The following is a 51,952-nucleotide window of genomic DNA, read 5'->3' on the forward strand; positions in this document are numbered from 1 at the left end:
CGGCCGCCCACGGCGGGCACCGCGAGACGGACCTGGCCATGCTGCACCTGTTCGGCTGCCCGCACCTCGAGCGCGTCGTCGCGGCTTACGAAGAGGCAACGCCACTGGCGGACGGCTGGCGCGACCGGATCGGGCTGCACCAGCTGTTCCCGCTGCTGGTGCACACCGTCCTGTTCGGACAGTCATACGCCGGCCGGGCGGTGACGGCGGCCCGCTCGTTCTAGCAGTGGTCGAGCATGGTTTCCAGTGCCTTCTTCTCCGGCACGGTGATCGTCAGGCCGTAGTTGCGCTTCACGACGATCCAGTCGGTGGCGTAGACGCACCAGAACGACACCAGCGGCGGCTTCCACGCGTCCGGGGCCTTGTCGCTCTTCTGTTCGTTGAGGTTGTCCGTGACCGCCCTCAGCTGCGGGCGGACGAGGTCGTTCGCGAACTCCTCGCGCCGTTCCCGCGTCCAGCTCTTGGCGCCGCTGATCCAGGCCTGCCCGAGCGGCACCATGTGGTCGATGTCCACATCGGACGCCTTGTGCCAGGTCTCGCCGTCGTACGGGCTGACCCAGGTACCCGACTTCGCGGCGCACTGCGCATCGGTCTGGACGTCCTGGCCGTCGCGCTTGAGCACCTGCTCGCGGACGTCGCAGTTCGCGTCGACCTTGTCCCAGTGCGGGAACTCGTCGCGGCTGTAGCCGTCCATGGTGCCGCGCACGGCGATCTGCAGCGCCCCGAGCTCGTTGCGCGCCTCGGCGGGCGCGATCGGCGGGGCGGCGACCGTCCCGGGCGCTTGGGTCATGGGTCCGCCGGAGGCGAGTTCGTCGGCGAGCTTGCAGCCGGTGACCGACGAACCCACGAGGACGGCGAGAAGGACAAGCGCTCGGGTGCGCGGCATCGTGAACCCCTTTCACGTCTACCGGGAGGTGCCCAGCCGACGCGCCGGGGAAACGGTGCAGATGGCGTAGCTGACGCGAAATAACCGTGGCAGATCTAGGAGCCGTGAAAGACCTGGTTGACGAACACGGCGGCCACCACCCCGGCGGTGACGAGCACGACCAGCACGAAGAGCAGGCCCCACGGGACTTGCCGGATCGGCCGCTGGCGCGGGAAGACGAGCCCCCGCCCGGTCGGGGTCCACGGGATGGGGTCGTCCTCGGCCGCCGGCGGCGGTGATGGTGGCGGCGGCGGTTCCGGCAGCACCGGGATCACGGCCGGCAGTTCCGGCAGCCGGTCGAGCACCGGAAGCCGCGCCGGGAACCCGTCGGCGATCAGGGCCGCCCGGGGCGGGGCGAGGTGGGCGAGGGAAAGGGCATAGCAGGCGTCGAGGACGTCATCGGCCGACCAGACGGTCCGCCACCGGTTGTGCTGCGCGATGATCCGCCGCAGGCCACGGCGATCGGCGAGGACCACGGCGACACCGGGCACCGGCGGCGGGTCGGGCCAGTGCACTGCCGGCGCGCCGGTCCGGAGACCTTGCTGCGCACGGGTTGCTTCGGCCGACGGCTGCCGGTCGCCCGCCCCGTTCTGCCGTGGGCCCGGGTCGGGTTCGCGTGCATGCCGGGTCACGTCGTGCTCGCTCGGCTCCGGAACCGCCACCGGCCCGCTCAACCGCAGGCCTGCCACCGGCCGACTCCCCGGCGAGCCATCCGCCGGCTCGAGTCCGCGCGGATGCCGGGCCGGCTGCGGGTCGCTTGCGGGTGAGACCGGAACCGACCCAGCCTCCGGGGAGCCATCCCCCGGCCCGCCCGCCTCCGGGCCACTCGCCTGCGGACGCCCCACCGGCACGTCCCCCACCGGACTACTCGGCGCCCGCCCGGTTCGCGCTTCCACCGGCGGGACCACCGCGACCAGACCAGTCACGTGCCGCCCGCCTTCGTGGCCGGCGAGGGCGCCCCTCGCCGCCGCCACTGCCGCTCCCGTTCGGTCGCCCGGGCCCGGCCAGGACACCGGGCCCGGCTCGTGGGCCGCTATCACCACCACTCCGCACCTCGTGAACACCAGCGCGTCCACGGAGCGGAGACCGAGGCGGGTCGGCAGCGTGATGCCCGCCAGTGCCAGCCCCGTCAGGTGCTCCGGGCCCGGCCCCCACGATCGCAGCAACGCCACCACGTGCTCCGCCGCCGGTAGGAGCGGCCGGTCTTCACCGGTTCGCTGGAGGGCCACGAGCACGCCGGTCACACCTCCCACGAAGGAACCGCGAGCAGTCCCTCGACGGTAGGAGGAAGACCCGCCGCCACCCAGCAGCCGAACGAGTGGTCGATCACCACCGTGCGTAACGGCGTGCCACCGGAAGCGTTGATCCCTCCGGGAAGTGGGGCGTTCCGGCTACGGTCGCGGGGTGTTGCGGAGGTTGGCCCGCGCCAGGTCGACCATCTTGCCGACGCCGCCGTTGAGCACCGTCTTCGTCGCACCCAGCGCGAACCCGCGCACCATGTCGCCGGTGATCCGCGGCGGGATCGACAGCGCGTTCGGGTCGGTCACCACCTCGACCACCGCCGGGCCGGGGTGGCCGAACGCCTTCTCCAGCGCGCCGCGCACGTCGGCCGGGTCCTCTACGCGCTCGGAGAACACGCCGCAGGCCGCCGCGATCGCCGCGAAGTTCACCGGGGCGTGGTCGGTGCCGAAGTCCGGGAGGCCGTCGACCAGCATCTCCAGCTTCACCATGCCCAGCGTGGCGTTGTTGAACACCACGACCTTCACCGGCACGTCGTACGCCGGCAGCGTCAGCAGGTCGCCCATCAGCATCGCGAGCCCACCGTCGCCCGACAGCGACACGACCTGCCGCCCCGGCTGGGAGAGCTGGGCGCCGATCGCGTGCGGCAGCGCGTTCGCCATGCTGCCGTGCCGGAACGAACCCAGCACGCGGCGGCGGCCGTTCGGCGTCAGGTACCGCGCGGCCCAGACGTTGCCCATGCCCGTGTCGACGGTGAACACCGCGTCATCGGCGGCGACCTCGTCGAGCACCGAGGCGACGTACTCCGGGTGGATCGGGCGGCGGTGCTCGATCTTCGTCGTGTACGCGCCGACGACCTTCTCCAGCTTCCGCACGTGCTCGCGCAGCATCCGGTCGAGGAATCCGCGTTCGGTGCGGGGCCGCAGCAGCGGGAGCAGCGCGCGCAACGTCTCGCGCACGTCGCCGTGCACGGCGAGGTCCAGCGGCGTGCGCCGGCCGAGGCGCGAGGCGTCGTGGTCGAGCTGGATCGTCCGGGCCTGCGGGAGGAAGTTGTCGTACGGGAAGTCCGTGCCCAGCAGCACGATCCGGTCGGCCTCGTGCATCGCGTCGTAGCAGGCGCCGTAGCCCAGCAGGCCGCTCATGCCTACGTCGAACGGGTTGTCGTACTGGATCCACTCCTTGCCGCCGAGCGAGTGCCCGACCGGCGCGGCGAGCTTTTCCGCCAGCGCCATCACTTCGTCGTGCGCGCCGCGCACGCCCGCGCCGGCGAACAGCATCACCTTCTCGCCGGAGTTCAGCAGGTCCGCCAGCTCCCGCACGGTCTCCGGAGAAGGCACGGCGGGTGACGGCGTCACCAGCGGGAGGCGCTCGGTGAGCGGGCCGGTGGCCTTGCGGTCGGCGAGGTCGCCCGGGATGGTCAGCACCGCGACGCCGCCCTTGCCGACGGCGGCCTGGGTGGCGATCCGGAGCAGCCGCGGCAGCTGGGCCGGGTCCGCCACGACCTCGCTGAAGTGGCTGCACTCGGCGAAGAGCCGGTCCGGGTGGGTCTCCTGGAAGAACCCGGTGCCGATCTGGTTCGACGGGATGTGCGACGCGATCGCCAGCACCGGCGCGCCCGAACGGTGGGCGTCGAACAGGCCGTTGATCAGGTGCAGGTTGCCCGGGCCGCAGCTGCCCGCGCAGACGGCGAGCTTGCCGGTGACCTGCGCCTCGGCCGCGGCGGCGAACGCGGCGGTCTCCTCGTGGCGGACGTGCACCCACTCGATGCCGTCGGTGCGGCGGACCGCGTCGACGATCGGGTTCAGGCTGTCCCCGACGATGCCGTAGATGCGCTCGACCCCCGCGTCGCGCAGGGTCCTGACCAGTTGTTCTGCCACGGTAGCCATACCTCCAGCCTGGCCCCGGATGATCGATGCGTCCAATGCCTGATTGGCTGAAAATCCATACACTGGGGACATGGACGTCCAGACGCTGCGGCTCTTCCAGGCGGTCGCGGCCGGCGCCACCGTCACGGAGACCGCCGCGCGGGCGCACCTCACCCAGCCCGCGCTGTCGCGGGCCCTCCGGCGGCTCGAGCACGACGCCGGCGCCGAGCTCTTCCGGCGGTCCGGGCGGGTGCTGCGGCTGACGCCGGCCGGGCACGCCTTCAAGCGGCACGTCGACCTCGCGCTCGACCAGCTCGACCAGGGCCTGCGGGAGGTCGGCGAGATCGTCGCGCCGGACACCGGCGTCGTCCCGCTGGCGTTCCTGCACACCTTCGGCACCTGGCTCGTCCCCGCAGTGCTGAGCGGCTTCCTGCGCGAGCACCCCGGCACCCGGTTCGAACTGCGGCAGCACGGCGAAGCCGGGCTCGAGGCGGAGCTGCTCGACGGCACCGCCGACCTCGTCATCACCAGCGGCGACCCCGGGCACCTCCAGCTGCACTGGTCCCGGCTGCTCGTCGAGCCGCTGCGGCTGGCCGTGCCACCGCACCACCGGCTCGCCGGGCATCCCCGGGTCCGCCTCGCCGACGTCGCGGACGAGACGTTCATCCTCCTGCGGCCCGGTTACGCCCTGCGGGAGACGACCGAGCAGCTGTGCGCCGAGGCCGGGTTCGCCCCGCGCATCGGGTTCGAAGGCGACGAAGTCGAGACACTGCGCGGGCTCGTCACCGCCGGGCTCGGCGTGTCCGTGCTTCCGTTGCCGCACACGGCGGCGTTCCCGGCACCGCACCTGGAACTGACCGATGTGGACGCTGCGCGCGACATCGGGCTCGCCTGGGCGGCCGGGCGGAACCTCCCGCCGCCCAGCGAAACCTTCCGCCGGCACGTCCTCGCCACCGTGCCCGCCGCGTTCGAACGTCCACAAGGGACGGTGTGAGAAGTACCGTACGCGCCCGCGAAATCGCGGCCGGTGTGCGAGGGTGGAGGCATGGTCGCCGCGCTGAGATCCTTCCTGCTGCCCTGGACCTCCGTCACCCCGGTGCTCGGCATCCTCGTGCTGGCGCTCGCCTGGGGCCGCGACCTCGGCCCGGTCTTCGTGGCCGTCGTCGCCGTCGCGCTGGGGGCGACCGTGCTGGCCGCGGTGCACCACGCGGAGGTCGTCGCCCACCGCGTCGGGGAACCGTTCGGCTCGCTGGTACTCGCGGTGGCGGTCACCGTCATCGAGGTCGCGCTGATCGTCACGATGATGGTTTCCGGCGGTCCGGAGGCCGGTTCACTCGCGCGGGACACGGTGTTCGCCGCCGTCATGATCACGACCAACGGCATCGTCGGCATCTCGCTGCTGGTCGGCGCCCGCCGCTACGGCTCGACGCTGTTCAACTCCGAAGGCAGCGGCGCGGCGCTGGCGACGGTCGCGACGCTGGCCACGCTGAGCCTGGTGCTCCCGGCGTTCACCACCAGCACGCCCGGACCGGCGTTCTCCCCCACGCAGCTGACTTTCGCGGCACTGGCGTCACTGGTGCTGTACGGGACGTTCGTGCTGACGCAGACGGTGCGCCACCGCGACTTCTTCCTCCCGGTGGCGGCCGACGGCGCGGTCAAGGAGGACGACCACGCCGACCCGCCGTCGAACCGGGCGGCGCTGGGCAGCCTGGCGCTGCTGCTGGTGGCGCTGGTCGCGGTGGTCGGGCTGGCGAAGGTGGAGTCGCCGGCGATCGAAGCCGGGGTGCGCGCCGCCGGGTTCCCGCAGTCGTTCGTCGGCGTGGTGATCGCGCTGCTCGTCCTGCTGCCGGAGACGCTCGCGGCCACGCGCGCGGCCCAGCGCGACCGGATGCAGATCAGCCTCAACCTCGCGTACGGCTCCGCGATCGCGAGCATCGGCCTGACGATCCCGGCGATCGCGCTGGCGTCGCTGTGGCTGCCGGGCCGGCTGCTGCTCGGCCTGGGCTCGACGCAGATCGTGCTGCTCGCGCTCACGGTGGTGGTGAGCGTCCTGACGGTGGTCCCCGGTCGCGCGACCCGCCTCCAGGGCGGCGTGCACCTGGTGCTGCTGGCGGGCTTCCTGGTCCTGGCCATCAACCCCTGACCTCGCCGCGCGCAGTGAATGACTCATTCCTGTCGTCGGATGTCAGGAATGAGTCATTCACTGCGTTCGGGCGGGCTCAGTCGCGATGACCTCGATGCCGACCACGCAGGTGTCGTCGTCCGTGTCCGCCGTGCTGTAGGTCAGCAGCCGGTCCAGCTGGTGTTCGAGGCCGCCGTCGTGGCCGTCGACCAGGGTCACCAGGCGGGACACCGAGTCCTGGACCGGGCGGTCGCGGCGCTCGATCAGGCCGTCGGTGTAGATCAGCAGGATGTCGCCCTCGGCGAGCTGAACCTCTTCCTCCTGGTAGACGACGTCGCGGACCGCGCCGAGGAGGGAGCCGCGGATCAGGGGCAACGTCGTCGCCGTGCCGTCGCGGTGGCGGACGATCGGGGGCAGGTGCCCGGCCCGCGCCCAGCGCAGCTTCCGGTGCGCCGGGTCGTAGACCGCCGCGACCGCCGTGGCCGTGACGTGGTCCGTGAGGTGGTAGGCCACCAGGTTCAGCCACGTCAGCAGCTGGGCCGGCCCGGCGCCGGTCGCCGCGAGGCCACGCAGGGCGTTGCGCAGGCTCACCATCCCGGTCGCCGCGTCGATGCCGTGGCCGGCGACGTCGCCGACGCACAGCAGGACCTCGCCGGTCGGCAAGGCGACCGCGTCGTACCAGTCGCCGCCGACCAGGTGCTCCTTCTCCGCCGGCCGATAACGGACCGCCGCGCGCAGGCCCGGCATGTCGATCGGGCCCTTGGCCGGCGGCATGATCGCGTGCTGCAGCTGCAGCGCGAGCCGGTTGCGCTCGATCGCCTCCTGCTCGGTCTCGGCCAGCCTGTCCCGCGTCGCGGCCAGCGCCACCTCGGTCCAGTGCTGCGACGAGACGTCCTGGTAGGCGCCGCGGACCGCGACCAGCTCACCGCGGGCGTCGACGACCGGCTCGGCGACCACCCGGATGTGCCGGGCGACGCCGTCGGAGCGCTGCAGCCGGAACGCCGTCGACGACGGCCGCTTGTGGTGCAGCACCGCCCGCAGGAACCGGCCGATCGCCTGCGCGTCGTCGGGGTGCGCGTGCGCGGCCAGTTCGTGCAGCGACAGCGGTGTCGCGTTCGGCGGGAGGCCGTACAGCGAGAACAGCTCGGTGTTCCAGGTGATCACCCCGGTGACGACGTTCTCCTCGAAGCCCCCGATGCGGCCGAGCCGCTGCGCGTGCTGCAGCAGCACGGCGAGCTTCGCCGCGTCGTCCTGGATGCGCAGGATCAGCAGCACGTTCCCGGCGAAGCGCGTCACGCTGACGTCGGTGAGCACGGTCAGCGGCACCTGGTCGACCAGGGTGGTGATCGCCATGCTGTCGGCCCGGAACGGCTCGCCGGTCGCGTAGACGCGCTGGATCTTGTCGAGCAGGCCGCTCTCCTCGGCCGCCATCGGGTACGCCTCCAGCAGCCGCGTGCCGACGATCCGGCTGCGCGGCCGGCCACCCGGGTCCGCGAACCGGACGTTCGCGTGGTGGATGCGGAAGTCGCTAAGCCGGTTGCCGCCGTCGACGCACGGCGACAGCAGCACCGCCGGGTCGTGCAGGCCGTCGATGAAGTCGACCAGCTCGCCGAGGAAGTCGCCGGAGCCGCCCGCGGCCACCGGCGCGACCACGCCGTCCCAGGTGTCGAGCGTGTGCGCGCACAGCTCGGCCAAGGCCTCCAGCTGACGGAGCTGGCGTCCCGGCTCCGCGGGCAGCGGCTCCGGCCAGCACATCTCGACGACGCCGATGATCCGGCCGCCGGTGCCGGTCGGCACCGTCACCCGGCCGCCGCCGGAGAGCGTGTGCTGCCCGATCGAGGGCAGCCCGCCGCCCGAAAGCGTGGGGAACCAGACGGTGTCGCGCTCGAGCAGCGCGCTGCGCGCGGGCGTCGCCACGCCGGGCGGGACGTAGCACCAGCGCGCCGCTTCCTCGGCGGAGAAGCCGGCCGAACCGGCCAGCGTCAGCGAGCCGTCCGGCCCGGCGAGCCACACCGCGACGGCGGTCGCGCCGAGCGGCCGCAGCGCGTGCTCCAGAATGGACTCCGCGACGCGCTGGGTGTCCCCGGCCGCGAGCACGCCGCTCTCGGCGGTCCGCAGCCGCACCGCGACGGACTCTTCGCCTTCGGCCCGGGCCAGGAACTCCTGCGTCACCTCGGTGATGCGGTCCTCGGCCGCCTCGCCGACGACCTCCGCGGCGAACTCCAGCGGCGTCAGCCCGGAACGCTCGGCCAGCGACTCGAGCTGCTTCGCCGCGTCCGGCGGCGTGCAGTGCAGGCGTTCCATCAGGACGCCCTTGGCCAGCTCGATCAACCCGCGGCCGTCCGCGACGGCGTGCGCGTGGTCGACCTCGCCGCGCAGGCGGGCGACGGTGTCGGCGAGCCGGGCGAGGTTGGCCGACACCTCGGCCGGCGAGGGCAGCACGGGTACGGCCTGGTCTTCGGCGGGCAACCGCTCTTCGCCGATCACGCCGTCACGTGCCGCTTGATGCGGGCGATCAGGTCGTCCGCATCGACCGGTTTCGTGACGTAGTCGGTCGCGCCCGAGGCGAGGCTCTTCTCCCGGTCGCCCGGCATCGCCTTGGCCGTCACGGCGACGATCGGGATGCCGGCGTGCTCGGGCATCGCCCGGATCTTCGCCGTCGCGGTGTAGCCGTCCATCTCCGGCATCATCACGTCCATCAGGATCAGGTCGATACCGGCGTGCGACGCGACCGTCTCGACGCCCTTGCGACCGTCCTCCGCGTGCAGCACGTGCATGCCGTGCAGTTCCAGGATCCCGGTCAGCGCGTAGACGTTGCGCGGGTCGTCGTCGACGATCAGCACCGTCCGCCCGGCCAGGGTGGTGTCGACGTCGGCCGCCCGCACCGGCGCGGCCGGCTCGTCCGGGCGGACCAGCGGCAGCACCGCGCCGGGCTCCTCGGCCGAGAGGTGCAGCGCGATCCGCTCGCGCAGCTCGTCGAGCCCGGACAGCACCTCCAGCGACTGCACGTCCGCGCGGGACTGCACCAGCTGTTCGAGCTCGCTGTCGAGCCGGCGGCTGTTGTGCGCGAGCACCGGCACCAGCCGGAGCGCGCTGTCGCCCTGCATCGCGTCGAGGAACGTGAACGCGGTCCGGTCGGGCAGGTCCAGGTCGAGCACCACGCAGTGGTAGGCGTCGGTGGCCAGCGCGGCCGCGGCCTCCTGGGTGCCGACCGCCGTGACCACTTCGACGTCGGCGGGCGAGAGGCCGATGTCCCGGCTGTCGGCCAGGTCCGCCGCCGCGCTTTCGGCGACGAGCGTCAGCAGCCCGTGCTGGCGCTCCTCGACGACCAGCAGCCGCCGGTACGCCCGCGGGCCCGAGGACGCGACGGCCGTCCCGGAATCGGTCGTGACGAGGGCGGTACCGGGGTGCTCACCCGCCGGCAGCGGCGCGAAGTCCGGCCGCGCGACCGGCAGCGAGAAGGTGAACGTGCTGCCCTCGCCCAGCGTGCTTTCGGCGGTGATGACGCCGCCGAGCAGCTGCGCGATCTCGCGGCTGATCGACAGGCCGAGCCCGGTGCCGCCGTACTTGCGGCTGGTCGTGCCGTCGGCCTGCTGGAACGCGCCGAAGATCGATTCGAGCTGGTGCTCGGCGATCCCGATGCCGGTGTCGGTGACCCGAAACGCGACGGCGGGCCCGTGCACGCGCAGCGGCCGGGGCAGCCGGTCGGGGTCCACCGGCTCGATGTGCAGCTCGATCCCGCCGACCTCGGTGAACTTGACCGCGTTGGACAGCAGGTTGCGCAGCACCTGCCGCAGCCGGGAGTCGTCGGTGAGCAGCTCGACGGGCGAGCCGGGCGCCACGGTGATCCGGAAGTCCAGGTTGCGCTGCGAGGTCATCGGCCGGAACGTCGCCTCGACGTAGTCGATGAGCTGGCGCAGCGACACCTGCTCCGGGGTGACGTCCATCTTCCCGGCCTCGACCTTCGACAGGTCGAGGATGTCGTTGATCAGCTGCAGCAGGTCCGAACCCGCGGAGTGGATGATGCCCGCGTACTCGACCTGCTTGGCGGTGAGGTTGCGGGTCGGGTTCTGCGCGAGCAGCTGGGCGAGGATCAGCAGGCTGTTGAGCGGGGTGCGCAGCTCGTGGCTCATGTTGGCCAGGAACTCCGACTTGTACTTCGACGCGATCGTCAGCTGCTGGGCACGCGCCTCCAGCTCTTGGCGCGCCTGCTCGATCTCGAGGTTCTTCGTCTCGATGTCGCGGTTCTGCGTGACGAGCAGCGCCGCCTTCTCCTCCAGCTCGGCGTTCGACGACTGGAGCTCTTCCTGCCGCGCCTGCAGCTCCTCGGAACGGGTCTGCAGCTCGGCGGTCAGCCGCTGCGACTCGCCGAGCAGCTCGTCGGTGCGGGCGTTGGCGACGATGCTGTTGACGTTGACGCCGATCTGCTCCATCAGCAGCTCGAGGAACGCCCGGTGCACCGTCGTGAAGCCGTGCACCGACGCCAGCTCGAGCACGCCGAGGACCTGGTCCTCGACCACGATCGGCAGCACGATGAGGCTGGCCGGGGTGGTGCTCCCGAGGCCGGAGGAGATGGTGGCGTAGCCGGGCGGAACGTCGTCGACGGCGATCGCGCGGCGGCTGCGGGCCGCCTGCCCGACCAGCGACTGGCCGACCCGGAAGCGGGCCACCGGGCCGTCCCCGTCGTCCGGGTGGCCGTACGCGCCCACCAGCCGCAGTTCCGGGACCTCGGCGGTGTCGTCGGCCAGGTAGAAGGCCCCGTACTGGGCGTTGACCAGCGGGACGAGCTCGTCCATCACCGCGGCCGCGACGACGGCGAGGTCGCGGCGGCCCTGCATCAGGCCGGTGATCGTGGCCAGGTTGGACTTCAGCCAGTCCTGCTCCTGGTTCGCCCGCGTCGTCTCGCGCAGCGACTCCACCATCGAGTTGATGTTGTCCTTCAGCTCGGCGACCTCGCCGGAGGCGTCGACGGTGATCGAGCGGGTCAGGTCGCCCTCGGCGACCGCGCTGGTGACCTCGGCGATCGCGCGGACCTGGCGGGTGAGGTTCCCGGCCAGCTCGTTGACGTTCTCCGTCAGCCGCTTCCACGTGCCCGAGACGCCTTCGACCTCGGCCTGGCCGCCGAGGCGGCCTTCGCTGCCGACCTCGCGCGCCACGCGCGTGACCTCCGCGGCGAACGCCGAGAGCTGGTCGACCATCGTGTTGATCGTGGTCTTGAGCTCGAGGATCTCGCCGCGGGCGTCGACGTCGATCTTGCGGGTCAGGTCGCCCTGCGCGACGGCGGTGGTCACCTGGGCGATGTTGCGGACCTGCCCGGTGAGGTTGTTCGCCATCGAGTTGACGTTGTCGGTGAGGTCCTTCCACGTGCCGGCCACGTTCGGCACGCGCGCCTGGCCGCCGAGCATGCCCTCGGTGCCCACCTCGCGCGCCACCCGGGTGACCTCGTCCGCGAACGCCGAAAGCGTGTCGACCATCGTGTTGATGACGTCGGCCAGGGCCGCGACCTCGCCCTTGGCCTCGACGGTGATCTTGCCCGACAGGTCGCCGCGGGCGACGGCCGTGGCGACCTGCGCGATCGAGCGGACCTGGCCGGTCAGGTTGGACGCCATGACGTTGACGTTGTCGGTGAGGTTCTTCCACGTCCCGGACACGCCGCGGACGGTGGCCTGGCCGCCGAGGTTGCCCTCGGTGCCCACCTCGCGCGCCACCCGGGTGACCTCGTCCGCGAACGCGGACAGCTGATCCACCATCGTGTTGATGGTGTCCTTCAGCTCGAGGATCTCGCCGCGGGCGTCGACGCGGATCTTCTGGGACAGGTCGCCGCGGGCGACCGCGGTGGTGACCTGCGCGATCGAGCGGACCTGCGCGGTGAGGTTGTCGGCCATGACGTTGACCGACTCGGTGAGGTCCTTCCAGGTGCCCGAGACACCCTTGACGTCGGCCTGGCCGCCCAGCCGGCCCTCGGTGCCCACCTCGCGCGCCACCCGGGTGACCTCGTCCGCGAACGCGGACAGCTGATCCACCATCGTGTTCAGCGTGTCCTTGAGCTCCAGGACCTCGCCGCGGGCGGTGACGTTGATCTTCTGCGAGAGATCGCCGCTCGCCACCGCGGTGGCGACCTGGGCGATGTTGCGGACCTGGTCGGTCAGGTTGCCCGCCATGAAGTTCACCGAGTCGGTGAGGTCCCGCCAGGTGCCCGAGACGCCCTTGACGTCGGCCTGGCCGCCCAGCCGGCCTTCGGTGCCGACTTCCCGGGCCACGCGGGTGACCTCGTCGGCGAAGGACGACAGCTGGTCGACCATCGTGTTGATGGTGTTCTTGAGTTCGAGGATTTCACCGCGGGCGTCGACGGTGATCTTCTGCGAGAGATCGCCCTTCGCGACCGCCGTCGTGACCTGGGCGATGTTGCGGACCTGGTCGGTCAGGTTGCCCGCCATGAAGTTCACCGAGTCGGTGAGGTCCCGCCAGACGCCGCCGACGCCGGGCACCTGCGCCTGGCCGCCGAGGCGGCCTTCGCTGCCCACCTCGCGCGCCACCCGGGTGACTTCGTCCGCGAACGACGACAGCTGGTCCACCATCGTGTTGACGGTGTCCTTCAGTTCGAGGATCTCGCCGCGGGCGTCGACGTCGATCTTCTGCGACAGGTCACCCTTCGCGACCGCGGTCGCCACCTGGGCGATGTCGCGGACCTGGGTGGTCAGGTTGCCGGCCATGGCGTTCACCGAGTCGGTGAGGTCCTTCCACGTGCCGGACACGCCGGGGACCTTCGCCTGCCCGCCCAGCTGCCCCTCGCTGCCGACCTCGCGGGCGACGCGGGTGACCTCGGAGGTGAACAGCGAAAGCTGGTCGGCCATGCCGTTGAACACCGTGGCGATCTCGCCGAGCAGGCCGTCGGCCCCGCCCGGCAGCCGGATGCCGAAGTCGCCGTCGCGGACGGCGGTCAAGCCGGCCAGCAGGCGGCGCAGCTCCTGCTCCCCCGCCTCACCCACGCCCGAAGCGTCCGCCCCCGCCCCCGGGCGCACACCGTCGACCATTGCCCCGCTCATCCGTCACCCGTTTCGTCGTTCGCAGCGCCACGGCGCCGTCCGCTGTGCACACCGGATGGCTCAGCATAGTGCAGCTGCACTAAGCTGAGGGGCAACGGTTGAGCAACCAGCCGCGCCCGTGTCCACGCGCGCTCCCCCGGCGGTGCTCGAGAGCCTTTCCTTCTCTCCCAGGCCATCCGGCCACATTGACCCGTTCGGCTGAATGGCGGTACGGGCCGCGTCGACGCACACTCCAGGGCGTCGCGAGGCTTCGTCGCGCCCCGCTCCTGTGTCCTGAGTGGACACTCCACAGTGACACTCCACTGTGGAGCTTCGACGTCAGAGCCAATCCTTTTTCTTGAACAACGCGTACAACCCCACCGAGAGCACCACCAAGGCGGCCGTCGAGGTCCAGAACCCGCTCGGCGCGCCATTGCCCGGGTACGGCACGTTCTGGCCGTAGAACCCGGTCACCGCGGTGGGCACCGCGATCACCGCGGCCCAGCCGGTGACCTTCTTCATGATCAGGTTCAGCCGGTTGCCTTGCAGGTTCAGTTGGGTCTCCCGGAGCGTCGCGATCAGCTCCCGCATGGCCTCGGTCTGCTCGGCCGCCTGGCGGGCGTGGTCGTGGACGTCCTCGAAGTACGGGCGGGTCAGCTCGTCGGCCAGCCGCAGGTCCGGCCGCATCAGGGCGCTGATCACCTCCCGCATCGGCAGCACCACGCGGCGCAGCGTGGTGAGGCTCTTGCGCAGCCGGAACGAGCGGTGCTGCAGTTCCGAAGCGTCCGGGCGGTCGGCGAAGACCAGGTCCTCCAGGGCTTCGACTTCGTCGTCCAGCGCCTGCACGGCCTCGTACTGCCCGTCGACGACGTGGTCGAGCAGGCCGTGCAGCAGGAAGGACACGCCGGACTCCGCCAGCCGGAGGTTCTCATCCCACCGGCGCACGACGGGCTCGATGTCGAAGCCGTCGTCCTTGCGCACGGTCACCAGCGCCCGCGGCGTGACGAACGCGCCGAGCTCGGCGGTGGTGACCCGGCCGCTGCCCGCGTCGAACCGCACCGCGTAGGCGGACAGGAAGGTGTGGCCGTCGTAGCGGTCGAGCTTCGGCCGCTGGTGTTCGGACACCGCGTCCTCGACGGCGAGCCGGTGCAGGCCGAGTTCGTCGGCGAGCCGGATCAGATCCGCTTCGGTCGGCTCGCAGAGGTCGACCCACACCGTGGTGCCCGGCTCGGCCAGGAACTCCGACACGTCCTCGACGGGGAAGTCTTCCTTCTGCAGCGCGCCGTCGCGGTACACCCGGGTTCTGGTCATCCTCCCGGATACCCGGCGCCGCGGCGGCTCACACGAGGGCAGGAGCGTCCAAGCCTTCCCCTGCGGCGCAAATCATATATTATTTACGATATGGTTCTCCAGCGGCCCGGCAAGATCATCGCGCTCCACCTCAACTACCGCTCCCGCGCCGCCCAGCGCGGCCGGGTGCCGGAGCAGCCGTCGTACTTCCTCAAGCCGCCGACTTCGGTCGCGGCGAGCGGCGCCGTGCTCGAGCGGCCGGCGGGCACCGAGCTGCTGGGCTTCGAAGGCGAGATCGCGCTGGTCATCGGCCGCACCGCCCGCCGCGTCGCCCCCGAAGACGGCTGGTCGTACGTCGGCGGCGTCACCGCGGCCAACGACTTCGGCGTCCACGACCTCCGCTACGCCGACCGGGGCAGCAACCTGCGCTCCAAGGGCGGCGACGGCTTCACCCCGCTCGGCCCGGTGGTCCTGCCGGCCGCCGGCCTCGATCCGGCCGCCCTGCGCCTGCGCACCTGGGTCAACGGCGAACTGGTCCAGGAGGACTCCAGTGGTGAACTGCTCTTCGGCTTCGGACGGCTGGTCGCCGACCTCTCGCAGCTGATCACCCTCGAACCCGGCGACGTCGTCCTGACCGGCACGCCCGCGGGCGCGTCGGTCGTCGTCCCCGGCGACGTCGTCGAAGTCGAAGTCGACGCGGGTGGGCAGACCACCGGCCGGCTGGTGACCACGATCGCCGGCGGGACCGTCCCGTTCGGACCGTACGGCGCGCTCCCCCGGGTCGACGAGCAGCAGCGCGCGGACGCCTACGGGACGACCGGACCGGCGTTCGAACTGACCGCGTCCCTGAAGGACCGGATCGAGTCCGTCGGTACCGCGACGTTGTCCGCCCAGCTGCGCAAACGCGGGTACGACGCGGTGTCGATCGACGGGCTGACCCCGACCCGGCCGGGCACCCGGCTGACCGGCCGCGCGCGGACGTTGCGGTTCCTGCCGTACCGCGAAGACCTGTTCGAGGCCCGCGGCGGCGGCTACAACGCGCAGAAGCGCGCGATCGACGCCCTCGGCCCCGGCGACGTCCTCGTCGTGGAAGCCCGCGGCGAACGCGGCGCCGGCACGGTCGGCGACATCCTCGCGCTGCGGGCGCAGGTGTGCGGCGCGGCCGGGATCGTCACCGACGGCGGCGTCCGCGACCTGGCCGCGGTGTCCGCTTTGGACATTCCCACCTACCACGCCGGGCCGCACCCGGCGGTGCTCGGCCGGCGGCACGTGCCGTGGGACACCGGCGTCGCGATCGCCTGCGGCGGCGCGGCGGTCTGCCCCGGTGACGTCATCGCCGGTGACGGCGACGGCGTGCTCGTCATCCCGCCGGACCTGGTCGAGGAGGTCGTCGACGCGGCGGTCGAGCAGGAGCGGGAGGAGACGTTCATCGCCGGGCAGGTCGCCGCGGGCGAGCGCGTCGAGGGGCTTTACCCGATGGACGAGCACTGGCGCGGGCGGTACGCCGCCTGGCTCGCGAACCGCCGCCGCTGACGCAGGAAGGAAGCCCCATGCGATTCCGCTCCGACCCCCAGGCCATCCGCGGGTCGATCGCGCCGCTGGTGACGCCGTTCACCGCCGAGGGCGCCGTCGACCACGGCGGCCTGGCGAACCTCGTGCGCTGGCAGCTCGCTTCGGGCACGCACGGCATCTCCGTCGGCGGGTCCACCGGCGAACCCGGCTCGCAGACGATCGCCGAGCGCGCGGAGGCCATCCGCACGGTGGCCGCGGAAGTCGGCGACCGCGTCCCCTTCGTCCCGGGCACGGGTTCGGCGAAGCTCGACGAGACCCTGGAACTGACGGCGCTGGCGCGGGACGCCGGGATCGACGCCGCGCTCGTCATCACGCCGTACTACGCGCGGCCGACGCAGGACGCGCTGTTCGTCTGGTACCGGACGGTCTGCCGGGAGGTCCCCGACCTGCCGATCGTCGCCTACAACGTGCCGAGCCGGACCGCGGTCGACCTCGCGCCGGAGACCGTCGCGCGACTGTTCCGCTCGTGCGGCAACTTCGTCGGGATCAAGGAGACGACGAAGGACTTCGAGCACTTCTCCCGCGTCCTGCACCTGTGCGGCCGGGAGCTGCTGGTGTGGTCCGGGATCGAGCTGCTCGGCCTGCCGCTGCTGGCCCTCGGCGGCGCCGGGTTCGTCAACGCGACGGCGAACATCGCGCCCGCCGCGTGCGCCGAGCTGTACACGGCCTGGCAGTCCGGCGACCACGAACGGGCACGGGAGCTCCACTACGGCCTGCACCCGCTGGTCGACCTGCTGTTCGTCGAGACCAACCCGGCGCCCGGGAAGTGGGTCCTCGAACAGCGCGGGCTCATCGCGTCCGGGCACGTGCGGCCGCCGCTGATTCCGCCGGCCGCGCGCGGCGTCGCCCGGATCACCGAGTTGATGACCGAAGGCGCGAAGTACCTGTCGCCCGCCGATGGCTTCGTCGTGGGAGGAAAGCGATGACCCACCACGTCCCGGACGGGCTGCCGGGCGAGCTGAAGCACTACATCGGCGGCGAGCCGGCCGGCAGCGTCTCGGGCAAGACGTTCGACGTGCTCGACCCGGTCTCGAACACCCCGTACGCCACCGCGGCCGCGGGCCAGGCCGAAGACGTCGATCGTGCGGTCGCGGCGGCGCGCACGGCGTTCACCGGCGGGCCGTGGCCGCGGCTGCCGCCGCGGGCGCGGGCGCGGGTCCTGAACAAGATCGCCGACGCCGTCGAGGCCCAGGACGCGCGGCTGGCCGAGCTGGAGACCTTCGACACCGGGCTGCCGATCACCCAGGCGCTCGGGCAGGCGCGACGCGCGGCCGAGAACTTCCGGTTCTTCGCCGACCTCGTCGTCGCGCAGGCGGACGACACCTACCAGGTACCGGGGCGGCAGGTGAACTACGTGCACCGCAAGCCGGTCGGCGTCGCCGGGCTGATCACGCCCTGGAACACGCCGTTCATGCTGGAGAGCTGGAAGCTCGCGCCGGCGCTGGCCTCGGGCTGCACGGTGGTGCTCAAGCCGGCCGAGTTCACCCCGCTGTCGGCGAGCCTGTGGGCCGGGATCTTCGACGGCGCCGGGCTGCCTCCGGGGGTGTTCAACCTGGTCAACGGCTACGGCGAGGAAGCGGGCGACGCGCTGGTCAAGCACCCGGACGTGCCGCTGATCTCGTTCACCGGCGAGACCACGACCGGCCGGACGATCTACCGCCACTGCGCGGCGCACCTCAAGGGCATGTCGATGGAGCTGGGCGGCAAGTCCCCGGCGATCGTCTTCGCCGACGCCGACCTCGACGCCGCCCTCGACTCGACGCTCTTCGGCGCGTTCTCGCTCAACGGCGAGCGGTGCACCGCGGGCAGCCGGATCCTGGTCGAGCGGCCGATCTACGAAGAGTTCTGCGCGCGGTACGCGGCCCGCGCGGCGAACATCGTCGTCGGCGACCCGCACGACCCGGCCACCGAGGTCGGGGCGCTGGTCCACCCCGAGCACCACGCCAAGGTGCTGCGGTACATCGAGCTGGGCAAGGCCGAAGGCCGCCTGCTCACCGGCGGCGGCCGTCCGCCCGGATCGGACCGCGGGAACTACGTGGCGCCCACCGTGTTCGCCGATGTTCCCCCCACCGCCCGGATCTTCCAGGAGGAGATCTTCGGGCCGGTCGTCGCGCTCACCCCGTTCGACACCGACGAGGAAGCACTGGCACTGGCCAACGACGTCCAGTACGGGCTGGCCGCCTACCTGTGGACGGCCGATTTGCAGCGGGCGCACACCTTTTCGCAGTCGGTCGAAGCCGGGATGGTCTGGCTGAACTCGCACAACGTCCGCGACCTGCGCACGCCGTTCGGCGGGATCAAGGCGTCCGGCCTCGGCCAGGAAGGCGGCTACCGCTCCCTCGACTTCTACACGCACCAGCAGGCCATCCACGTCTCGCTCGGGCCGGTGCACACGCCCCGCTTCGGTGCCGTCCGGAAAGGACAGTCGTGACCGCCACCCCGCCGGACGTCCTCCGCTGCGCGTACGCCGAGCTCGTGGTCACCGATCTGGCGGCGTCGCGGGCGTTCTACGTCGACGTGCTCGGGCTGGTCGTCACCCACGAAGACGCCGGCGCGCTGTACCTCCGGGCCTTCGAGGAGTACCTGCACCACTCGCTGGTGCTGCGGACGGGATCGACGCCGGCGCTGGGCGTGCTGGCCTACCGGGTGCGGAGTTCCGCCGACCTCGACCTGGCGGAGGCGTACTACCGCGCGCTCGGTTGCCGGGTCGAGCGGAGGGCGGCGGGCGCAACGCGGGGCGTCGGCGAAGCGGTGCGGGTGCTCGACCCGCTCGGCTTCCCGGTGGAGTTCTTCCACGAAGCCGAGCACGTCGAGCGGTTCACGCAGCGCTACGACCTCCACGGCGCCGGCGCACTGTCGCGATTGGACCACTTCAACCTCGGCACCCCGGACGTCCCGGCGGCCCGGAAGTACTACGAGGGCTTGGGTTTCCGCGTCTCGGAGGACATCCGGGACGCCGCGGGCACGGTGTACGCGGCCTGGATGTTCCGCAAGCCGACGGTCCACGACGTCGCCTTGACCGGCGGCGACGGCCCGCGGCTGCACCACATCGCGTTCGCCTCGCACGAGCGGCACCAGATCCTGCACATCTGCGACCACCTCGGCGCGCTGCGGACGCCCGGCGTGATCGAACGCGGACCCGGCCGGCACGGGGTGTCGAACGCGTTCTACCTGTACCTCCGCGACCCCGACGGGCACCGCGTCGAGATCTACACCCACGACTACTACACCGGCGACCCGGACAACCCGGTGATCACCTGGGACGTCCACGACAACCAGCGCCGCGACTGGTGGGGCAACCCGGTGGTACCGAGCTGGTACACCGAGGCGTCGCTCGTGCTGGACCTCGACGGCGCGGTCCAGCCGGTCGTCGAACGGGCCGAGCCGCGCGAAGCCGGCGTCACCGTCGGGGCGGACGGCTTCTCGTTCGCCGGCGGGGCCGAGTACAAGCTAGGCGAGCAGGTGTGAGAACCACTCGCGGGTGCGGTGCAGGAGGTCGAGCTGGTGACCGCGCTCGCGGAACGAGTGGCCCTCCCGCGGGTACACGACGAATTCGTGCTCGCGGTCGCCCAGGGCGTGGTGCAGGAGTTCGCCCTGCGAGAGCGGGACGTTCGTGTCGCATTCGCCGTGCACGATGAGGACGGGGGTCGCGATCCGGTCCGCGTAGGTGATCGGGCTGTTTTCCCGGCCACCGAGGGCGCGATCGAACCGGCCCCACTCCCCGGTCGCGGCGAGCAGGGGCCAGTCGATCACGCCCGCGGAGACGACGGCCGCCTTGAAGCGGTCGGTCCGGGTGACGGCCCAGGCGGCCATGAACCCGCCGTGGCTCCCGCCGCCGATCCCGAGCCGGTTCCCGTCGGCGACGCCCGCCTCGACGAGCAGGTCGATCCCGGTGAGCAGGTCGGTGAACTCCGCGCCGCCGACGGCCCCGGCGACGCTCGCCGCGAAAGCGTGACCGTGGCCGAGGCCGCCGCGCGGGTTCGGGAGGAACACCGCGAACCCGGCCGCGGCCAGGAACTGGCCCCACCGGAACCAGCCGACCTGGGCCTGGTCGGCGTAGCGGTCTTTCGGGCCGCCGTGGACGACGGTGACCAGCGGGAAGGGCCCGTCGGCGCGGGTCCGCCCGGGCGGGAGGACCAGCAGGCCGTCGAGCTCCAGGCCGTCTTCGGCGCGGTAGGACAGCCGTTCCTGGGTGCCCCACCGGATTCCGCTCAGCTGCGGCTCACTCAGCCGGGTGAACGGGCCGCCGGGCGGTCCGCAGTAGACGGCCTCGGGCTCGGTGGCGGTGCTCGCGACGACGGCGATCCGGCCGCCGCTCGCGTTCAGGTGCTGCAGGGCGCCGGTCGCGCCGTGGAGTTCGGTGAAGGTGCCGGTGGCGGGTTCGAGGCGCCGGATCGCCGTGTCGAGCCCTTCGGCGAACAAGGCCAGCAGTGCGCCGTCACCGGACTCGGCCAGGCCGATCGGGCAGACGCTCATCCCGGCGGTGAGGTTGCGGTGATCACCGGCTTCGAAGATGGCGTCGCCGCCGACCAGACCGGGCGGCGTGATGCCGAGGTAGGCCAAGCGCCAGCCGGTTTCGTCGTGCCACCAGGTGAGCGACTCGGCCTCCAGCGCCGGGACACCGAGATCCTGCCGGGCACCGGTGGCGGGATCGACCAGGTGCAGGCCGGGTTCGAAGATGCCGGGCTCCCGGTCGGCGACGGACCAGGTGACCACGGCGACGGTGGCGCCATCCGGCCGCACGGCGGCTTCGACGACGTGCCGCGGGCCGAAGTCGCCGAGGGGGCGGACCGCGCGGGTCCGGAGGTCGAGGAACCAGAGCCGGCCGGACGGGTCGGCGGTGTCCCAAGCGGGCGGTCCGGCATCGGTTCGCCGCACCGCCCGGACGCGGGGATCGGCCGCCGCTGCCTTCTCTTCCGGCGCGACGAACACCACCGCATCGCCGTCCGGCATCAGCACGTAGGTCCCGAGCCCCGCGCCCCAGTCCGTCAGCTGCTCCGGCTCGCCGCCCTCCCGGCCGGCCCGGTACAGCTGCGCCGTCCCGCGTTCTGCCCGGTCGGAAAGGAAGTACACCGACCCGGAATCCGCCGACCACCGCGGCTCCTGGTCCTCCGTGTCACCGGCCGAGAGCTGCCGAGGTGGCTCACTCCCGTCCGCGGCGGCGACCCACAGGCCGCTCACCGGATGCGTCCCCGCCCGGCCGACCGGCGAACTCGCGAACACCACCCACCGGCCGTCCGGCGAGATCCGGGGCGTCTGCGGCACCATCCGGTCGACCACGGCTTCCGCCGTCAGTTCCCCCATACCGCCAGTCTGCCGTAAGAAAGTCACCCACGGCCAGTCACTGCCGGCACCATCGCCAGTAACCGCTCGTGGTCGCCCGCCTCGCGCAGGACCGGGGCCTCCAGCGTGCCGGCGTCCGGGTCGCCCGCGCGGACCGCCGCCAGGAACCGGACCACCGCGCGGGGGTCCGGGAGGACTTCGCGCCCCAGGTAGGCCAGCACCGTCGCCGCCTCGCCGGTGGCGTCTTCGATCGCCGCCGCCCAGCCGTGCACCTCGTCCCAGACCAGGGCCAGGTCGTGGCCGGGGAAGCGGGACAAGCGCCAGTCGAGGGCGATGTAGGCCGCCGCGGGCGTTCCCGCGTCGAGCGTGCAGGATTCCCAGCCCACGCCCACGGCCCGGGCCACTGCACCCACGTATCCCTGCAACCCCCGCTCGAACGAGAACTCCGTGTCGCGCCCGAAGTCGATCAGAATGCTCAACGCCGCCTCGCTTTCCCGTCCCCGCCGCGGGATCATCCGCGGTCGCCCGATCGGGTACCCCGGTCACGCGCTGCTCAATCCCGGCGTACCGGACAGCCTGCGTCGTCTATCCGGCGACAATTCACTTGTCATCGTTCCGATGACATGTTAGAACCGGGGTACCCGAAGAGAAAGGCGATCCACCCCGTGACCGCATCGATCGAACTGCCGACCGGTTACCAGCACCCCGCCGTCCCCACCCTGCTCGGTTACCTCCGCGAAGTCACCGCCGAGCTAGGGATCGGCCTCGAGTCCTGCACCCTCGACCACGACAGCCCGGTTTCGGCCTACGTCGCCCTGGACACCCGGCTGCCGCACTACCCCGACCGTGACGTCGCCCTGCTGTGGGACGAGGAACGCGGCTGGGCGGCGGCGATCGAGACGCACTCCGGCGAGGACCTGATCGTCCTGCGCTACCTGGGCGGACCCACCGTGGCCCCGTCGCCGCGGCGGGTCGCGCGGTTCGTCACCGCCCTGCACGAAGACGACCACACCGTGGGACGGCCCGACCCGGTGCGCCTCCGGACCGCGGGCGACGCCGCCGCGCTCGCCGCGCTGCTGCGCCGGCCGGCCGTGGCCCGATGACGGCGCCGCTGCCCCTGCCGGAGAGCTTCGCGCTGACGTTCCGCGGCTACGACCGCGCGCAGGTCGACGAGCGGATCGACGAGCTACTCGCCGAACTCCGCCTGCTCACCGTCGATCGCGACGCGGCCGTCGCCGAGGCCGGCCACCTCGCGCGGCAGCTCGAACGGGCCCGGGCCGACCACGCCGAGCTGAGCGCCCGCGCCGACCGGCTGTGCCGCACGCCCGCCGACCCGGCCGCGGTCGGCGACCGCGTCCGGCACCTGCTCGACCTGGCGCACGCCGAAGCCGACGGGATCGTCACGACGGCCCGGGAGCGCGCCGCCGCGATCGTCCGGGCCGCGGAAGAGGCCGCGGAACGACGCACCGCCGACGCCCGCGCGCACGCCTACCGGATCGTCGACGACGCCCGGCGCCGGGCCGACCGGCTGGCCGCGATCGAGCGGCGCACCGACGACCGGCTGCGGCGGATCGACGCCTTCCTCGCCGACGCGGAATCGCTCCTCGACGAGCAAACCCCGCTGCGCGCCGTCGCCTGACCGGTGGCCGCGACGCCGTGAATGACTCATTCACCTCTTCCGGAGACAGGAATGAGTCATTCACGACGTTCGGTGCGCCACCGGGGCCTTCCGTGAGGCAGGATCAGAGGTGTGACCATCGATCAGGCCGGGGTGCCCGAGGCCCGTCCGGGCCCGGCATTCCCGGAGCACGAAGCCCGCGTCGACGCCCTGAGACAGCAGCTCAGCGCGATCAGCGGCGAAACCACCATCCGCCTGGCGAAACGGACCTCGAACCTCTTCCGCTCCCGCACGGCGGCGAACCACCCCGGGCTCGACGTCTCCGGGTTCGGCCACGTCCTGCGCGTCGACCCGGGCACCCGCACCGCCGACGTCGAGGGCATGGTCACCTACGAGCAGCTCGTCGACGCCACGCTGCCGCACGGCCTGATGCCGCTGGTCGTGCCGCAGCTGAAGACGATCACCCTCGGCGGCGCGGTGACCGGGCTCGGCATCGAGTCCTCGTCGTTCCGCAACGGCATGCCGCACGAGTCGGTGCTGGAGCTCGAGGTGCTCACCGGCGACGGCAAGATCGTCGTCGCCACGCCGGACAACGAACACCGCGCCCTCTTCCACGGCTTCCCCAACTCCTACGGCACCCTCGGCTACGCGCTGCGGCTGCGGATCCTCCTGGAGCCGGTGAAGCCGTTCGTGCGGCTGCGGCACGTCCGCCACCACGACCGCGGGAAGTTCTTCGAGGCGCTCGGCGAGATCTGCGCGAAGAGCGAACACGACGGCGAGCACGTCGATTTCGTCGACGGCACGGTCTTCGGCCCGGACGAGCTGTACCTGACGCTCGGGACGTTCACCGACACCGCGCCCGCGACGAGCGACTACACCTGGCTCGACATCTACTACCGCTCGATCCAGCGCCGCGAGACCGACCATCTCACCATCCGGGACTACCTCTGGCGCTGGGACACCGACTGGTTCTGGTGCTCGCGGGCGTTCGGCGTCCAGCACCGGCTGCCCCGGCTGCTGCTCGGCCGCCGGCTCCTGCGGTCTTCGGTGTACTGGAAGGCCGTCGCGCTCGACCGCCGGTTCCGGATCGCCGAGCGGCTGCTGAAACTCCGGCGGCTGCCGCCGGAAGAGACGATCGTCCAGGACATCGAGGTCCCGCTCGGCCGGGCCGCGGAGTTCCTCGAGTTCTTCGAGCGGGAGATCCCGATCAGCCCGGTCTGGATCTGCCCGCTGCGCCAGCGGCCCGGCGGGGTCCGCTGGCCGCTGTACGAACTGGACCCCGAAGAGCTGTACGTCAACTTCGGGTTCTGGTCGTCGGTGCCCCTCGACCCCGGCGAGCGCGACGGCGTGCACAACCGGATGGTCGAAGCCGAGGTCACCCGGCTCGGCGGCCACAAGTCGCTGTACTCGGACAGTTTCTACACCGAGGACGAGTTCTGGCGGCTCTACAACGGCGACGCCTACCGGGAGCTCAAGCGGACCTACGACCCGCGCGAGCGACTGCTCGGCCTCTACGAAAAATGCGTCCGCCGCCGGTGAAAGGAACGAACGTGACCCAGGAAACCATCACCGTCGGCGCCGTCTTCGAGCGGCTGCTCGGACCGCGCGCCGAGGTCTCGATCACCGCCTACGACGGCAGCCGCAGCGGCCCGGCCGACGCGCCGGTGGGCATCGAGGTGCGCTCGCCGCTGGCGCTGGACTACCTGATGTCCTCCCCCGGCGACCTCGGCCTCGCCCGCGCGTACGTCGCCGGCGCGCTCGACGTCAAGGGCGACCTCTACACGGCGCTGCGCGCGCTGGCCACACAGGTCGACCAGCTCACCCCGGCCGACCGGCTGTGGCTGCTGCGCAAGCTCGGCCCGCGCCACCTGCGGGTGGTCAAGCCGCCCGCCGAGGAGCACCCGAGCCGGTTCCGGCGCGGGATGACCGCCCTGCGGCACTCGAAAGCGCGGGACAGCGAGGCCATCGCCAGCCACTACGACGTGTCCAACCGGTTCTACGAGCTGGTCCTCGGCCCGTCGATGGCCTACACGTGCGCGGTGTTCCCGCACGAGGGCGCCACCCTGGAGGAGGCGCAGGCGAACAAGTTCGACCTGATCTGCCGGAAGCTCGGTCTCAAGCCGGGTATGCGGCTGCTCGACGTCGGCTGCGGCTGGGGCGGCATGGTCGCGCACGCCGTCCGCCACTACGGCGTCGAGGCCATCGGCGTCACCCTGTCCCGCGAGCAGGCCCAGTGGGGGCAGAAGAACATCGTCGCGCTCGGGATCGCCGACCGCGCCGAGATCCGGCACCTCGACTACCGGGACGTCACCGAAACCGGGTTCGACGCGATCTCGTCGATCGGCCTGACCGAGCACATCGGCGCGCGCAACGTGCCGGGGTACTTCCGCTTCCTGGCCGAAAAGCTCAAGCCGCACGGACGCCTGCTCAACCACTGCATCACCAACCCGGACACCAGCGTCGCCCACCGGTCGCGGGGCTTCATCGACCGCTACGTCTTCCCGGACGGCGAGCTCGAGGCGCCGGGCGAGCTCATGACCGCCATGCACGACGCCGGACTGGAGGTGCGGCACTCGGAGAACCTGCGCGAGCACTACGCCACGACGCTGGCCGGGTGGTGCGCCAACCTCGACGAACACTGGGACGAAGCCGTCGCCGAAGCCGGTGCCGGGCGCAGCCGGGTGTGGGCGCTCTACCTGGCGGCCTGCCGGCTGGCCTTCGAACGCCGCGAGATCGAACTGCACCACATCCTGGGCGTCCGGACCGACCGCGAGGGCGGGATGAGCATGCCGCTGCGACCCGATTGGGGAGTTTGACCACCGGGGGTGGCCTCCGCGCTCCGGCAATGGAAGAATGACCTCGAGACCGGGTGTCCGAACGGGGCGTCCAGGCTCACTACAAAGAGTAGGTATTGGTATGGCTCAGGGCAGTGTCAAGTGGTTCAACGGCGAAAAGGGCTTCGGCTTCATCGCGCAGGACGGCGGGGGCCCGGACGTGTTCGTCCACTACTCCGAGATCCAGGGCAGCGGCTTCAAGTCGCTTGACGAGGGTCAGCGCGTGGAGTTCGAAATCGGCCAGGGCCAGAAGGGCCCGCAGGCCCAGCGCGTCAGCGTCATCTGAGCCACGAGGCATCCTGAAGGCCCTCGCCCCTCCCAGGGGCGGGGGCCTTACTCGTGCCCGGCCACACTGCGGATTCACAACGTTCCGGTAACGTGGGAGAGGTCGAGAGCACCCCCATACGCCGGCGTCCGGCCGGTCTCACTCTCGCACCGTGGCCTCGAGGCCGATCGCCGGCAGGAGCGGCGACCCGCCCGGGCACTCCAGACCGCTGACCGCCGGGTGTTCCTGCCCCCGGCCTTCCGCGCCCGGCCAGGTCCGGCGCGGCGTAGACCTCGAATCGAGTAGTGCATGACCGCCTCTGTGAAGGCTGCCCCGCCGGCCCCGAAACCCGTGCTCTCCGGCAAGCAGACGATCCCCGAGCTCATCACCATCCGCACGTTCCTGCTGGTCCCGTTCCTCGCGCTGGCCGTCGCCGTCCCGGTGTTCTGGGGGTGGGGCGTCAGCTGGCTCGACCTCACGATCGGGGGCGCGTTCTTCGTGGTCTCGACACTCGGGGTCACCGTCGGCTACCACCGGTACTTCACCCACGGCTCGTTCCGCGCGAAGCGGGCCCTGCGGATCGCGCTGGCCGTCGCCGGCGGCCTCGCGGCACAGGGCCCGGTGATCGGCTGGGTCGCCGACCACCGCCGGCACCACGCCTTCTCCGACCGCGAGGGCGACCCGCACTCGCCGTGGCTGTTCGGGACGTCCCCGGTGGCGCTGGCCCGCGGCTTCTGGCACGCGCACATGGGCTGGCTCTTCGGCCGCGACAAGACCAACGTCGACCGGTTCGCCCCGGACCTGGCCGCCGACCGCGACCTGCGCGTCGTCGACCGGCTCTTCCCGCTGTGGGTGGTGGTGAGCCTGCTGCTCCCGCCGCTGCTCGGGGGGCTGATCACGCTGTCGTGGTGGGGCGCGCTGACCGCGTTCCTCTGGGCCGGCCTGGCCCGGATCTCCTTCCAGCACCACGTGACGTGGTCGGTGAACTCGATCTGCCACATGATCGGCGAACGCCCGTTCACCAGCCGCGACCGCTCGGCGAACTTCTGGCCGCTGGCCATCCTGTCGATGGGCGAGTCCTGGCACAACACCCACCACGCCGACCCGACCTCGGCCCGCCACGGCGCGCAGCGCGGGCAGATCGACATCTCCGCGCGGGTGATCTGGGTGTTCGAGAAGCTCGGCTGGGCGTGGAACGTCCGCTGGCCGACGGCGAAGCGGCTCGCGGCCCTGGCCCGCTGAACCGCTGACGAAAGCGGCCGAAAGTCCTTGCCGCCGCCGTCGCGCCGGGTGATCTTGGAGCGATGGACACGGTCGCGCTGACCTTCGACGACGGCCCGTACCCCGAGACGACGCCGGCGCTGCTGGCCGCGCTCGGCGGCACGCGGGCGACGTTCTTCCTGTGGGGCGAGCACGCCGCGGCGCACCCGGACCTCGTCCGGGCGATCGCCGCGGCGGGCCACGCGATCGGCAACCACACGTGGACCCACCCGCAGCTGACCACGTTGTCCCCGGCCGCCCGCGACCAGGAGGTCCGGCGCACGCAGGACCTCCTGACCCGGCTGACCGGGCTCCGGCCCGCCCTGTTCCGGCCGCCCTACGGCGACACGGACGCCTCGGTCGCCCAGGTGCTGGCGGCCCACGGGCTCACCGAGGTGCTGTGGAGCGTCGACACCCGCGACTGGGCGGGCTGTTCCGCGGACGAGATCGTCACCGCGGCCAGGAAGGTGCAGCCGGGCGGCGTCGTGCTGATGCACGAAGGCCGCCCGGCCACCCTCGACGCGGTCCCCCGCATCCTCGCCGCGCTCACCGCGCGCGGGCTGCGACCCGGTCCGGTCCCCGTCCGCTGAGCACGGGCTTCGGACGTCGCGAATGACTCATTCGGGACCTCTGGCGTCCCGAATGAGTCATTCGCGGCATCGGCGACAGCCGCGGCTCAGGGGTTGAGGGCGAAGTACGCCGGCTTCGGACGCAGGTTCTCGTCGAAGAGGCAGGCCGCCCCTTCACCCGGGAAGACGTCCGGGACCCACGAGTGCCGGTCCGTGAAACCCCAGGTCGTGAACTCGACACACGTGCGGACGGCGTGGCAGCCGTCCCACAACTGCCCGAAGTAGCTCGCCTGGGTGGCGAGCTTGGCCGCGTCCGGCGGGGTCGGAATCCGGACGTCCGCCTCGGTGACCGCGGTCTCCACGCCGATCCTGGCGAACCGGGCCAGGTTCTCGCGGTACTGACCCGGGAACCCGTACTGGATCGACAGGTGCCCCTGGATGCCGACCCCGTCGATCGGCACGCCCTGCCGACGCAGCGTCTTCACCAGGTCGTACACCGCGTCGCTCTTCGGGTTGATCCCTTCGATGTTGTAGTCGTTGATGTACAGCTTCGCGTGCGGGTCGGCCGCGTGCGCCCAGCGGAAGACGTCGGCGACGAAGCCGTCGCCGAGCTTCTGCCGGAAGACCGTGTCACGCCGGGTGCCGTCCTCGTTGAAGAGCTCGTTGACGACGTCCCAGGCCCGGATCTTTCCCTTGTACCGCTTGACTTCCGTGGTGATGTGGTCACGCAGGACCCGGCGGAGCTCGTCGGCGGGCAGCGCGCCGACCCAGTCCGGGAGCTGGGAGTGCCAGACCAGCGTGTGGCCGCGGACGGTCTTGTGGTGTTGCCGGGCGTACGCGACGATCGCGTCCGCACCGGACCAGTCGTACTGACCGCGCACGGCTTCGACCGTGCCCCACTTCATCTCGTTCTCGGGCGTCACGTTGTCGAATTCCCGCGTGAGCACCGCCCGGTAATCGGTTTCCGAAGCCAGGTACGCCGCCGCCACCGCACTGCCGACGTAACGGTTCGTGGTGTATTGCAGTGGAACCGACGCGGATGCCGCAGGTGCCTGCCAAACGGCAATACCCAGCGTGGCCACGACCGCCATCAGGACACGTTTCTTAGGAATTCTTCCCGACATCTTCATCCTCCGCGAGGCAATGGTTCTCCGAAACTTTCCAACAGTTTCAAATCAGGTTTCGATGACCTAGAATCTCCTTCATGACAACGAAGTCTGACGAGCTCGAGCCGACCGAGACCCGGGTGACCATCGCCCGGATCGCCGCCGAGACCGGTGTCTCCGTCCCGACAGTTTCGAAAGTGTTGAACGGCCGTCCGGACGTCGCGGAGAGTACCCGCGCCCGCGTCGAAGCGGTCATCGGGAAATACGGGTACCGGCGCCGCGCGGACGAACGTTCCCGCCGTTCCCGGCTCCTGGAACTGATGTTCCACGAACTCGAAAGCACGTGGGCACTGGAAATCATCCGCGGGGTCGAGTGCGTCGCCCGCGAAAACGGAATGGCGGTGGTGCTGGCGGAATCGTCGGGCCGGCACACGCCCGGGCAGAGCTGGCTGGAGAGCGTCCTCGCCCGGCGGCCGGTCGGCATCGTTTCGGTGTGCTCGGACTTCACCGGCGGGCAGCTGGCGAAGCTCCGGGCCCGGGACATCCCGCTGGTCGTCGTCGACCCGGCCGGTGCGCCGGGACCGGAGACGCCCTCGATCGGGGCCACGAACTGGCAGGGCGGCCTGACCGCCACCCGGCACCTCGTGGAGCTGGGCCACCGCCGGATCGCGATGATCGGCGGTCCGGAGGGAGTGCTGTGCAGCCGGGCCCGGATCGACGGGTACCGCACGGCGCTGGAGACGGCCGGGCTGGCGTTCGACCCGGCCCTGGTGCGCCGCGGCGACTTCCACGTCCGGGCCGGCTACCGGGAACTGGCTTCACTGCTCACCCTCCCCGACCGGCCGACGGCGGTCTTCGCCGGCAGTGACCTGCAGGCACTCGGCGTGTACGAGGCGGCCCGCGACGCGGGGCTGCGCATCCCGGACGACCTTTCGGTGGTGGGCTTCGACGACCTGCCGATCGCCCGCTGGCTGACCCCGGAGCTGACCACGGTCCGCCAGCCGCTGCAGGAGATGGCGGCGGCCGGTGCCCGGCTGGCGATTTCGCTGGCCCGCGGGGTCGATCCGGAGAGCCACCGCCTGGAGCTGGCGACGAGCCTGGTGGTCCGCCACAGCACGGCGGCCCCGGCTCACCGGGGTTACCGGGTGCTGACCGGCTGAGCTAGGAAGGACGGATCGGGGCTGATCAACGGCCGGCGGGCGCGGCGCCGGCGGTCGATCAGCGGCTTCCGCGCCCCGGAATTGTCGGTACCCACCGGTAGAGTGGAAAACGGGGGGCGCCCCCGGCGGGCGGCCGTTCCGCAGCCTTTCCCGCCGGCCTGGACCCTTCGCGTCTCTCACCACGGCCACCGGGTGCTCTCCGGCGGGCCCAGGTAACTCGCCCGCAACCCACCGGTGTCGATCACCAGCTTCTGCACGATCACCGCCGGGTCGACCATCCAGAACTTCAGCACGTGCGGCCCCGCCGCCCCGATCACGTGGCGCGTCGCCGTCAGGTTCACGTTGTCCGACGTCGTCCGCTCCCACTGGCGGTTCATGGACGTGTCGTCCGCTCCCGTCGCCGTCGTGATGTTCACGACCTGCGGGTCCGCGTCGTCGAACGACACCGCGTACCGCAACCCGTCGCCGGCCAGCACGTTGCTGCGCGGGGACAAGTACGCCCACACCGTCACCGGCCCGGTCGTGAACAGCGTCATCCGGTACTCCAGGCGCGGCCCCGTTCCCGGTGCGCGGCTCGCCGCCGTCACCGGGAACGGGGTCATCCCCGCCCCGGTCCGTCCGATGTCCGGGATGCGCCGCCACCCGGCGTCCGCCGTGCCGACGTTCGCGCTGCAGTGCTCGGCTTCCATCGACACGTACCCGCCGGCCTCGACGAAACCGCGTCGCCACGGCGGCGGCAGCTCCGGGTTGCGGACCACCGCGTCCACCGCCACCGAAGCGCCCGCGCCCGACACCGTGATCGGGACCGTCGTGGTGCCCTTCGGGGCCCGGGACCAGTCGATCCGGACGGTCATCCGCAGCTCCTCGGTCACCCGGCCGCCGCGCGGCTCGACGAGCACCCACGGCGCTCCGGCGGAGACCGTGCAGCGGAACGGTTCCCGGCCGCGGTTGAAGACGTCGACGTACTGCGGCGGCGCGCTCTGATGGGGACTGAACTCCGGCAGCACCGGCCGTCCCGCGGCGCCGGGCCACGCGTCCGGGGAACCGTCGACGGCGACACCCAGCGACGCCGCGGCCGGCAACTCGAGGCGTTTCACCGCCGGGAAGATCACGTCCGGCAGCGCGACGTTGTCCTTCTCCGGCTGCTGCCAGGGCGCGTTCGGGCCGTAGCGGGCGACGTCGCCGTAGTCGATGTGCGGCTGGGTCTGGAAGCCCTTCCACTTGCCGCCCGCGATGCCGGTGTTGTACTTCTCCGCCAGCGCCAGGTCGTCGGCGAACCGGGCCTCGGTGACGGCGGCGAGCGCGTTCGCCGAAGCCCGGCCCTGCGCCGCGTACAGCAGGTTCGTGAACTCGGCGCGCCGCAGCGCGTACAGGTTCGCCGTCGCCTGGGTCGCGTACTGGACCAGCTCGTAGAAGGCGTCTTGGAAGGCCTTCGGCAGCCGCGCGCCGATCTTCGACGCCCGCGCCGCGAGATCGTGCCACTCGTCGGTGACCCGGTCCAGCTCGCGGTAGTTGACCAGGCTGAACGGCGTCAGCTGGTCGTCGTAGGTGATCGTCCCGGCGGCGTCCACCGTGATCCGCCGGTTGAGCAGCTCCGGCTTGCGGCGGGACTGCAGGCGCCCGTAGTCGTGGAGCACCCCGGCGATGTCCGCCGCCAGGGCCGCCCCGAAGTTCGTCCCGGCGAACTGACGCTCCCAAGTGGACAGTTTCTCGACCGGGAGCGCCGCGGGGTCCCAGGCGTAGTCGAGGAAGAACTGCAGTGGCAGCTCGTTGCCCTTCATGTCCCCGACGTTGGCCACCCACAGCCGGTCGTTGCCGTAGGCGAAGGCCTGGTGCAGCTGCTCCCACGTGTTGGCGAGCAGCGCGGTGTCGACCCACTTGTAGTTGCGGCCGCCGCCGACGTAGTCGAAGTGGTAGTAGAGCCCGTACCCGCCGGGGTGCGGGGGCAGGGACAGGTCGGGCATCTTGCGGATGTTGCCCCAGTTGTCGTCGGTGAACACCACGATGACGTCGTCCGGCGGGCGCAGGCCCTTCGCCCAGTACCGCTGGACTTCCTTGTACAGCGTCCAGACCTGCGGCACGGTGGTCAGGTCCCGGCCGGTCTCGCGGGCGAGGATCTCCCGTTCGGTGGCGATGATCTCGCGCATCAGCTCGATGCCGTCGCCGTCGGGCAGGCCGACGTCGCCGTTGCCGCGCATGCCGAGCGTGACGACGCCCTCGAAGTCCTCGCGGACCATCCGGCGGATCCCGTCGGTCCAGTAGGCCTTGATCGCCTCGCCGTTGCGGCGGAAGCTCCACTCCCCCGTGCCGCCGTACGGGTCGTGCCCCGGGGTCGTGATGTTCCCGGCCGCGTCGCGGACCGCGGGGACCGCGTGCCGGTTCCACTCCTCGATCCCGCGCATCATGGGCGCCTCGTGCGAGGTGCCCATGACGATGCCGTACTCCTTGGCCGTCGCGTGGTTGAGCGGGTCGTCCTCGGCGAACGCGCGTCCCCACACCGCCGGCCAGAGGTAGTTGGCCCGCAGTCGCAGCATGGTCTCGAAGACCTTCGCGAAGAACAGGTGGTTGAAGCCGTTCGGGAAGCCGGGCGCCTGGCCCGGGCCGAAGAAGGCCGGGGCCCAGGTGCCGAGCGCCGGGTTCTCGTCGTTGATGAAGAACCCGCGGTACTTCACGTGCGGGGTACCGAGGCTGAACCGCTCGCGCGGCAGGTGCAGCTCCGCTTGCCGGAGCGGCGGCACGTCCGCCCACCAGTACCAGGGCGAGACGCCGATGCGCCGGGAGACCTCGTAGACGCCGTAGATCACGCCGCGCTGGTCACTGCCGGTGAGCACCAGGCGGCCGTCGACGACCTGGCTCAGCGACGTCTCCCACTTCCCCGCGATCCCGGTGACGTCGAGCTTCCCGGCCGCGACCAGCCCGTCCACCAGCGGGCTGTGGCCCAGGGTGCCGACCACGACGACCGGGCCGTGCGCGGGGACGACGTCGAACGACACCGCGGGCCGCACCCCGGTGACGCGTTCGACGTCGGCGGCCAGGTCGCCGACGACCCGGCGGACGCCGGGGAAGTCAGCCGACCCGACGACGATCGTCGCGGCCTTTCCCCGCGACACCAGCGGAAACCCGGTCCCGGCTTCGGCGAGTCCCGGGAGGGCCATGGACCCCGCCCCGGCCAGCGCGAGCAGGTGCAGGAAGGCACGACGGTGTACCTCGGACGGCACGGGAGACCTCCTGAGTCAGCCCTTGACGGATCCGGTCAGCCCGCCGACGATGCGCCGTTCGGCGAGCACGAAGAACGCGAGCGCGGGGATCGCCGACAACGCGGTGAACGCGAGCACCCGGGCGGTGTCCTGGGAGTACGCGGACTGGAACATCGCGACGCCGAGCGGGAGCGTGAAGTGCGCGGAGTCGTTGAACACCAGCAGCGGCAGCAGGTAGGTGTTCCAGCTGGTGACGAAGGCGAGCACGGCGACCGTGGTCAACGCCGGCGTCGAGAGCGGCAGCAGGATGCGCCAGAAGAAGCCGATCCTGGTGGCGCCGTCGAGCACCGCCGCGTCCTCGATCTCGCCGGGGATCGCGTGCATGAACGGCCGGAGGATCACGATCGTCACCGGCAGCGAGAACGCCGCCTCCGGGATCGCCACGCCCCAGAAGCTCTCGAGCAGGCCCAGCTGCCGCAGCCACAGGTACAGCGGCAGCGTCGCGACCCCGATCGGGAACAGCAGGCCGAGCGTGAACAGCGTGTAGAACGCCTCCCGGCCCTTGAACTGGTAGCGCGACAGCGCGTACCCGGCCATCGAGCCGAGCCCGACGGCGAGCGCCGTGGCGATCACCGCGATCAGCGCGCTGTTGCCGAGGAAGGTCCAGAACGCGCTCGAACCGAGCACCAAGGCGTAGTTGTCGAACACCCACGGCCCCGGCATCCCGGCCGGGTCGGTGTTGATCTGCGCGTTGGTGCGGAACCCGCCCAGCGCGACGAACAGCAGCGGCACGACGGTCACACCGACCACCACGATCGCCGCGAGGTAGCCCATCGACAGGCCGAACTTGCCGGAGCGCATCAGCCCACCATCCTGGTCAGGGCCCCCTGGGTGTCGCGGCGCAGCGCGAACCGCTGGTACAGCAGGGCGAACACGAAGCAGATGACGAACAGGATCACCGCCACCGCGGAGCCGAACCCGAACTCGTAGCGCTTGAAGCCGTGGTCGATCAGGTAGGTCGCCATCGTCGTCGACGCGTTCGCCGGGCCGCCCTGCGTCATGATCCAGACGACGTCGAACAGCTGGAGCGAGCCGATCACCGACAGGAAGATCCAGATCCGGATGGTCGGCCCGAGCAGCGGCAGCACCACGTGCCGGGTGGTCTGCCACGCCGAGGCACCGTCGAGCGCCGCGGCTTCGCGCAGTTCGGCGGGCACTCCCTGGAGCCCGGCGAGCAGCAGGATGATGCCGAAGCCGATGTACTTCCAGGTGATCACCGCGAACATCGTGTACAGCACGATGCCCGGGTCGGCCAGCCAGTTGTGGACCAGCCCGCCGAGCCCGGCCCCCCGGAGCGTCTGGTCGGCGAACCCGTTCGGCTGCAGCATGAGCGCCCAGATCACCGCGGTGATCGCTTCGGAGAGCACGTACGGCGCGAACACCAGGGCACGCAGCACCGCGCGGCCACGCAGCTTCCGGTTGAGCAGCAGCGCCAGCCCGATCGACAGCGGCAGCTGCACCACGATCGACAACCCGGCGATGATCAGGTTGTGGACGATGGCGCTCTGGAACACCGTGCCGTCGAAGGCATCGGCGTAGTTCTTGAACCCGACGAAGTCGTCGAGCGGGCCGAACCCCTTCCAGTTGAAGACGCTGTAGAAGGCCGCGATCCCGATCGGCACCAGGACGAACCCGGTGAACAGCAGCAGGGCGGGCCCGAGCAGCAGCGCCAGCTCCAGCCGCTTGCGCCGGCCGGGCCGGCGCTTGCGGGCGGTGACCGCCGGTGCGGACGGCTTCGCGGCCGTCCGCACCGGGGTCGTGGCCGTGGTCACTTGTTGCCCGCCGCGGCCTGGTTGACGGCCGTCACGATGCCTTCGGGGGTGCCCTGGCCGGCGAACATGTTGGCCACCGCGTCGTTCAGCGCGGCGCCGACCGCCGTCGGGAACGCCCGGTCGAAGTACATCTGCAGGTACGGCGCCTTCGTGCCGTATTCGTAGACCTGCCGGAGCGTGTCGGTCTTCAGCGACTTCGCGGCGACGGTGTTGACCGGCAGGCCCGCGCCCTGCGCGGCCAGCTGCGTCTGCACCGGCTCGCTGCCCAGGTACTGCAGGAAGTCCGCACACGCCTTCGACGCACGGGTGGTGCAGGCGAACCCGTCACCGCCGCCGAGCACGGCGTTCGGGTCGCCCTGACCACCCGCGACGGACGGGAACGCGAACCAGCCGACCTTCGAGTCCAGGTCCTTGTCCTCGGTCAGCGACGACATCGTGCCGGGCTCCCAGTCGCCCTGCAGCTCCATCGCGGCCTTGCCGTTGGCGACCAGGCCGGCGGAGCTGCCCGCGCCCTGCTGGGCGGGCGTGCCGGCGAACCCGGTCTGGAACGGCTCGGTGGCCAGGAAGTTCTTGAGGTCCTGACCCGCCTTCGTCCAGCACGGGTCCTCGAGCTTGACCGCCTTCACCGACTTCTTGAGCACGTCGACCGAGCATTCCCGGACGGCGAAGTAGTTGAAGTAGAAGGCATCCGGCCAGCGGTCCTTGCCGCCGACCGAGATCGCCGCGATGCCCTTGGCCTTCAGCGCCGTGACAGCGGTGTTCAGCTCGTCCATGGTCTTCGGCGGGGTGGTGATCCCCGCCTGCTGGAAGAGGTCCTTGCGATACCAGAAGCCGACGAAGTGCTGTTCGAACGGCACCCCGTACTGCTTGCCGTCGACCTGCCAGTTCTCGCCGAACTTGCCGGTGGTCTGGGTGATCCACGACTTCGTGAAGTCGGTGATGTCGGCGACCTTGCCCGAGGTCAGCTGGGAAGCCAGGTCACCGGCGCCCCAGGACTGGTAGATGTCCGGCGGCTCGGCCGACTGCAGGGCGAGGGGCACCTTCGTGCTGAAGTCCTCGTTCTGCAGCGGCTGGGCCTTGATCGTGACGTCGCCGTGCGCCTGGTGGTAGTCGGCGACGACCTTCTCCCAGATCGACTTGATCGGATCGGTGGTGCCGTTGTGCCACCAGGTCAAGGTGACCGGGCCGCTCGGCTGCGCGGGGGTATCGCTCCCCCCGCTGCACGCGGCGAGCGCGAGCGGGACGACGGCCGCCAACGCGGCGAGAACGGTGTTCCGGCGTTTCACAAACATTGTGGGTCCACTCCTGACGACTTCGGCCGAGTTGGACGGGGCGGCACTGCGCCCGGGTTGGCGAAGAGTCTGCTCCCGGGACAAATGCGATGTCAATCGTTGTCGATAACGTTTTCTATGGCTAGTCTGAGCCGATGCAGCCCAGTTCCAGGGTGACCATCCGTGACGTCGCCGCCCGGGCCGGCGTCTCGGTGGCCACGGTTTCGAAGGTGATCAACGAGCGCTACGGCGTCTCCGCCGCGACGCTCGCGCGAGTCCGCGCCGTGATCGACGAGCTCGGCTACGAAGCGAGCCTGGTGGCGCAGAGCCTGAGAAACCACCGGACGAACGTCATCGGCATCCTGGTCGCCGACCTCGAACCGTTCTCGACCGAGCTGCTCAAGGGCGCGGCGGACGCCATCCGCGGCAGTGGCTTCGAACTCGTCGTCTACTCCGCGGGCGGGCGCACCGGAGATCCGCTGGGCTGGGAGAAGCGCTACCTCTCCCGGCTGAGCGGCACCCTCGTCGACGGAGCCGTGCTGGTCACCCCCACCGTTTCCCTGGAAGTCGTGCCGGGCACGCCGGTCGTCGCCGTCGACCCGCACACCGGGCCGTCGCACCTGCCGACGATCGACTCCGACAACCTGCGCGGCGCGCAGCTGGCCACCGAGCACCTCCTCGACCTGGGGCACCGGCGGATCGCGTTCCTCGCCGGCCGGCCGGACCTGCAGTCGGCCGAGCTGCGGAAGACGGGGTACCTGCGGGCGTTGACGGCCGCGGGCATCACGCCGGACGAAGACCTGATCCGGATCGGCGCCTACGACCCGGAGGTCTCCGCGGCCTCGGCGCACGCGCTGCTGACCGGGCCGGACCGGCCGACCGCGGTGTTCGCCGCGAACGACATCTCGGCCATCGCCACCGTGGGCGCGGCCCGCGAGCTCGGGCTCGCCGTGCCCGACGACCTTTCGGTGGTGGGCTTCGACAACGTGCCCGAGTCGGCGCTCTGCAGCCCGCCACTGACCACAGTGGACCAGCCGATCCGCGAGATGGGCCACCGGGCCATCCGCATGCTCATCGCGCTGATCAACGGCGACGACGTCGAACGCACCCACGTCACGCTCGACACCGGCCTGGTCGTGCGGCGCTCGACCCGCGCCCTCCCCTGAACCGGTTCCTCCTCCTCACTCCTCCCCAGACGAAGGGCGGAAAGCCTTGACCACGCAGCCCACCACGGCCGGAGAGCCGTGGCGCGACCCCGCGGCCGACCCGGGCGAACGCGTCCGGGCCCTGATGGCCCGGATGACCCTGCGCGAGAAGCTCGCCCAGCTCTACGGGGTCTGGGTGGGCATCGACTCCGGCGGCGAAATGGCGCCGCACCAGCACGAATTCGTCGACTCGGCGGTCGACTTCGACGAACTGGTCCGCCACGGCATCGGGCAGCTGACCCGCGCGTTCGGCACCCGGCCGGTCGACCCGGTGATCGGGGCGCACAGCCTCGCGCGCACCCAGCGGCAGATCGTCGCCAGCGGCCGGTTCGGGATTCCCGCGGTGGTGCACGAGGAGTGCCTGACCGGGCTGGCCGCGTGGCAGGCGACGATCTACCCGGCGCCGCTGTCGTGGGGCGCCACCTTCGACCCGGACCTGGTGCACCGGATGGCGGCGCGGATCGGGCGGACCATGCGCGACCTGGGCGTGCACCAGGGTCTCGCGCCGGTCCTCGACGTGGCCCGCGACCTGCGCTGGGGACGGGTCGAGGAAACCATCGGCGAAGACCCCTACCTGGTCGGGACGATCGGCAGCGCATACGTCGCCGGCCTCGAGTCGGCGGGTGTGGTCGCGACCCTCAAGCACTTCGTCGGCTACTCCGCCTCCCGCGCCGGGCGCAACCTGGCGCCGGTTTCGGCGGGCCCGCGGGAGATCGCCGACGTCCTGCTTCCGCCGTTCGAGCATGCGCTGCGCGCGGGCGCCCGGTCGGTGATGAACACCTACACCGACGTCGACGGCGTACCGGGCGCCGCCGACCCGGACCTGCTGACGGAGCTGCTGCGGGACACCTACGGGTTCACCGGCACGGTCGTGTCCGACTACTTCTCCGTGGCGTTCCTGCACCGGCTGCACGGCGTCGCGGCCGACCGCGCCGACGCGGCCCGCCAGGCGCTCACCGCGGGCATCGACGTCGAGCTGCCGACCATGGACTGCTACGGCGAGCCGTTGCTCGCCGCGGTGGAAGAGGGCGCGGTCGAGGTCGCCGCCGTCGACCGCGCCCTCGAACGCGTGCTGCGCCAGAAGTGCGAGCTGGGGCTGCTCGACGCGGACTGGGCGCCCGAGGTCCCCGAGGAGATCGACCTCGACGACGCCGAGTCGCGGGCACTGGCGCGCGAGGTGGCCGAACGCTCGATCGTGCTGCTGCACAACGACGGCGCGCTCCCGCTCTCCCCCGGTACCCGCGTCGCCGTGGTGGGACCGCGCGCGGACACACCCGGCGCGATGCTCGGCTGCTACTCCTTCCCGCTGCACGTCGGCGTCCACCACCCCGACGTCCCGTTCGGCGTCTCGGTGCCGACCCTGCTCGAGGCGCTGAGCTCGACCTACGACACGGCCTACGCCCTGGGCTGCCCGGTCACGGGCGGGGACGACGACGGGATCGCGCAGGCCGTGGCGGCCTGCGAAGAGGCGTCGGTGTGCGTGGCCGTGCTGGGCGACCGGGCCGGGCTGTTCGGCGGCGGAACGTCCGGTGAAGGCTGCGACGCGGCCGACCTGCGGCTGCCGGGCCGCCAGGAGGAACTCCTCGACGCGCTGCTGGACACGGGCAAGCCCGTGGTGCTCGTCCTGCTCTCGGGACGGCCGTACGAGCTGTCCCGCCAGCTCCCGCGGCTGGCCGCGGTCGTCTGCGGGTTCTACCCCGGCGAAGAGGGGGCCGCGGCGCTGGCCGGCGTCCTCAGTGGACGGATCAACCCGGCCGGCCGGCTGCCGGTGAGCTTCCCGGCGGCCGGGGCGAGCCAGCCGTCGACCTACCTGGCCGCGCCGCTCGGCCGGCGCAGCGAGGTGTCCACAGTGGATCCTTCGCCGCTGTTCCCGTTCGGGCACGGGCTGTCCTACGCGCCGGCGACCTGGCTGGACGTCAGCGCGACGGGCTCGCTCTGGCCGACCGACGGCGTCTGCCGGGTGCGGGTGACCCTGCGCAACGACCACGATCGCGAGGCTTCCGAAGTCGTGCAGGTCTACCTCCACGACCCGGTGGCCGAGGTGGCCCGGCCGGAGCGCCAGCTCATCGCGGCCCGCCGGGTTTCCCTGCCCCCGGGCGAAACCTGCGTCCTGGAGATCGGCCTGCACGCGGACCTGACCTCCTACACCGGCCGCGCGCGGCACCGCCAGGTCGACCCCGGCGACGTCGAGCTGCGGGTGGGCACTTCGAGTGAACAGATCGTCGCGACCCTGCACTGCACGCTGACCGGGCCCCGCCGCGTCGTCGGCGCCGACCGGGTCCTGACCCCGGAGTTCTCGTTATGAGACGCCCTCTGGTGATCTTCTTCCTGGCCGTGCTGACCGTGCTCTTCGTGGGCGCGTCCGGCCGTCCCGCGCCCTCGCACTGGGTGGCGACGTGGACGTCGATGCCCCAGCTGACCGAGCCGGGCAACATGCCGCCGGCACCCTTCACCGGCACCGACCGGGTGCTCGACGACGCGTCCCTGCGCGAGACGGCGCAGGTGACCGTCGGCGGCCCGCGGATCCGGCTCCGGTTCTCCAACGCCTTCGGCGGGGCCCCGCTGCCGCTGACCGCGGTGTCGGTGGCGCGCCCGGCTTCCGGAGCGGCCGGCGTCTCCGCCGTGGTCCCGGGCAGCGTTCTCCCGGTGACGTTCCACGGCAAGCCGTCGACGACGGTCCCGCAGGGCGCCCAGGTCGTGTCCGACCCGCTGCCCTTCCCGGTGCGTTCCCTGGAGAACATCGCGGTGACGGCGTACCTGGCGCACGGCCAGGCCTCGACGTCGATCACCTCGCACCCGGGCTCGCGCACGACGTCGTACCTGCTGTCCGGCAACCACGTCTCCGACCTCGAACTGCCCGGCGCGACCCCGGTCGACCACTGGTACTTCCTCAGCGGCATCGAGGTGCTGTCCCCGGCGTCCGCGGTGGCGGTGATCGGCGACTCCATCTCCGACGGCCGCGGCTCGACGACGAACGGGAACGACCGCTGGCCGAACGTGCTGGCTTCGCGCCTGCACGGCGTGGCGGTGGTGAACGAGGCGGCGGGCGGCAACCGCGTCCTGCAGGACGGCCTCGGCCCGAACGTGCTGGCCCGCCTGGACCGCGATCTGCTGTCCACGAGCGGGGTTTCGTGGGCGATCGTGTTCGAGGGCGTCAACGACATCGGCACGGCCACCCCGGCGGCCGCGCCGGACGTGGCGGCGCAGCTGATCGACGCGTACGACCAGATCCTGGCCCGCGCCCACGCGCAGGACATCCGGGTGTACGGCGCGACGATCACCCCGTTCGGCGGCAACACCGCCTACGACGACCCGGCCCGGGAAGAAGCCCGGCAGCAGGTGAACGCGTGGATCCGCCGGCCGGGCCACTTCGACGCGCTGCTGGACTTCGACAAGGTGGCCCGCGACCCGGCGGCCCCGTCCCGGCTGCTGCCCGCCTACGACGTCGGCGACCACCTGCACCTGAACCCGGCGGGGTACCAGGCACTCGGCTCGAGCGTTCCTCCCGGCCTTTTCCGGAACGACGGCTAGAAATGGTCAAGCGCCGAAAAGACGACAATTCCCGGCCGTGATTTCCGCCGGGTAGTCACTGATCGCCGAACCCGGCCTGACGGACGGTGATCAGCCCGGCGAGCGCCGGATATCTGTTGGGACACAAGCGAGTCTCGATGACAGGGGGCCCGTGACGCACGTCACGGGCCGTCCCCTAACATGTCGCCGTCTGCTGTCCCCACAGGTAGTCGTCGCTCCCGGAAAGGGAACCCATGTCCGACGTCATGAACAGCATCTTCGGCCGCCCCAAGAACGAAAGCGCCGGCTCGGGCGAGTACGCCTACGGCGCCGTCGAGCCCGTCCCCGCGGTCGCCGAGGCGGCCGTCATCGAGGAAGCGGATTCCGCACCGGAGGCGGAAGCCGCCACGGAAACCGCCGAAGCCGAAGCGGTCGACAGCGACCAGGTCGAGGACGACTCCGCCGAAGAGGACGCCGAAGAGCCCGCCGGCGACACGGCCGAAGCCGGCGAGGACGTCACCGGGACCGACGAGGAGGCGGTCGCCGAGGACGCGGAGGAGGACGCTGCCGAGACCGAGCCGGTCGCCGAAGTGGCGGAGGACGAGCCGGTTGCCGAAGCCGTGGAGGCTGAGCCGGTCGCCGACGAAGCTGTTGAGGCAGAGCCGATCGCGGACACCGAGCCGGTCGTCCCCGAAGCCGAACCGGTCGCGGAGACCGCGCCGGTCGCCGACGCCGAGCCCGCCGTGGCCCGGCCCGCCGCGGGCAGCCGCGGCAGCACCACGGTGGCCGACGGCGTGGTCGGCAAGATCGTCACGCGGATCGCCGCCCAGAGCGAGGGCGTGCACAGCGTCGCCGACGACGGCATCAAGGTCGAACTCGCCGACGAGGTCGCCTGGGTCACCATCCCCGTCGTGCTCGAGTTCGGCCACGCGGTCAAGGCGGTGGGCGAGCAGATCCGCGTCGCGGTGATCGACGCCGTCGAGCAGTACCTGGGCCTCGACGTCGAGGTCGTCGACGTGCACGTCACCGACATCCACTTCCCGGAAGCCGGCTGATCCACGCCGGTGCCCGGGCGGCCGTTCCGTTGCCGTCCGGGCGCTTCCGGAGAAAAGGCGACACTTGACACCGCTGAACCACCCCGGCGCGCCCGTGCCGGAAACCCCCGACTGGCACGTCACCGCGGTCCTCGGGCCGCGGCCCGGCGAAGGCGGCCGCCCGGTGCTCGACGCCGTCCGCGCCCTGCGTGCCCGCATCCTGTTCGACCACGGCCACCGTCCGGCGTTCCTCCGCGCGGACGGCACCCACGCCGACGACGAACATCTCGACTTCGGTGCCTGGCACTTTATCGCGCGGCGCAGTCCCGGCGGCCCGCCGCTGGGCTACATCCGGCTGTCCACACCGGACACGGGCACGCCGTTCCAGTCCCGTGACTTCCTCGGCGACGAGCCCTACGAAGAACTCCTGGCCGCCGCGGGCCTCGGCGCCGCGGACGTGTTCGAGCACAGCAGGCTGGTCGTCGAACACCGCGCCCGGAAGCTCGGGCTCGGCCTCCACCTCAACGCGCTGGCGATCGGAGCGGCCCACCACCTGGGTGCGCGGGCGATGATCGGGACGTCCGGTACGAAGGACGGCCAGGACCGGTTCCACGAGCGGTTCGGCTTCCGGCCGGTGCACGGCACCCGCCGGTACGTCCCGCAGTACACCGAAGACATCGTGATCATGCTGCACCGCGTGGCCGACGGCGGCGGGCGGCACCACGAGCTGGTCACGCGGCTGCGCGACGAATTCCCCGTCATCGCGGCCGCGGGCGCGGCGCCGCTGCTCCCCGTGCGGGTGACGCCGGCCGGCACCGTGGCACCGGACCACGAAGCCTGGCGGCCGGTGCTCTGCACCGCCGCCGACGCCGACGCGCTGCTCGCGTCCGGGAACGTCCGCGAAGTGCACGACACGATCGACGATCAGCTCACCGAACTGGTCCGCAGCCGCGAGCCGGCGGGCCACGACACCGCCGGGATCGAGTGCAAGAAGCGGGAACACCTGGCCGGCGCCGAGCGGCGGGAGTACGGCACGTGGGCGTGGTACCCGTGGTCGGGCCGGCTCGTGCACGTGCTGCCGCGCGAAGAGTTCCGGCTGGTCCGCGCCGATCGCGACCGGGGCCGCATCGAGCGGCCCGGCGAGCAGCGGCTGTTCGGCAAGCGGATCGGCGTCATCGGCGTGTCGGCAGGCACCGGCGCGGCGCTGACGTTCGCGCTCGAAGGCATCGGCGGCGCGTTCAAGCTGGCCGGCTGCGGCGGCTTCGGGCTGTCCGACCTGGGCCGCCTGCCCGGCGGGCTGCACGACCTCGGCGTCGACAAGGCGGTGCTGTCGGCGCGGCGGATGGCCGAGATCGACCCCTACCTCGACATCGAAGTCGAGCGGGCCGGTCTGACCCCGGAGACCATCGAGCGGTTCTTCGCGGGTGGTCTCGACCTGCTCGTCGAGGAGTGCGACACACCGTGGGTGAAGATCGCGGCCCGCGAGTACGCACGCGACCTCGGCATCCCGGTCGTGACGGGCGGCAACGACCACGGCGGGCTCGACGTCGAGCGCTTCGACCGCGAACCCGACCGGCCGCTGCTGCACGGGCTGCTCGGCGACGTGAAGTCGGTCGACCTGCTGGAGCTCACCACGCCGGAGCGGACGGCGGCGTTCGGCGGGCCGGCCGGCCGGCCGCGGCCGGCGTTCGGCATGGCACTCGGCGGCGCGTTGTGCGCGGAGGCGGCACGCCGCATCCTGCTCGGCCGGCCGTGCGAGTCCGGCCGCTTCCACACCGACCTCGAACAGCAGCCGGACCTGTCGGGCAGCCGCCACGGCTGACCTGACGGTGGCTCCGGCTCCGCTCCGGAGCCACCGCGGTCACTGCCCGGCTCGGGCCCTGGCGAGCACCTCTTCCAGCCGCAGCGGGCTGGCCGGGTGGTGGGACAGGCACAGCGGCGTCGCCACCCGGCGGAACCCGAAGGCCTCCCCCGCCACGTAGAACTGCGCTCGTTCGAGCCGCGAGATGTCCGCGACCGGGCTCCCCTTCGCGCGGGCCAGTTCGTTGGCTGCCGCGATCTGGGCCGGGCTGTTGAGGCGGCCGAAGAACTGCGTCATCGCGTTGCCGACGACCTGGTTGTGCAGCCCCTTGGGTGCCTGCGTCGCGAACAACAGGCCCAGGCCGTACTTGCGGGCCTGCGAAGCGAGCACGATCGTGCTGCGCGTGCTCGCCGTGAGGCTTCCCGAGGACGCCAGCGTCTGGGCTTCGTCCATCACGAACAACGCGCCCAGCGGCCGGTCGCCCGCGGGGTGGCGTTTGATCCAGGCGAACAGTTCCATCTGCAGCTGGTTGACGAAGTTCTGCCGCTGTTCCTCGGCGGGCAGCCCGACGAAGCTGATCACCGAGACGCGGGCGCGTTTGCCCTCGGCCGGCACGAGCAACGTGCCGGGATCGACCGGCTCGCCACCGCCCGCGAAGAGCGGGTCGTTGACCATCGCGGCCTTGAGGACCTCGGCCAGGTCGGCGGCGATGCGCTTGGCGTCGTTGAGGTTGCTGACGTCCTCGGGCAGGTCGGACAGGAGCTCGACCAGCTCCGGCAGGCTGCGCGACCCGGTCCGCGCGTGGTGGACGACCGCCTGCCGGAGCACCGCGAGCCCGATGTTGGCCTTCGCGGTGCTGCCGGTGAGCCGGGCCTGCGGGGCGAGCGTCGCCACGGCCACCTCGACGGCGGCGGTGAATTCGTCGAGGTCGTCGAGCACCCCGGCGAAGTCGGGCAGTGGCCGGAAGGCCAGCGGCCGCCCGGTCGCGCGCCCGGGCGTCCAGACGACGACGTCGGTGCCGGCGAGGTACCGCTCGGCCAGCTCGGCGTCACCGTTCTTCCAGCCGCCCGGCGGCTCGGGCCAGGCGTCCCCGAGGCGGGCGAGGTCGTTGTTGGGATCGAGGACGATCGCGGAGACGCCCTGCAGCGCACACTCCTCGATGACCCGCCGGAGCAGCACGGTCTTCCCGGAACCGGAACCGGCGAAGACGGCGGCGTGCTTGCGAAGCGCCGAGAGTTCGATCCGCACCGGCTCCCCGGTGCCGACGACGGTTCCCAGGGTGATTTCGCCCTCGCCGGGCAGAGGGTGCGTTGCCGCGGCAGACGGCCCCGACGGCTGTTCGGACAGCGTCTCGGCCAGCTTCTCGGGCAGCACGGCGGACAGCAGATCCGACCGGCTGGCGGGCCGGCGGTCGATCAGCCACTCGTGCAGCTCGCGGCCGCCGTTGTCCAGCATCTTCTGCAGCGCCCGGAAGGTGCGTGCGTCGGCTTCCGAAAGCCGGATCGTCCGGCCGCCCGCGGCCGTGAACTTCTCGACCTCTTCGCGCGTCTTGGCCCCGCGGCCCCAGGCGTCCCGGAGGATGACCAGGTGCCGGTTGTCCACGCCCTGCCGCTGTCCCGCCTCGGACCGGGCCTTGCGGAACCGGCTCAGCGCGGCCCGCGGATCGCGGGCCGCGATCGCCCGGAAAACCCAATGCTCCTGCAGGTCCGCGGTTTCGTCGAGCGTCCGGGTCAGCCAGGCGTGCACCTCGCTCAGCCCGGCCTGGCGCTCGCACGACCACTCCATGTCGTCGTCGCCGACCTCGGTGACCCAGCACCGCAGGGCGGCGGAGAGAAGCCCCGGCATCACCCGGTCCACGATCGACTCGGCCAGCAGCTTCCCGGGATCGACCTCCGCCTGCAGCTTCTCGAACTCGGCGTCGAGCTCGACGAACCGGTCGTTCTCCACCTCCGTCCGCACCGGCGCGACCGGGACCGGAGCTTTCTCGTCGAAGGAGGTGAGTTCCTTGACCTGTCCCGACCGCAGGCACAGTTCGATGTGCGCGCCGATCCGCTTGAGCAGTTCCCGCGGAGTCCACTGTTCCCACGGTTCCGCGAACGCCTCCGGCGCCACCGGCCAGGTCGGATGCGGCGGGGTGAAGCCCATCGCTTCGTAGGCCACCCCGAGCCGCTTCTCCACCAGCGCCCGGCCCACTCCCGCATGGGTGATCCGGCCGAGGGCAACCCATTCGTGGAACCGGTCGGGCACGGTGCCCGCCGCCTTCGTCTTGATCTGCACCCAAGTACTGGGCAAGCAGGCCAGCACGGTGAGGGTCTTGTGGGTGACCTCCCGCAGCCCCATGAGCCCGTCGGCGATCTGCGCCACGAGCAGGTCTTCTTCGGTGCTGTCCCCGAACTCCTGGGTGCGCTTCACCGATCGCGCGACAAGGGTGTCGAGCTGGTCGACAGCGACCACGACCGGGCCGGTCAGGGCGAGCAGCCGCGTGATCTCCCGCACGAGGACCCGGGAGGGTTTCGGCCGCGCGTAGATGTTCCACTGGCGAGCTTCGGACGTCAGCTCGGTATCGCCGTCGAGGTAGTCCTCACCGATGTACTTGACGCCGCGGTCCCGGCTCGCGATGAGCAGGAGGGCCCGCGCGGTGTCGCCGCATTCGTCCGCGACCATCTCGTCGAGCGACGCCACTCCGTCAACGAACGCCTCGACATCGTCCACGGTCAGCCCGCGGCCGCGCCGGATCCTCGCCTCGACCTGGGCATCGACGTGGGCCCGCAGGCACACTCGGAGCAGGAATCTCCGCAGTTGTGACTCGCCCGAGTCGTCCGGCCGGGCCAGGCCGCGGCGCAACGCCTCGGCCGTGTTCTCCCAGAACGCTTCGGCCGCGGTGACCTCGTCGAGGAAGAAGTAGCCCCTCGCGCGGTGCACCTGGCGCCGGACCAGGCCTAGCAAGTGGGTCTTGCCGACCCCCTTCAACCCTTGCAGGACGAGCCCGATCGGGCTGGGTCCGTCGCTGGTCGTGGCGTCACGGATGCCCGCATCGATTGCTGCCAGCGCCTCGGTGTGCAAGCCGTCGACGTGGTAAGGCGAGTCTCGCCAGACGTGGTCGGGGGTGTCCGCCCAATCGAAGCTCAATGTCGCCAGGGCCTTGAGCTCCTCCATCACAAGGCCTCGATCGAGAGCAGGTGGTTGTCTTCGCCGCCGATGCGGATCGCCGCTTCGTGGTCGGCGGCGGTGAGTGCCTTGCGGTTGTCCTCCGGGACGAGGTGGACCTTCCCGGCGCGGCTCAGTTCCTTGAGCACCGCATCGACTTCCGCGGCCGGCGCGCCGAGTTTCGGCCGCAGGTCGACCAGCCCGACCCAGCCGCGTGGCTCCTTCACGAGCTCGCGGTAGGCGATCCGGATGCGCTCCTCCAGGTCGACCGGCGGGACTCCGTTCGTGCTTTGCCCCGCACCGAAGATTTCGAACAGCCGCTTGTTCTCGCGCCGCAGGTACTTCCCCAGCCCACCGAGGATGACGTACAGCGCCGTCGCCAGCGGGCTCTGACCGCGTTGCGGCGGCGGCTCGCCCTCCGCGAGCTCCTTTTCACACCAGGCCCAGCCGCTGTCGCTCAGCACGTGCACGTAGCTCCGCTTCGGCCCGGTCCGGTCGCTGTCCACGTAGCCGAGCTTGTTCAGCCCCGTGCGTTCGGTGCCCGTGAGCGTGAAGCCGACCAGCTCCGCCAGCTCCTGGTTGGGCACTTCACGGCCCAGCACCATCAGCGTGAACATCGCCGCGGTCTGCTTGTGTCCCAAGCGGTCGGTCATCCGAGATCCTTCCGGTGGTTCGGCTTCGCCGCGGTCCGGGCGAGGGTGCGCAGGAGCCGGTCGATCGACCGGCGCGTTTCCGGGAGAGCCGCCTGGTGTCCGTCGCCGTGCGGAGAGCGGGCTTTGGCCGCCACCGCCAGGTCCGCCGCCAGCTCGTTCGCGCGGGGATCGTCGCCCGCCTCGACCGCCGCCTGCAGGTCCGTCAGCAGCTCGCCGACCAGATCCCAGCGGGGCGGTCGAAGCCGGGACGCCCGGACCCGAGCGAGCAGCGCGGCGAGGTCGGAATCGTCGCCGGCCGGCGGGGTACCGCCCCTCAGCTGGGCGACCAGATCGCGGGCCACGCCTGCCGCGCCACGGGCACCGAACCGCAGGTACCGGAGGTTGCCCACGTAACCCGGGAGCCCGGCGGCCTCCGTGCCCGCGGTCAGGATCGGGATCACCCGGCGGTCCTGACCGAGCGTGCGGTGCAGGAACAGCTCGACCTCGGCCGCCTGCCAGCGGCTCACCTTGCCGTCGACGACCAGGCAGAGGTGCCGTGCGTCGTCCTCGGCCCTGGCGAGCAGGGAACGGTCGCCCGAAAGCGACTTCACCACCCCGACGTTCAGCTTCTTCAGCTCCGCGACCAGCTCGCCGGCCGGTCCGACGGCCCCCCTCGGGATGCTGACCCGCAGTTCGTGCCGGAACTCCTGCCGGCTCGTGCGCACGGCCGCGACGTAGGCGTCGCGGTTCTCCGCCAGCAGGTCGGTGCGATCGAGGCGGCACGCGATCACCGCCGCGACCGTTTCGAGGGCGAAGCCGATCTGGTCCGCGCTCGGCGTCTTTTCCAGCAGGACGGGCAGCTGCTCGCCGAAGCTCCAGTACGAGACGTACGGCAGCGTCAGGTGCCGGGACATCGTCTCCGGGGCGACGCCTTGGTCGAGCCACGCCCGGTACAGCTCGGCCGTCGCCGCGACGACGGTCTTCCGCCATTCCTCCGACCGGCCGTACTCCTCCCGGTTGTCGAACCGCGACAGGATCGGCAGGACGGTCAGCCGCGACCGGTCGAACGGCAGCAGGTTCCGCGCCGCGTCCGCGCGCCCGGCGAGCTCGGTCGCTCCGCGGATGCTCTGCTGGTTCGCCGTGAACAGCACCACGAGGTGGTCCGGCAGGTGCGCGGTGCAGATGCTGCCGATGTCGGAGATGCCGGTGCGGCTGTCGATGAGGACGAAGTCGTAGTCGTTCGTCCACTGTCCGCGGCACTTCTCGAGGTATTCGCCGAACCCTTCGTCGTACAGGCCTTCCCAGTCGATCTCCTGGACCTGCCGGACGTAGCCCGGCTCCTCGCGCCCGGCCGCGATGAAGTCCAGTGCGCCGGCCTTCCGCAGCCGCATCACGTGCGCCTCCGGCGCGAACCGCCCGGCCCGGAAGTCGGCGACGAGGTCCACCACGCCGCCTCGCGGCTTGCCGGGCAGCCGCAGCCGGAAGTAGTCGCCGAGACCGGGTGCCTCGAGATCCCAGTCGAGGCACAGCACCCGGTGTCCCCAGCGGGCGAGGAGCACGGCGACGTTGGCCAGCGTGAAGCTGCGGCCGACCCCGCCCTTGTAGGAGTAGAAGGTGAACACCGACCCCGGCATCGGTCAGAACCTCGGCATCCGCGCCGGCTTCGGCGGTTCGGGTGCCGGGGTGTGCACCGGCCAGTCCGCCCGCCAGTCCGGCGCTCGTTCGATGAGATCCTCGAGTTCGTCGGCGATCTCCGCGATCTTGTGGTTGAAATCGAGGTACGCCGGCGCGGCCTGGAAGTGCTCGAAGGGGTGGTTCCACTGCTGCAGGTCACGCATGCGCCGCTCGTGCGCCCACGCCGGGAAGTTCCGTGAGTCGCAGAAGATCACCGGGTAGATCAGCGGCCACGGGTGGTCCGGCGCCGGGCGCATGGTCAGTTCCTCCCGCTTCGCCATGGAATGCCACTCCGCCAGGCACCATTCGTCCCGGAAGTACTTCGGCGAACACACCGGCACCAGCACCCGGGTGCGCAGCAGCGCGGTACGCACTTCCCCGGCCCAGCTCGCACCGGTGCGCACCTGGTCGTCGCAGAAAATCCGGACGTCCCGGTAGAAGTTCTGGTCGAGCACTTCGGTCAGCCGCGGGCGGAAATGGTTTTTCACCCACGCCGAAATGTCCCGGCCGGCGCGTTGGTAGCTGATGAACACGTCGTACTCGTACACGCGTGCCCTCGCTCCTTCGCCGCTCCCCACCAGGCAACGGCCCATCCTAGGCCCGGCCCGCTCGATGGGAGAAGGCAGGAAACCGGACAGAACGATGCCAATAACTGGCCATTTGACGGCGCTCTCGCTGCCCGACCGGAAAAGCTTGACAACCGCGGACACGGAAGATAAATGACAGGGCAGCGCGCCCGGCGCGCAATATTGTTTCCGCACCGATCAACCGGATCGGTGCATCACCGACTCGACGGGGAGGGGCGCGATGCCCGACCGTGCCGCGCCCCGGGTGTTCGTGACCTACTCGCACGACACCCCGGAACACAAAGAACTCGTGCACGGCTTCGCGTCGTTCCTCCGCTCCGGGATCGGCCTGGACGTGCACCTCGACGCCTGGTACGACAACACGCGCCGCGACTGGTCGCTGTGGGCCACCGAGCACCTGGAGAAGGCCGACTTCATCGTCGTCATCGCCTCCCCCGACTACAAGCGCCGCGCCGACGGCACCGCGATGCCCCACGAGGGGCGGGGCGCCCAGTTCGAGGCGGCGATCATCCGGAACAACCTGACCCGGGACCTGCGCCGCGAGACCGAGCGGGTGCTGCCGGTCGTGTTGCCCGGCCGCTCGGTCGACGAGATCCCGGCCTTCCTCAACGCCCATTCGACGACCCGGTACGAGGTCCGCGAGTTCACCGAAGCGGGCGTGACCGACCTCCTCGCCGCGATCACAGGGCAGGGCCAGTACCCGATGCCCCGGCGCGGAACCTGGCGCGGCGGCGCCGCCGGCGACCAGCGGGTGCCGGCCGGCGAACTGCCCTGGGTGTGCGCCAGCAACGGCGTGAAACGCGGAACGGCGTCGATCGACGGCCAGAGCTACGAGCAGAGCATCGTCCTGCGGCCGGCTTCGCCGGCGGTCACCGGGCCGGGGTTCGTCGAGCTGGAACTGGGCGGCAACTACCGGCGGTTCACCACGGTCGCCGGGGTTCTCGACGACGCCGCGGACGCGTTCCAGGTCGGCCGGGTCCGCGTGGTGCTCGACGGCACCCCGCGCTCCGAGCACGACGTCTCGGCCGGCAAGCCGGCGGCGATCGACCTGGACGTGACCGGCGCCCGCCTGTTGCGGCTGGAGCTGTCCCGGCCGGGCACCCCGGCGTCACCGCTCCGCTCCGTGGCGTTCGTCGTCACCCCGCGGAACGCCCGGCCGCCCGAACTGGCGCTGGGCGATCCGACCGTGACCTGATACCGCAACGGCAGCTATCGGGGCTGCGGTAGCTCATCAAAGACCGAGGTAGTTCCCCTGGTCACCGACTTGCGGCGCCCGTACGACGTCGTCCTGCCTCGCCTGCCGCAGTCCGCCGGCGATCCGCTTTCCCTGCCGGCCGCGATCCCGCAGATCCACAACCACTGCGATCGCCAGCAGCGCCACGATCGTGCTCGCCGCGATGACCCATCCCATACCGGCCCCCTTCGCCTTCTCCTCAAGGTAACGCCGCGACCGGGAAACAGACCCGGATTTGATCGAGAATTAGGGGCCGGGTCGAAGCGGGCTCCGTTGTCGAGGCGTGGCCGGCTTGGAGGACTTGTTGCGCTGGCGGTGGATCGGTTCTCACGGGCCGAGCCACCGCCCGGGGCCGGACGCTGATCGACCGCGAGTGCGAAAGGCCCACGACTCTACGACTGGGCTGTGGCGTCCCTTCCGGCCGTGAACACACCCGAGCTGGTCCGCGTGGCCGCAGCTCGTTGGGCCATCGAAGAATGCTTCCAGAGCGCCAAAAACGAAGTCTGCCTCGACCATTGCCAGGTCCGCCGACACGACGCTTGGTACCGGCACATCACCCTGGCCGTGCTCGCCCACACCTAACGAAGTGGGGGGGGGGGGGGGTTTTTAAGGAAACAGGAAGTGGGGTGTGTGGTGGGGGGGGGGGTGTGTTTTGGTGTGGGGGGGGGTTTTGTTTGGGTGGGGGAGGTGTGCGG

39 protein-coding genes and 1 pseudogene (1 of these 40 running past the window's edge) are annotated in these 51,952 nt (G+C 71.5%); 22 read left to right on the forward strand and 18 right to left on the reverse strand.

The annotated features are described in order from the left end of the window. Nucleotides 1-224: the final stretch of a fructosamine kinase family protein gene (locus AB0F52_RS16305; RefSeq protein WP_360170661.1), read on the forward strand. 529 nt of this gene lie to the left of the window's left edge; the window shows 224 of its 753 coding nt (coding positions 530-753); the start codon falls outside the window, past its left edge; the stop codon is at nt 222-224. On the opposite strand, the gene AB0F52_RS16310 is transcribed toward AB0F52_RS16305, so the two are convergent. From AB0F52_RS16310 to AB0F52_RS16320, 3 genes are all read right to left on the reverse strand, one after another. Then, nucleotides 221-886 carry an HNH endonuclease family protein gene (locus AB0F52_RS16310; RefSeq protein WP_360170664.1) on the reverse strand — a complete coding sequence of 222 codons (666 nt, stop codon included), beginning with the start codon at nt 884-886 and terminating at the stop codon, nt 221-223. The two genes, AB0F52_RS16305 and AB0F52_RS16310, sit on opposite strands and share 4 nt — an antisense overlap. Nucleotides 887-981: 95 nt before the next feature. Next, nucleotides 982-1,614: a hypothetical protein gene (locus AB0F52_RS16315; protein ID WP_360170667.1), complete on the reverse strand. Its 633-nt coding sequence runs from the start codon at nt 1,612-1,614 to the stop codon at nt 982-984. 702 nt (nt 1,615-2,316) lie between these two features. Then, on the reverse strand, nt 2,317-4,050 hold the full coding sequence (locus tag AB0F52_RS16320; RefSeq protein WP_360170670.1) for a pyruvate dehydrogenase: 1,734 nt from the start codon (nt 4,048-4,050) through the stop codon (nt 2,317-2,319). A 70-nt stretch (nt 4,051-4,120) separates the two neighbouring features. Here AB0F52_RS16320 and AB0F52_RS16325 point away from each other — a divergent pair, with 70 nt between their 5' ends. Continuing rightward, entirely contained in the window at nt 4,121-5,023 is a 903-nt protein-coding gene (locus AB0F52_RS16325; RefSeq protein ID WP_360170673.1) for a LysR family transcriptional regulator, read from the forward strand. A gap of 51 nt (nt 5,024-5,074) precedes the next feature. Further along, the gene (locus AB0F52_RS16330) at nt 5,075-6,172 is read left to right on the forward strand and encodes an ionic transporter y4hA (RefSeq protein ID WP_360170676.1); all 1,098 of its coding nucleotides are present in this window, start codon (nt 5,075-5,077) and stop codon (nt 6,170-6,172) included. A 57-nt stretch (nt 6,173-6,229) separates the two neighbouring features. Here AB0F52_RS16330 and AB0F52_RS16335 read toward each other — a convergent pair whose 3' ends face one another. The 3 genes from AB0F52_RS16335 to AB0F52_RS16345 form a co-directional block, all read right to left on the reverse strand. Then, nucleotides 6,230-8,638 (reverse strand): SpoIIE family protein phosphatase, encoded by a 2,409-nt coding sequence (locus tag AB0F52_RS16335; protein WP_360170679.1) that lies wholly within the window; start codon nt 8,636-8,638, stop codon nt 6,230-6,232. Next, nucleotides 8,635-13,185: a HAMP domain-containing protein gene (locus AB0F52_RS16340; protein ID WP_360170813.1), complete on the reverse strand. Its 4,551-nt coding sequence runs from the start codon at nt 13,183-13,185 to the stop codon at nt 8,635-8,637. The genes AB0F52_RS16335 and AB0F52_RS16340 overlap by 4 nt, the downstream gene beginning before the upstream one ends. A gap of 330 nt (nt 13,186-13,515) precedes the next feature. After that, a complete protein-coding gene (locus AB0F52_RS16345; RefSeq protein WP_360170682.1) occupies nt 13,516-14,487 on the reverse strand; it encodes a magnesium transporter CorA family protein in 972 nt (323 codons plus the stop codon). A gap of 90 nt (nt 14,488-14,577) precedes the next feature. On the opposite strand from AB0F52_RS16345, the gene AB0F52_RS16350 reads away from it, so the two are divergent. The 4 genes from AB0F52_RS16350 to hpaD are packed head-to-tail and all read left to right on the forward strand — an operon-like array spanning nt 14,578 to nt 19,506. After that, nucleotides 14,578-15,999 carry a fumarylacetoacetate hydrolase family protein gene (locus AB0F52_RS16350; protein WP_360170685.1) on the forward strand — a complete coding sequence of 474 codons (1,422 nt, stop codon included), beginning with the start codon at nt 14,578-14,580 and terminating at the stop codon, nt 15,997-15,999. A 17-nt stretch (nt 16,000-16,016) separates the two neighbouring features. Further along, nucleotides 16,017-16,964, forward strand: a complete 948-nt coding sequence (dapA, locus tag AB0F52_RS16355; RefSeq protein WP_360170688.1) for a 4-hydroxy-tetrahydrodipicolinate synthase — start codon at nt 16,017-16,019, stop codon at nt 16,962-16,964. Further along, nucleotides 16,961-18,469 carry a 5-carboxymethyl-2-hydroxymuconate semialdehyde dehydrogenase gene (gene hpaE, locus AB0F52_RS16360; RefSeq protein ID WP_360170691.1) on the forward strand — a complete coding sequence of 503 codons (1,509 nt, stop codon included), beginning with the start codon at nt 16,961-16,963 and terminating at the stop codon, nt 18,467-18,469. The genes dapA and hpaE overlap by 4 nt, the downstream gene beginning before the upstream one ends. Continuing rightward, the gene (hpaD, locus tag AB0F52_RS16365) at nt 18,466-19,506 is read left to right on the forward strand and encodes a 3,4-dihydroxyphenylacetate 2,3-dioxygenase (RefSeq protein ID WP_360170694.1); all 1,041 of its coding nucleotides are present in this window, start codon (nt 18,466-18,468) and stop codon (nt 19,504-19,506) included. The genes hpaE and hpaD overlap by 4 nt, the downstream gene beginning before the upstream one ends. Here the strand turns inward: hpaD and AB0F52_RS16370 are convergent. Together AB0F52_RS16370 and AB0F52_RS16375 are read right to left on the reverse strand one after the other, a co-directional pair. Continuing rightward, nucleotides 19,489-21,342 carry a prolyl oligopeptidase family serine peptidase gene (locus tag AB0F52_RS16370; RefSeq protein ID WP_360170697.1) on the reverse strand — a complete coding sequence of 618 codons (1,854 nt, stop codon included), beginning with the start codon at nt 21,340-21,342 and terminating at the stop codon, nt 19,489-19,491. The genes hpaD and AB0F52_RS16370 overlap by 18 nt on opposite strands. 23 nt (nt 21,343-21,365) lie before the next feature. After that, on the reverse strand, nt 21,366-21,800 hold the full coding sequence (locus AB0F52_RS16375; RefSeq protein WP_360170700.1) for a DUF6292 family protein: 435 nt from the start codon (nt 21,798-21,800) through the stop codon (nt 21,366-21,368). Nucleotides 21,801-21,986: 186 nt separating this feature from the next. On the opposite strand from AB0F52_RS16375, the gene AB0F52_RS16380 reads away from it, so the two are divergent. From AB0F52_RS16380 to AB0F52_RS16410, 7 genes are all read left to right on the forward strand, one after another. After that, nucleotides 21,987-22,424 (forward strand): DUF6292 family protein, encoded by a 438-nt coding sequence (locus AB0F52_RS16380; RefSeq protein ID WP_360170703.1) that lies wholly within the window; start codon nt 21,987-21,989, stop codon nt 22,422-22,424. After that, nucleotides 22,421-22,960 carry a hypothetical protein gene (locus AB0F52_RS16385; protein ID WP_360170706.1) on the forward strand — a complete coding sequence of 180 codons (540 nt, stop codon included), beginning with the start codon at nt 22,421-22,423 and terminating at the stop codon, nt 22,958-22,960. The genes AB0F52_RS16380 and AB0F52_RS16385 overlap by 4 nt, the downstream gene beginning before the upstream one ends. Before the next feature lie 111 nt (nt 22,961-23,071). Then, nucleotides 23,072-24,478, forward strand: coding sequence for an FAD-binding oxidoreductase (locus AB0F52_RS16390; protein ID WP_360170709.1), 1,407 nt, complete (start codon nt 23,072-23,074; stop codon nt 24,476-24,478). An 11-nt stretch (nt 24,479-24,489) separates the two neighbouring features. Further along, nucleotides 24,490-25,755, forward strand: a complete 1,266-nt coding sequence (locus AB0F52_RS16395) for a class I SAM-dependent methyltransferase (protein WP_360170712.1) — start codon at nt 24,490-24,492, stop codon at nt 25,753-25,755. A gap of 100 nt (nt 25,756-25,855) precedes the next feature. Next, on the forward strand, nt 25,856-26,059 hold the full coding sequence (locus tag AB0F52_RS16400; protein ID WP_004558414.1) for a cold-shock protein: 204 nt from the start codon (nt 25,856-25,858) through the stop codon (nt 26,057-26,059). Between the two features lie 288 nt (nt 26,060-26,347). After that, nucleotides 26,348-27,280: an acyl-CoA desaturase gene (locus AB0F52_RS16405; protein WP_360170716.1), complete on the forward strand. Its 933-nt coding sequence runs from the start codon at nt 26,348-26,350 to the stop codon at nt 27,278-27,280. Between the two features lie 62 nt (nt 27,281-27,342). Then, nucleotides 27,343-27,888: a polysaccharide deacetylase family protein gene (locus AB0F52_RS16410; RefSeq protein ID WP_360170719.1), complete on the forward strand. Its 546-nt coding sequence runs from the start codon at nt 27,343-27,345 to the stop codon at nt 27,886-27,888. Nucleotides 27,889-27,974: 86 nt separating this feature from the next. Here the strand turns inward: AB0F52_RS16410 and AB0F52_RS16415 are convergent, their stop codons facing one another. Next, the gene (locus AB0F52_RS16415) at nt 27,975-28,958 is read right to left on the reverse strand and encodes an endo-1,4-beta-xylanase (RefSeq protein ID WP_360170722.1); all 984 of its coding nucleotides are present in this window, start codon (nt 28,956-28,958) and stop codon (nt 27,975-27,977) included. 113 nt (nt 28,959-29,071) lie between these two features. Between AB0F52_RS16415 and AB0F52_RS16420 the strand changes: the two genes are divergently transcribed. Then, nucleotides 29,072-30,133 (forward strand): LacI family DNA-binding transcriptional regulator, encoded by a 1,062-nt coding sequence (locus tag AB0F52_RS16420; protein WP_360170725.1) that lies wholly within the window; start codon nt 29,072-29,074, stop codon nt 30,131-30,133. 176 nt (nt 30,134-30,309) lie between these two features. On the opposite strand, the gene AB0F52_RS16425 is transcribed toward AB0F52_RS16420, so the two are convergent. Genes AB0F52_RS16425 through AB0F52_RS16440 form a run of 4 tightly spaced genes read right to left on the reverse strand, consistent with a single transcriptional unit; the run spans nt 30,310 to nt 36,454 of the window. Next, the gene (locus tag AB0F52_RS16425) at nt 30,310-33,351 is read right to left on the reverse strand and encodes a glycosyl hydrolase 115 family protein (protein WP_360170728.1); all 3,042 of its coding nucleotides are present in this window, start codon (nt 33,349-33,351) and stop codon (nt 30,310-30,312) included. A gap of 15 nt (nt 33,352-33,366) precedes the next feature. Further along, entirely contained in the window at nt 33,367-34,191 is an 825-nt protein-coding gene (locus tag AB0F52_RS16430; protein WP_360170731.1) for a carbohydrate ABC transporter permease, read from the reverse strand. Next, nucleotides 34,191-35,162 carry a sugar ABC transporter permease gene (locus AB0F52_RS16435; protein WP_285991569.1) on the reverse strand — a complete coding sequence of 324 codons (972 nt, stop codon included), beginning with the start codon at nt 35,160-35,162 and terminating at the stop codon, nt 34,191-34,193. Before AB0F52_RS16435 ends, AB0F52_RS16430 begins: the two co-directional genes overlap by 1 nt. Further along, the gene (locus AB0F52_RS16440) at nt 35,159-36,454 is read right to left on the reverse strand and encodes an extracellular solute-binding protein (RefSeq protein ID WP_360170735.1); all 1,296 of its coding nucleotides are present in this window, start codon (nt 36,452-36,454) and stop codon (nt 35,159-35,161) included. Before AB0F52_RS16440 ends, AB0F52_RS16435 begins: the two co-directional genes overlap by 4 nt. Before the next feature lie 152 nt (nt 36,455-36,606). Here AB0F52_RS16440 and AB0F52_RS16445 point away from each other — a divergent pair, with 152 nt between their 5' ends. From AB0F52_RS16445 to AB0F52_RS16465, 5 genes are all read left to right on the forward strand, one after another. Next, nucleotides 36,607-37,599, forward strand: a complete 993-nt coding sequence (locus AB0F52_RS16445) for a LacI family DNA-binding transcriptional regulator (protein WP_360170738.1) — start codon at nt 36,607-36,609, stop codon at nt 37,597-37,599. Nucleotides 37,600-37,645: 46 nt separating this feature from the next. Beyond that, nucleotides 37,646-39,943, forward strand: coding sequence for a glycoside hydrolase family 3 N-terminal domain-containing protein (locus AB0F52_RS16450; RefSeq protein ID WP_360170741.1), 2,298 nt, complete (start codon nt 37,646-37,648; stop codon nt 39,941-39,943). Then, nucleotides 39,940-41,169: an SGNH/GDSL hydrolase family protein gene (locus AB0F52_RS16455; protein WP_360170744.1), complete on the forward strand. Its 1,230-nt coding sequence runs from the start codon at nt 39,940-39,942 to the stop codon at nt 41,167-41,169. The genes AB0F52_RS16450 and AB0F52_RS16455 overlap by 4 nt, the downstream gene beginning before the upstream one ends. A 233-nt stretch (nt 41,170-41,402) precedes the next feature. After that, the gene (locus AB0F52_RS16460) at nt 41,403-42,203 is read left to right on the forward strand and encodes an Asp23/Gls24 family envelope stress response protein (RefSeq protein ID WP_360170747.1); all 801 of its coding nucleotides are present in this window, start codon (nt 41,403-41,405) and stop codon (nt 42,201-42,203) included. 64 nt (nt 42,204-42,267) lie between these two features. Then, nucleotides 42,268-44,004, forward strand: coding sequence for a ThiF family adenylyltransferase (locus tag AB0F52_RS16465; RefSeq protein ID WP_360170750.1), 1,737 nt, complete (start codon nt 42,268-42,270; stop codon nt 44,002-44,004). A gap of 39 nt (nt 44,005-44,043) precedes the next feature. On the opposite strand, the gene AB0F52_RS16470 is transcribed toward AB0F52_RS16465, so the two are convergent. From AB0F52_RS16470 to AB0F52_RS16485, 4 genes are read right to left on the reverse strand one after another with little or no spacing between them, the layout of a single operon-like run. Next, the gene (locus AB0F52_RS16470) at nt 44,044-47,139 is read right to left on the reverse strand and encodes a DUF87 domain-containing protein (protein WP_360170753.1); all 3,096 of its coding nucleotides are present in this window, start codon (nt 47,137-47,139) and stop codon (nt 44,044-44,046) included. Beyond that, nucleotides 47,139-47,783, reverse strand: coding sequence for a hypothetical protein (locus AB0F52_RS16475; RefSeq protein ID WP_360170756.1), 645 nt, complete (start codon nt 47,781-47,783; stop codon nt 47,139-47,141). Before AB0F52_RS16475 ends, AB0F52_RS16470 begins: the two co-directional genes overlap by 1 nt. Continuing rightward, nucleotides 47,780-49,396 (reverse strand): CATRA system-associated protein, encoded by a 1,617-nt coding sequence (locus AB0F52_RS16480; protein ID WP_360170759.1) that lies wholly within the window; start codon nt 49,394-49,396, stop codon nt 47,780-47,782. Before AB0F52_RS16480 ends, AB0F52_RS16475 begins: the two co-directional genes overlap by 4 nt. 3 nt (nt 49,397-49,399) lie before the next feature. Continuing rightward, a complete protein-coding gene (locus tag AB0F52_RS16485) occupies nt 49,400-49,984 on the reverse strand; it encodes a toll/interleukin-1 receptor domain-containing protein (RefSeq protein ID WP_360170762.1) in 585 nt (194 codons plus the stop codon). 259 nt (nt 49,985-50,243) lie between these two features. Between AB0F52_RS16485 and AB0F52_RS16490 the strand changes: the two genes are divergently transcribed. Further along, complete coding sequence (locus tag AB0F52_RS16490; RefSeq protein WP_360170765.1) at nt 50,244-51,218, forward strand: SEFIR domain-containing protein; 975 nt, start codon at nt 50,244-50,246, stop codon at nt 51,216-51,218. A gap of 36 nt (nt 51,219-51,254) precedes the next feature. Here AB0F52_RS16490 and AB0F52_RS16495 read toward each other — a convergent pair whose 3' ends face one another. Next, nucleotides 51,255-51,434: a hypothetical protein gene (locus AB0F52_RS16495; RefSeq protein ID WP_360170768.1), complete on the reverse strand. Its 180-nt coding sequence runs from the start codon at nt 51,432-51,434 to the stop codon at nt 51,255-51,257. Between the two features lie 258 nt (nt 51,435-51,692). Here AB0F52_RS16495 and AB0F52_RS16500 point away from each other — a divergent pair. Further along, nucleotides 51,693-51,839, forward strand: a pseudogene (locus tag AB0F52_RS16500) (IS701 family transposase); the annotation flags it as partial. Nucleotides 51,840-51,952: the final 113 nt, after the last annotated feature.

The sequence above is a fragment of the Amycolatopsis sp. NPDC024027 genome, from assembly GCF_040638975.1.
Lineage (GTDB): Bacteria > Actinomycetota > Actinomycetes > Mycobacteriales > Pseudonocardiaceae > Amycolatopsis.

Excerpts from the sequence above, each read along its gene's own strand:
- AB0F52_RS16420 (WP_360170725.1), top strand. The coding sequence starts at position 29,072 with ATGACAACGAAGTCTGACGAGCTCGAGCCGACCGAGACCCGGGTGACC.
- AB0F52_RS16325 (WP_360170673.1), top strand. The coding sequence starts at position 4,121 with ATGGACGTCCAGACGCTGCGGCTCTTCCAGGCGGTCGCGGCCGGCGCC.
- AB0F52_RS16495 (WP_360170768.1), bottom strand. The coding sequence starts at position 51,434 with ATGGGATGGGTCATCGCGGCGAGCACGATCGTGGCGCTGCTGGCGATC.
- AB0F52_RS16405 (WP_360170716.1), top strand. The coding sequence starts at position 26,348 with ATGACCGCCTCTGTGAAGGCTGCCCCGCCGGCCCCGAAACCCGTGCTC.
- AB0F52_RS16410 (WP_360170719.1), top strand. The coding sequence starts at position 27,343 with ATGGACACGGTCGCGCTGACCTTCGACGACGGCCCGTACCCCGAGACG.
- hpaE (WP_360170691.1), top strand. The coding sequence starts at position 16,961 with ATGACCCACCACGTCCCGGACGGGCTGCCGGGCGAGCTGAAGCACTAC.
- AB0F52_RS16430 (WP_360170731.1), bottom strand. The coding sequence starts at position 34,191 with ATGCGCTCCGGCAAGTTCGGCCTGTCGATGGGCTACCTCGCGGCGATC.
- AB0F52_RS16455 (WP_360170744.1), top strand. The coding sequence starts at position 39,940 with ATGAGACGCCCTCTGGTGATCTTCTTCCTGGCCGTGCTGACCGTGCTC.
- AB0F52_RS16475 (WP_360170756.1), bottom strand. The coding sequence starts at position 47,783 with ATGACCGACCGCTTGGGACACAAGCAGACCGCGGCGATGTTCACGCTG.
- AB0F52_RS16440 (WP_360170735.1), bottom strand. The coding sequence starts at position 36,454 with ATGTTTGTGAAACGCCGGAACACCGTTCTCGCCGCGTTGGCGGCCGTC.
- AB0F52_RS16460 (WP_360170747.1), top strand. The coding sequence starts at position 41,403 with ATGTCCGACGTCATGAACAGCATCTTCGGCCGCCCCAAGAACGAAAGC.
- AB0F52_RS16370 (WP_360170697.1), bottom strand. The coding sequence starts at position 21,342 with ATGGGGGAACTGACGGCGGAAGCCGTGGTCGACCGGATGGTGCCGCAG.
- AB0F52_RS16340 (WP_360170813.1), bottom strand. The coding sequence starts at position 13,185 with ATGGTCGACGGTGTGCGCCCGGGGGCGGGGGCGGACGCTTCGGGCGTG.
- AB0F52_RS16345 (WP_360170682.1), bottom strand. The coding sequence starts at position 14,487 with ATGACCAGAACCCGGGTGTACCGCGACGGCGCGCTGCAGAAGGAAGAC.
- AB0F52_RS16400 (WP_004558414.1), top strand. The coding sequence starts at position 25,856 with ATGGCTCAGGGCAGTGTCAAGTGGTTCAACGGCGAAAAGGGCTTCGGC.
- AB0F52_RS16470 (WP_360170753.1), bottom strand. The coding sequence starts at position 47,139 with ATGGAGGAGCTCAAGGCCCTGGCGACATTGAGCTTCGATTGGGCGGAC.
- AB0F52_RS16330 (WP_360170676.1), top strand. The coding sequence starts at position 5,075 with ATGGTCGCCGCGCTGAGATCCTTCCTGCTGCCCTGGACCTCCGTCACC.
- AB0F52_RS16310 (WP_360170664.1), bottom strand. The coding sequence starts at position 886 with ATGCCGCGCACCCGAGCGCTTGTCCTTCTCGCCGTCCTCGTGGGTTCG.
- AB0F52_RS16490 (WP_360170765.1), top strand. The coding sequence starts at position 50,244 with ATGCCCGACCGTGCCGCGCCCCGGGTGTTCGTGACCTACTCGCACGAC.
- dapA (WP_360170688.1), top strand. The coding sequence starts at position 16,017 with ATGCGATTCCGCTCCGACCCCCAGGCCATCCGCGGGTCGATCGCGCCG.
- AB0F52_RS16415 (WP_360170722.1), bottom strand. The coding sequence starts at position 28,958 with ATGGCGGTCGTGGCCACGCTGGGTATTGCCGTTTGGCAGGCACCTGCG.
- AB0F52_RS16385 (WP_360170706.1), top strand. The coding sequence starts at position 22,421 with ATGACGGCGCCGCTGCCCCTGCCGGAGAGCTTCGCGCTGACGTTCCGC.
- AB0F52_RS16350 (WP_360170685.1), top strand. The coding sequence starts at position 14,578 with ATGGTTCTCCAGCGGCCCGGCAAGATCATCGCGCTCCACCTCAACTAC.
- AB0F52_RS16320 (WP_360170670.1), bottom strand. The coding sequence starts at position 4,050 with ATGGCTACCGTGGCAGAACAACTGGTCAGGACCCTGCGCGACGCGGGG.
- AB0F52_RS16480 (WP_360170759.1), bottom strand. The coding sequence starts at position 49,396 with ATGCCGGGGTCGGTGTTCACCTTCTACTCCTACAAGGGCGGGGTCGGC.